At 69.7% G+C, this 57,671-nt stretch carries 41 protein-coding genes and 1 pseudogene (1 of these 42 running past the window's edge); 17 read left to right on the forward strand and 25 right to left on the reverse strand.

What is annotated here, in order from left to right:
- The 4 genes and pseudogenes from HUW62_RS06780 to HUW62_RS06795 all read right to left on the reverse strand — a co-directional run.
- Positions 1–575 (reverse strand): annotated as a pseudogene (locus tag HUW62_RS06780) (hypothetical protein); the annotation flags it as partial.
- Between the two features lies 1 nt (position 576).
- A complete protein-coding gene (locus tag HUW62_RS06785; protein WP_163863273.1) occupies positions 577–2,112 on the reverse strand; it encodes a pilus assembly protein in 1,536 nt (511 codons plus the stop codon).
- Complete coding sequence (locus tag HUW62_RS06790; RefSeq protein WP_163863275.1) at positions 2,091–2,885, reverse strand: TadE family protein; 795 nt, start codon at positions 2,883–2,885, stop codon at positions 2,091–2,093. The genes HUW62_RS06785 and HUW62_RS06790 overlap by 22 nt, the downstream gene beginning before the upstream one ends.
- Before the next feature lie 159 nt (positions 2,886–3,044).
- A complete protein-coding gene (locus HUW62_RS06795; protein ID WP_176433924.1) occupies positions 3,045–6,098 on the reverse strand; it encodes a helicase-related protein in 3,054 nt (1,017 codons plus the stop codon).
- A 302-nt stretch (positions 6,099–6,400) separates the two neighbouring features.
- Here HUW62_RS06795 and HUW62_RS06800 point away from each other — a divergent pair, with 302 nt between their 5' ends.
- From HUW62_RS06800 to HUW62_RS06830, 7 genes are all read left to right on the forward strand, one after another.
- Complete coding sequence (locus HUW62_RS06800) at positions 6,401–8,257, forward strand: ATP-binding protein (protein ID WP_163863279.1); 1,857 nt, start codon at positions 6,401–6,403, stop codon at positions 8,255–8,257.
- A 264-nt stretch (positions 8,258–8,521) separates the two neighbouring features.
- Positions 8,522–10,381, forward strand: coding sequence for a cytochrome C (locus HUW62_RS06805; RefSeq protein ID WP_163863281.1), 1,860 nt, complete (start codon positions 8,522–8,524; stop codon positions 10,379–10,381).
- Between the two features lie 27 nt (positions 10,382–10,408).
- Positions 10,409–11,572, forward strand: coding sequence for an FIST signal transduction protein (locus HUW62_RS06810; protein ID WP_163863283.1), 1,164 nt, complete (start codon positions 10,409–10,411; stop codon positions 11,570–11,572).
- A 3-nt stretch (positions 11,573–11,575) separates the two neighbouring features.
- The gene (locus HUW62_RS06815) at positions 11,576–14,524 is read left to right on the forward strand and encodes a response regulator (protein ID WP_163863286.1); all 2,949 of its coding nucleotides are present in this window, start codon (positions 11,576–11,578) and stop codon (positions 14,522–14,524) included.
- The gene (locus HUW62_RS06820; RefSeq protein WP_163863288.1) at positions 14,517–14,912 is read left to right on the forward strand and encodes a response regulator; all 396 of its coding nucleotides are present in this window, start codon (positions 14,517–14,519) and stop codon (positions 14,910–14,912) included. The genes HUW62_RS06815 and HUW62_RS06820 overlap by 8 nt, the downstream gene beginning before the upstream one ends.
- A gap of 155 nt (positions 14,913–15,067) precedes the next feature.
- Positions 15,068–15,955, forward strand: coding sequence for a tryptophan 2,3-dioxygenase family protein (locus HUW62_RS06825; protein WP_163863290.1), 888 nt, complete (start codon positions 15,068–15,070; stop codon positions 15,953–15,955).
- On the forward strand, positions 15,952–16,986 hold the full coding sequence (locus HUW62_RS06830; protein ID WP_240356155.1) for a methyltransferase: 1,035 nt from the start codon (positions 15,952–15,954) through the stop codon (positions 16,984–16,986). Before HUW62_RS06825 ends, HUW62_RS06830 begins: the two co-directional genes overlap by 4 nt.
- A 168-nt stretch (positions 16,987–17,154) precedes the next feature.
- Here HUW62_RS06830 and HUW62_RS06835 read toward each other — a convergent pair whose 3' ends face one another.
- Positions 17,155–17,823: a response regulator transcription factor gene (locus tag HUW62_RS06835; RefSeq protein WP_240356156.1), complete on the reverse strand. Its 669-nt coding sequence runs from the start codon at positions 17,821–17,823 to the stop codon at positions 17,155–17,157.
- 10 nt (positions 17,824–17,833) lie between these two features.
- A complete protein-coding gene (locus HUW62_RS06840; protein WP_163863292.1) occupies positions 17,834–17,977 on the reverse strand; it encodes a hypothetical protein in 144 nt (47 codons plus the stop codon).
- Positions 17,978–18,167: 190 nt separating this feature from the next.
- On the opposite strand from HUW62_RS06840, the gene HUW62_RS06845 reads away from it, so the two are divergent.
- Together HUW62_RS06845 and HUW62_RS06850 are read left to right on the forward strand one after the other, a co-directional pair.
- Positions 18,168–19,397, forward strand: a complete 1,230-nt coding sequence (locus HUW62_RS06845; RefSeq protein ID WP_176433925.1) for a sensor histidine kinase — start codon at positions 18,168–18,170, stop codon at positions 19,395–19,397.
- Positions 19,398–19,606: 209 nt separating this feature from the next.
- On the forward strand, positions 19,607–20,011 hold the full coding sequence (locus HUW62_RS06850) for a response regulator (RefSeq protein ID WP_176433926.1): 405 nt from the start codon (positions 19,607–19,609) through the stop codon (positions 20,009–20,011).
- Positions 20,012–20,024: 13 nt separating this feature from the next.
- On the opposite strand, the gene HUW62_RS06855 is transcribed toward HUW62_RS06850, so the two are convergent.
- Positions 20,025–21,329, reverse strand: coding sequence for an AarF/ABC1/UbiB kinase family protein (locus HUW62_RS06855; protein WP_163863297.1), 1,305 nt, complete (start codon positions 21,327–21,329; stop codon positions 20,025–20,027).
- Positions 21,330–21,407: 78 nt separating this feature from the next.
- Complete coding sequence (locus tag HUW62_RS06860; protein WP_240356157.1) at positions 21,408–23,285, reverse strand: serine/threonine-protein kinase; 1,878 nt, start codon at positions 23,283–23,285, stop codon at positions 21,408–21,410.
- 515 nt (positions 23,286–23,800) lie between these two features.
- Here HUW62_RS06860 and HUW62_RS49880 point away from each other — a divergent pair.
- Entirely contained in the window at positions 23,801–26,089 is a 2,289-nt protein-coding gene (locus HUW62_RS49880; protein ID WP_176433927.1) for a S41 family peptidase, read from the forward strand.
- Here the strand turns inward: HUW62_RS49880 and HUW62_RS06870 are convergent.
- The 15 genes from HUW62_RS06870 to HUW62_RS06940 all read right to left on the reverse strand — a co-directional run bounded on the left by HUW62_RS06870 (position 26,058) and on the right by HUW62_RS06940 (position 44,535).
- Complete coding sequence (locus HUW62_RS06870; RefSeq protein ID WP_176433928.1) at positions 26,058–28,487, reverse strand: GAF domain-containing protein; 2,430 nt, start codon at positions 28,485–28,487, stop codon at positions 26,058–26,060. The genes HUW62_RS49880 and HUW62_RS06870 overlap by 32 nt on opposite strands.
- 202 nt (positions 28,488–28,689) lie before the next feature.
- On the reverse strand, positions 28,690–29,643 hold the full coding sequence (locus HUW62_RS06875; RefSeq protein ID WP_176433929.1) for an aldo/keto reductase: 954 nt from the start codon (positions 29,641–29,643) through the stop codon (positions 28,690–28,692).
- 57 nt (positions 29,644–29,700) lie between these two features.
- Positions 29,701–30,870 (reverse strand): alkaline phosphatase PhoX, encoded by a 1,170-nt coding sequence (locus HUW62_RS06880; RefSeq protein ID WP_176433930.1) that lies wholly within the window; start codon positions 30,868–30,870, stop codon positions 29,701–29,703.
- Between the two features lie 83 nt (positions 30,871–30,953).
- The gene (locus HUW62_RS06885; protein ID WP_176433931.1) at positions 30,954–31,220 is read right to left on the reverse strand and encodes a DUF5985 family protein; all 267 of its coding nucleotides are present in this window, start codon (positions 31,218–31,220) and stop codon (positions 30,954–30,956) included.
- Between the two features lie 12 nt (positions 31,221–31,232).
- Positions 31,233–31,493, reverse strand: coding sequence for a DUF5985 family protein (locus tag HUW62_RS06890; protein ID WP_176433932.1), 261 nt, complete (start codon positions 31,491–31,493; stop codon positions 31,233–31,235).
- Entirely contained in the window at positions 31,486–31,890 is a 405-nt protein-coding gene (locus tag HUW62_RS06895; protein ID WP_176433933.1) for a hypothetical protein, read from the reverse strand. The genes HUW62_RS06890 and HUW62_RS06895 overlap by 8 nt, the downstream gene beginning before the upstream one ends.
- Before the next feature lie 30 nt (positions 31,891–31,920).
- Positions 31,921–33,018: a response regulator gene (locus HUW62_RS49885; RefSeq protein ID WP_176433934.1), complete on the reverse strand. Its 1,098-nt coding sequence runs from the start codon at positions 33,016–33,018 to the stop codon at positions 31,921–31,923.
- Positions 33,015–33,569: a chemotaxis protein CheB gene (locus HUW62_RS06905; protein WP_163863318.1), complete on the reverse strand. Its 555-nt coding sequence runs from the start codon at positions 33,567–33,569 to the stop codon at positions 33,015–33,017. The genes HUW62_RS49885 and HUW62_RS06905 overlap by 4 nt, the downstream gene beginning before the upstream one ends.
- On the reverse strand, positions 33,566–34,399 hold the full coding sequence (locus tag HUW62_RS06910) for a CheR family methyltransferase (protein WP_176433935.1): 834 nt from the start codon (positions 34,397–34,399) through the stop codon (positions 33,566–33,568). The genes HUW62_RS06905 and HUW62_RS06910 overlap by 4 nt, the downstream gene beginning before the upstream one ends.
- A complete protein-coding gene (locus HUW62_RS06915) occupies positions 34,396–40,302 on the reverse strand; it encodes a HAMP domain-containing protein (protein WP_217911168.1) in 5,907 nt (1,968 codons plus the stop codon). Before HUW62_RS06915 ends, HUW62_RS06910 begins: the two co-directional genes overlap by 4 nt.
- A gap of 230 nt (positions 40,303–40,532) precedes the next feature.
- Positions 40,533–41,354, reverse strand: coding sequence for a hypothetical protein (locus tag HUW62_RS06920; protein WP_176433936.1), 822 nt, complete (start codon positions 41,352–41,354; stop codon positions 40,533–40,535).
- Positions 41,355–41,382: 28 nt separating this feature from the next.
- Positions 41,383–41,757 (reverse strand): response regulator, encoded by a 375-nt coding sequence (locus HUW62_RS06925; RefSeq protein WP_176433937.1) that lies wholly within the window; start codon positions 41,755–41,757, stop codon positions 41,383–41,385.
- 25 nt (positions 41,758–41,782) lie between these two features.
- Positions 41,783–43,219 (reverse strand): RAD55 family ATPase, encoded by a 1,437-nt coding sequence (locus tag HUW62_RS06930; protein WP_368670357.1) that lies wholly within the window; start codon positions 43,217–43,219, stop codon positions 41,783–41,785.
- A 111-nt stretch (positions 43,220–43,330) separates the two neighbouring features.
- Positions 43,331–43,942, reverse strand: a complete 612-nt coding sequence (locus HUW62_RS06935; protein WP_176433939.1) for a hypothetical protein — start codon at positions 43,940–43,942, stop codon at positions 43,331–43,333.
- Positions 43,939–44,535, reverse strand: coding sequence for an RNA polymerase sigma factor (locus HUW62_RS06940; protein WP_176433940.1), 597 nt, complete (start codon positions 44,533–44,535; stop codon positions 43,939–43,941). Before HUW62_RS06940 ends, HUW62_RS06935 begins: the two co-directional genes overlap by 4 nt.
- Positions 44,536–44,671: 136 nt before the next feature.
- Here HUW62_RS06940 and HUW62_RS06945 point away from each other — a divergent pair, with 136 nt between their 5' ends.
- From HUW62_RS06945 to HUW62_RS06960, 4 genes are read left to right on the forward strand one after another with little or no spacing between them, the layout of a single operon-like run.
- Entirely contained in the window at positions 44,672–46,318 is a 1,647-nt protein-coding gene (locus tag HUW62_RS06945) for a SulP family inorganic anion transporter (RefSeq protein ID WP_176433941.1), read from the forward strand.
- A gap of 9 nt (positions 46,319–46,327) precedes the next feature.
- Positions 46,328–49,633 carry a YbcC family protein gene (locus tag HUW62_RS06950; RefSeq protein WP_176433942.1) on the forward strand — a complete coding sequence of 1,102 codons (3,306 nt, stop codon included), beginning with the start codon at positions 46,328–46,330 and terminating at the stop codon, positions 49,631–49,633.
- The gene (locus HUW62_RS06955; RefSeq protein WP_176433943.1) at positions 49,620–51,002 is read left to right on the forward strand and encodes a proton-conducting transporter membrane subunit; all 1,383 of its coding nucleotides are present in this window, start codon (positions 49,620–49,622) and stop codon (positions 51,000–51,002) included. The genes HUW62_RS06950 and HUW62_RS06955 overlap by 14 nt, the downstream gene beginning before the upstream one ends.
- Positions 50,999–52,459: a proton-conducting transporter membrane subunit gene (locus tag HUW62_RS06960; RefSeq protein ID WP_176433944.1), complete on the forward strand. Its 1,461-nt coding sequence runs from the start codon at positions 50,999–51,001 to the stop codon at positions 52,457–52,459. The genes HUW62_RS06955 and HUW62_RS06960 overlap by 4 nt, the downstream gene beginning before the upstream one ends.
- On the opposite strand, the gene HUW62_RS06965 is transcribed toward HUW62_RS06960, so the two are convergent.
- Complete coding sequence (locus tag HUW62_RS06965; RefSeq protein WP_163863347.1) at positions 52,393–53,373, reverse strand: hypothetical protein; 981 nt, start codon at positions 53,371–53,373, stop codon at positions 52,393–52,395. The two genes, HUW62_RS06960 and HUW62_RS06965, sit on opposite strands and share 67 nt — an antisense overlap.
- Before the next feature lie 401 nt (positions 53,374–53,774).
- Between HUW62_RS06965 and HUW62_RS06970 the strand changes: the two genes are divergently transcribed.
- The 3 genes from HUW62_RS06970 (at position 53,775) to HUW62_RS06980 (ending at position 56,401) form a co-directional block, all read left to right on the forward strand.
- Positions 53,775–54,359 (forward strand): hypothetical protein, encoded by a 585-nt coding sequence (locus HUW62_RS06970; protein WP_163863349.1) that lies wholly within the window; start codon positions 53,775–53,777, stop codon positions 54,357–54,359.
- 93 nt (positions 54,360–54,452) lie between these two features.
- Positions 54,453–55,796: a short-chain fatty acid transporter gene (locus HUW62_RS06975; RefSeq protein ID WP_163863351.1), complete on the forward strand. Its 1,344-nt coding sequence runs from the start codon at positions 54,453–54,455 to the stop codon at positions 55,794–55,796.
- A 95-nt stretch (positions 55,797–55,891) separates the two neighbouring features.
- A complete protein-coding gene (locus tag HUW62_RS06980; RefSeq protein WP_176433945.1) occupies positions 55,892–56,401 on the forward strand; it encodes a hypothetical protein in 510 nt (169 codons plus the stop codon).
- A 105-nt stretch (positions 56,402–56,506) separates the two neighbouring features.
- On the opposite strand, the gene HUW62_RS06985 is transcribed toward HUW62_RS06980, so the two are convergent.
- On the reverse strand, positions 56,507–57,671 hold the 3' portion of the coding sequence (locus tag HUW62_RS06985; protein WP_176433923.1) for a DUF4397 domain-containing protein. 602 nt of this gene lie beyond the right edge of the window; the window shows 1,165 of its 1,767 coding nt (coding positions 603–1,767); its start codon lies off the right edge, out of view; its stop codon occupies positions 56,507–56,509.

Genomic DNA, 57,671 nt, shown 5'->3' on the forward strand with positions numbered 1-57,671 from the left:
CAGCCCTGGCACTGCCCCCCCGACGCACGCCCCGCCGCGCACACCCGGAAGGTCGCCGCCGCGCGCCGCTGTGACGCCTGGAAGAAGCTCGGCTCCATGAAGCGACCGATGCGCTCGGCGCGCAGCTGCGTGGAGGCCGTGCACCGCATGCCCTCCGTCAGCACCCGCATGGACGCCAACGGCCCCTGCGCATCCGCCGGCCTCAGCGTGGGCACCCCGGCGGGCAGCTCCGCCTCGCAGTCCACCTGGATGGGCTGCGCGCGCGCAATCGCCAACTGGAGCGGCACCCCACCCGAGCCATCCATCCGGCTGCGGCCGTCGTAATCCACGTAGCGGCCATTCGCCTCCGCCAGCGCTCCCGTCACGGCCGAGGCCCGCTGCCACTCCTGCTGCTCCGGGTCATGCATCACACGACCCGTCGCGTTCCACATCGCGAAGTTCGCGGCCTCCTGCACCTTCAACGTCAGCGCCCCCACCTCCGCGAAGTAGATGCCGAACATGAGGATGGTGATGAACACCATCAACCCCAACGACGTTTCGACGAGGGACTGTCCTCGTGCCGCTCGCGAGCGCATGTCAGTACCCCCCTCCCCGCCGACTGCCACCGCGATAGCCCGCCTGCTCCAGCTCCCGCAGCGCCCGGCCGTGCTCGGAGAAGCCCGCTGCCTCCAGGCTCGCCGCGGGCCGGTCATCCGTGGAGCCCTCCGGACTCACCAGCGTGGCGCGCCAGAAGGGGTTCAGGAAGTTGGGCGGCTCACGCCAGCCTCCGCCCTGCCCCGCCGCGCGAGGCCGGTGGTAGTAGACGATGCCCGCCGACAGCGCGACCTGGTTGCGCTGCACGCTCTCACGCCCCGTGGGACGCGAGCGCCCCAGCGGAATCGCGAGGTCGAACTCCGTGGTGTTCTCCGCGGAGAAGGGGAAGCGGAAGAAGAGGTTCCACGGGTCCGGGCTCCTCCGCCGCGCATCGCTGCCGTAGTCGCGGTGCAGCACCGAGTACAGCTTCGGCTGGCCATAGTGGTTGTTCGGCCCCTGCTGCAGCAGGTCCACGTTGTAGCTCATCGCGAACGGCCAGATGCCCGGGCACGACACGCACATCCCCAGCGTGTGCCGCTCGAACAGCGGCTCGCCCGCCTCCGGCGCCTGTCCCGGCGGAAGGCGCAGGCCGTACACGTGCTGGTCCTCGGGCGTCTGCCGCTCGTCGGACATCACCCACGCATCCGTCACCGGCACCGGGAGGGGAGGCGGGTTGCTCGCGCACCGCGTGGGCATGATGGCCGTCGCATGGTCGTGCGCGGAGGAGTTGCGGCCCGACACCGTGGTGTACGTCGAGGCATCCATCTCCGCGGCCGCGCCGTAGCGCCGGAAGCCCGCGGACCGGGCGGCCCCGCCCGTGCCGAACCCCGCGCTGCCCGTGGCCCGGTTGTGCACCCACGTCCACCCCATGCTGCCCATGGTGGCGTTGAGGTGCGCGGACGTGGTGCCACCCACCGCGCACACCGCGCCGGCGCTACAGCCGCCACCGCCCCGTCGCACCGCGTTCATCAGGTCCCCGTGGTTGGGCACCTCGTCGTCGCCGTTGAGTTCCTTGAAGCTCTTGCCCGCGCCGTCCGGCGTGGCCTCCAGCTCCGGGTTGGCCCCCCGGGCGATGCGCAGCGCCAGCCGCTGGTCGGCGATGTGCTCGCGCAGCAGGTGGCTGTAGATGTTCAGCCCCGCCCGGTAGAGGTTGCCCGCGCTGCCCTGGAGCACCTGCACCTGCGTGGCGGCGGCCTTGTCCATCACCTCCCACAACACCGGCGTGAAGGCCGGCGTGCAGACGAGATGCGCCGCGTACACCTGGCTGCTGCGGCTGATGAGCGCCTGCGTGCCGGCCATGGCCACCATGTGGGCCACCTGCGCGCGGTTCATCACCGAAATCGCGTTGAACGTCCGCGCCGTCGCCACCGCCTGGCTGTACGCCGCCGCGTCCGCGGCCATCTGGATTTCGACGCGCTCCTTGGCGCGCATGCCGAAGCCCAGCGTCATCAACACCATCAACGCGAGCAGCAGCAGCGTCAGCGCGAAGAGGACGAGGGCCTGGCCTCGCGAGGACTTCAGAAGCCGGTGACGGGACATTCGGCGCCTCGCGAGAAGTTGTCGGCCATCACCGGCGTCATCATCCGCATCGCCGCGTGGACCTGGATGGGAAAGACGAAGTGGCCCCGGTTGCTCCACGTCACCATGCGCTCGTCCAGCGCGCCCCCCGGCCAGTCATTCGGCCCGAGCGGCGGCGCCTCGTCGTTCCACCAGTCCGAGCGCTTCTGCGCCGGCATCAGCGGATTGGTGGCCGTGTAGTTTCGCAACCCGAAGTGGGCCAGGAACATCCGGCTCATCACCCAGTTCGCGAAGGGGATGCGCATGTAGTACCAGGCCACCATGCGGATCTCCAACGTGCGGTTGTCGAGCGCCGCGTCGTTGTCCGTGGGCTGGTCGAAGAGCAAATCCTCGTCCCCCGCCAGCGCGTTCACCCACGCCACGTCCGGCGAGTCGCGGACAATCTCCACCATGGGCCCGTTGAAGAGGTTCCCGTAGGAGCTCATCACCCGGTACTCGTTGTCCCGCCGCATCCGGAACGCGTCCGCCAACCGCTGGGGAGTGTCCGTGCGGACGACGGACGGCAGCATCGTCACCATCGCCGCGTGCATCATCGGCAGGCAGTCAGCGTGGTTGAGGCTGCCCGCCCGCACCGCCCGGTACACGGCCACCTGCGCGAGGATTCGCGCCTGCAGCATCATGAAGAGCTGCAGCGTCCCCAACACCAGGAACACCACCAGCGGGAGCGTCAAAGCCGCTTCCACCGCCGCCTGTCCGGACTGCTTGGATGTGGGTAACGTGGCGGGGGGAACCATACATCAATCAATTCCCTGAATCTTGTTGATTGAGGAATCGGTCAAGTGGACCGTAGCCAAAGTCAGTACCCAGTCCCACCGTATGCGACACAGTGGGACTGCCTGTCCCAAAATGGATGACACCCCGCGTCACGACCTCTCTTCCGCCGAGAAGCGCTCTCAGCGGTTGATGACGAACCCGCAGGCGGAGTCGAGCGTCACCTTGGCCCCGTCCAGGGCCTGGAGCAAGCGCACGTAGTGTGCGTGTTCGGCGCCCAGCTGGTCCGCGAGGGCCTCGTCGGACAGGCCCTGGTGGTCCAGGGACAGGCGCAGGCGCTCCAGGGCGGCGTCCCGCTCGGCTTCAATGGCCTCGCGGGCGGAGGTGGTGAGCTTCTTCAGCGCGACCTCCGCGGCGCGCTGGCCCACCGGCACCCCCGCGTCCACGAAGGCGTCGAAGCCCGGGAAGGCGCGCCCCACCTCGTCGCCCTTGAGCGACTTGCCGTCGGCCTCCAGCGCGGGGAGCAGGGAGTCGTCCGCCTTGGGGCCACCCGCACCGCCCTCCACCACGGCCACGTGCAGCAGCGTGCGTTCCAGGAAGCGCGCCAATTGGCGGCTGGGCACGCGCGCGCCCAGGGAGGTGTCCTCCGGCTCCGGGAGCTGCACGTGGTAGAGCAGCTCCAGCCCTCGCGCCTTCAGCGGCCCGCGCTTCTCGATGAAGCGGAAGGCGCTGCGGCCATAGGGTCCGTCGCGCAGGAAGCCGAAGAGGGCCTCCACCAGCGGGTGCCCGGTGGCGAAGTACTCCAGCTCCTCCGCCTCCACCGCCGTGTCGCGCCAGAAGGTGCCCAGGCGCGTGTGGTCCTCCATCACGTCCAGCCCCGGCAGCCCGTCCACCTTCAGCGCGTGGCCGAACTGGAAGGCCACCTGGAAGGCCTCCACCTGCTCGTCGATGTCCACGCCGATGCCCACCCGGCGCGCCAGCTCGGCGACCGTCTCCTCCAGCCGCTCGTCCAGGTCGCGCGCGACGCTCCACAGGCCGTCCTCCACGCCGGGCGCCTCGCCATCCTCGTCCTCGTCGGGCTCCAGGCCCATCCGCTCCTGCGCGCGCTTCACCAGGCGCTCCACCGCGGGCCGGTCGAAGCTGCGCACGTCCAAAAGCGGGTCATACGCGCGCTTCACCTGCTCGCGCGCCGCCTCGACCTTCGCCTTCAGCTCGGCGGCATAGGAAACACGGGCCTCGCGCGGCAGCAGCGCCAGCTCCGCGAGCCGGTCCTCCACCTCCTCCAGCACCGCGTCCAGGCCGCCCACCGTCTCGCCGAAGACGCCCACGGCGTCCGCCAGCAGCGTCAGCACGTCCGACGCCAGCGTGCCCACCGGGTCGAAGACGTGGATCTCCACCGGGTGCGTCTGGCCGATGCGGTCCAACCGGCCGATGCGCTGCTCCACCGTGGACGGGCTCCAGGGCAAGTCGTAGTGGACCAGGTGGTGCGCGAACTGGAAGTTGCGGCCCTCGCCGCCCACCTCCGTGCACAGCAGTACCTTCGGACCCTCGGGCCCCCGGAAGCGCGCCACCTGCCTGTCGCGCTCCACCAGCGGCAAGTCACCGTGGTAGCCCAGCGCCTCCACGCCCTCGCGCCCCAGCTCCGCCTGGAGCATCTCCAGCGTGTCCCGGCTCTCCGTGAAGACGAGCACCTTCGCCGCCGGCTCCGCCTTCCACACGTTGCGCAGCACGCCCAGGAAGGCGCCGAACTTCGCGTCGCGCGAGGGCAGCTTCAACTCCTCTGCCTGCGCCTTCAGCACCGGGTTGGAGCGCACCGCGCCCGCGAAGGCCGCCGGACTCGACTCCAACCGCCGCAGCACGTTGCCCAGCGGCGCGCCCCGCAGCGTCCCCGCCGCCAGCGTCGCCAGCGCCGCGTCGCGAATCTTGAGCTCCTCCGCGGGCAACGTCACCGGATGGCGGTGCAGCTTGCGCTTCGAGAAACCACCCACCACCGCACGCCGGTTACGCACCAGCCTGTCGCTCAAGCTGTATGTCTCCGCCAGGTGCTGGAGCAGGGCCTCCGGCTCCTTGAGCGTCTTGAGCCGCGCATCCTCGGGGAAGCGCTTCGCCAGCGCCTTCACCGCCGCGTCGGGCTTGCCCTTGCCGCCCTCCATCAGCGCGCGCACCGCGGCGGACAGCTCCTCCTGGCGCGACAGGCGCTCCTCGAAGCCCGCCACGCTGGGCGCGGTGGCCGCGTCAATCAGCGTGAGCAGCCCGTGGTACTCCGCCGGGTCCAACTGCATGGGCGTGGCGGTGAGCAGCAGCAGACCCCAGGAGTTCTTCGCCAGGACGTCGGCCGCCTCGAAGGCCCGCTCACCCTTGAGGTGGTGCGCCTCGTCGATGATGACCAAATCCCAGAACGCGTCCTCGGCGCCGAGCTCCTGGCGGTGCTCCTCGCTGCGGGAGAGCAGCTCCAGGCTCGTCACCACCAGGGGGAAGCGCGCCCAGGGGGAGACGTCCGGCGCCTCCTTGAGCGACTGCGCGTAGCGGTCCGAGTCCATCAGCGTGAAGAGCTGGTTGAACTTGTGGAACAGCTCCACCAGCCACTGCACGGTGAGGTGGCTGGGCGCCACCACCAGACACCGACGCACGAGCCCCGACAGGCGCAGCGCGCTGAACACCATGCCCGCTTCAATCGTCTTGCCCAGGCCCACCTCGTCGGCGAGCACGAAGCGCGGACGGCGCGCGGACAGCACGCGCTGCACCACACCCACCTGGTGCGGCTTCACCATGATGCGGCTGGCCAGCAGCGCGCCCAGCGCGTCACAGCGGCGCTCGTCATCCAGGACCAGCGCCTGCTTGCGCAGCGTGAAGGCGCGGGCCTCACCCACCCGGCCCTCGCGCAGCGTGGACAAGAGGTCGGAGCGAGGGGGCAGCGCACGCACCTCCGACTCCGGCAGCTCGTCCTCCTCGCCCGTGTCCGCGTAGCGCAGCACGTAGCGGCGCAGGCCGCGCGCGCCCGGCTCCTCGGCCACCACCAGGGCCAGCCGCCCCTTGTACGTCACCACCGGCTCACCCGGTGGCAGCGGATACGACACCAGGGCACCGCCCTTGGTGGACACCAGAATCGGGGCGTCCTCCCGCGCGGGGAAGACGACGAGCGCCTTGGCGCCTTCCTCGTGGAGCGACAACAGGTGTCCCACACCCCATTCGGGCTGCGGGAGGTAGCGGACCTTCAGGCCTTCGACGAGGGACATAGGCGGTGCGGGACGACCCGAGCAAAGAGGGGGTCCGCCTCATAACTCCCAGCCCCGGCGATGGCCATGGTTGATGGGGCACCCCGCCCGTCACGCAACACCCCCACTTGCCGCTCCCGGCTCCCCCGGGCCCGCGAAACCCGGCGCGGCGTGGTCCAACTTCCACCCTGGGAGAGTCACGAAGCCCCCTGGGGTGACTCCGACTTTGTCCAACCGGGCAATGTTCCCGTCCCCTCGTATCAGGGATGCTGGCGGTCGCCTTCCTGATGCGGGTTCCCGCTAGGGACGGGGGGGAGTGCCACATGATGCGACGTTGGACGTTCGCTCAGCGAGTCGGGGCGGGTGTGTCCGCCTGCATGCTCGCCGGTCTGCTGCTCCTCGCGACACTCCTGTCCGCGGCGCACGGACTGCTCAACCACACCGAGGCCGCGCGCGTCGCGCTGCAACAGACGCTGCTCGCCGGCTGCGTGGGCCTGGCCGGCGTGGGCGCGCTGGGCTTCGTGCTGCACCACGCGCTGGCCCCGCTGCACGCCCGGCACGAGCACAGCGAGCAGCGCCTGCGCCTCTTGATGGAGGCCGTGACGGACTACGCGCTATGCTTCCTGGACCGGCACGGCCGCGTCACCGCGTGGAACGCCGGCGCGGAGCGCCTCACCGGCTGGGCCGCGACGGACGTCACCGGCAGCGCGCTGGAGTGCCTGCACCCCGAGGACGCCGTCGCCGCGGGCGTGCCCCGGGCCCACCTGGAGCGCGCCGCGCGCGAGGGGCGCCTGTTGTCCGAGGGCTGGCGCGTGCGCCGCGACGGCACGCGCTTCTGGGCGGAGACGCTGCTCACCGCGCTGTGGGACTCGCGCGGCAGGCTGCGCGGCTTCGCCGAGGTGACGCGCGACATCACCGAGCGCCGCCGCATGGAGCGCGCCCAGGCCCTCTTCGCCGAGGCCGGCCGCGTCCTCCAGCCGCTCTCTGGAGCCCGCGAAGTCGGCGAGGCCCTCACGCGCCTGTGCGTGCCGGAGGTCGCCGACGCGTGCATCCTCTTCCTGCCTTCCGAGGACGGCCAGGTGCGTCCCCAGGCCGTCGCCTGCGCGGACGCTCAAGCCGCGAGCCGCCTGTGGGAGCCGCTCTTGCGCAGCCCGCACGGCGACGAGGTGGGCCCCAGCCACGTGGTGTGCACGGGCCGCGTGGAGCTCCTGCCGGAGTTGAATCCAGAGCGGCTGCCCCTGGCGCTGGAGGGCACCGCGCATGGCGAGCTCCTGCGCGTGCTGGGCGTGACGTCCGCGCTCACGGTTCCGCTGGCGGTGGGCTCGCGCGTGCTGGGCGCGCTGTGCCTGCTGTCCACCGGCGCGCGGCGATACGGACAGGTGGACCGGGCCTTCATGGAGGAGCTGGCCGCGCGCGCCGCCCTCGCCCTGGACAACGCGCGCCTGCTCGCCGAGGCGCAAGGAGCGCTGGAGCTCATCGGTGTCGCCGCGCACGATTTGGGCAACCCCTTGAGCTCGCTCCAACTGAGGCTGCGGCGGCTGCGCCTCCTGGACGTCACCGCGCACGAGCCCCGCATGCGCGAGGGCCTGGCGGGCGTGGAGGGCGAGGCGCGCCGCATGGGCCGGCTGCTGCACAACCTGCTCGACTTGTCGCGCCTGTCCGCCGGCCACATGACGTTGGACCGTGAGGACGTGGACCTGGCCGCGCTGGTGCGGGAAGTGGCCGAACGCCACGCCGAGCAGGCCACCGCCGCCGGCTGCGCCCTCACCGTGCGCGTCGAGGAGGACGGCGACACCACCGGCAAGTGGGACCGGCTGCGCCTGGACCGCGTGGTGACGAACCTCCTGAGCAACGCGCTCAAGTTCGGCCACGGCCAGCCCGTCCACCTGAGCGTCCACGGCGATGCCTCTCACGTGCGCGTCACCGTGAAGGACGCGGGCCTGGGCATCGCCCCGGGCGACCAGCAGCGCCTCTTCCGCCGCTTCGAGCGCCTCCACGGCGACGGCGGCCCTCATCACCCCGGCACCGGCCTGGGCCTCTACATCGCCCACCAGCTCGTCGAGGCCCACGGAGGCTCCATCCACCTCCAGAGCCGAATCGGGGAAGGCGCGGAATTCACTATTGAACTTCCCAGGACCCTCCAGGGCAGGTCCTGCCTCGCCTTACAAGTCAGTGTCTAACCCCCTGTAATTGCTCCAGTGACTTGGGAAAATTCCGACAGTTGACACCTCCAGGGGTTTGAGGACAGCGGATTATTTTCCTAGAAGTTGAAGACATCTGTTCACTCCAGATATTCTTCGTACGGCTAAAAAAGGCTCGAACCGGGGAAACCCGGAAACGGGAGAGTTCCGGCCCACATCGTCCCCCCGACGACGGGCTACAGGATCCGCTGGCCGGGGCGCCAATGGTGGTGCCCGAAACCACACGTACGAGGAGATTCACCCATGGGTGGACTTGGAGCACCCTGGTCCCAGCGCGAGGCGTGTGTATCCCGCTCGCTCGGTTACCCCACGGCCAGCCGGAGGTTGCTGGTGGCCGCGGTGACGGGGTTGCTGGTGGCCTGCGGAGGACCGGAGTCGGGCTCGTCGGAAGAAGCTTTCGCGGTGGACTCGCTGGAGTCGGAGGTCCAGGCGCTGTCGGGGCTGGACGACTCGCGCCGCCCGCGCCCCCCCGAGCCGGTGGGCCTGGCGCTCGAGGTGGACAATGGCGTGGGCAAGCTCGTGCGCGTGCGCGCGGGCGGCACCTTCTTCATCAGCCAGATTGATATCCGCGCCGCGGTCATGACCTTCGTCGACCACAAGGACTTGAAGACGCTGCGCACCACCAGCGACTTCGCCGGGCTGGGCTGGACGGGCGTGCGCGCGGTCGACGAGGAGCCGGTGCTGCTGGGCAACCCCGGCGCGTACACCCGCCGCCGCTTCTACCGGGGCGCCGCGTGGATGGACGTGCCCAGCTTCTTCACCGTGGAGCCGGTGGACTCGCGCGGCCGCCTCACCGGCCTGCCCGTGCTCCTGAACATCGGCGCCGAGCACCAGCGCCGCGACCGCAGCGACGACTTCTTCATCCGCCGCCTGCGCGCCATCCACACCACGAGGGACTGCAAGACGCCCACCGACTGCACGGGCGCCAAGGACTTCGAGGAGGAGGCGCTGGTCGAGGTCCGCAACGCGTATGACCACGCCAAGGAGCGCGCCATCACCATGGCCTCCGGCACCACCGCGCTGCGTCTGCGCTGGAGCCTGCGTCCCTTCGCCCCCTACTCCATCCCCGTGGAGCAGGTGAAGAACCCGGACTACGCGTACGGCTTCGGCATTGACGTGGCGGCCCTCACCCCGCCGCGCCGCGACGGCACCTACGCGCCCGGGTCCGAAATCACCTTCCAGGTCACCCTGCGGGACGGGGAAGGAAAACGGCTGCACCCCTCGGGCAGTCTGCCGGCCTACAATGAGGTCGCCCCCATCGGCGGAAACGCGGCGGGCATTCAGTACTATCGGGCCTTCTTCGATGCGACGACGACGTACTACCGCCGCAAGCACCGGGAGCGGATGCTGATGACGCAAATCATCGGGCCCGCACAGAACATCCAGCCCATCCGCTCCATCATCGACATCGACGCGTTCCTGGACCCGGAGGTCGATGAGCAGGTGGTGGCCACCGAGGCGCGCGACGGCGTGTACTCGCAGTTCGCGATTCTGCCCTTCGCCAACATCGTCTTCCGCGGCGCGTTCTTCCCCGGAGAGGGCCTCTGGGACCGTCCCAACACGGACACCTGGCAGTACACGATTCCCGCCAACGCCACGCCGGGCACCTATCTGGTGACGGTGAAGGGCCGCCGCGTGTACCTGGGCCAGGACGTGCCGGGCTCGCGCACCATCGAAATCCAGGTGGGTTCCAAGAAGCGCACCGAGGCGAAGCTGACGACGGGGCCGTGCAACAGTTGCCACAGCGAGGGCGGAGAGCTGTCCGAAGTCCTCCACGCCAACGACAACCGCGCCGCCTGCAACGGGTGCCATGCGCCGCTGGGCTTCGAATTGGAAGGCCCCATCTTCGTGCGCACGCACTTCATCCACTCGCGCTCCAACCGCTTTGATGCGCCGCTGGAGAAGTGCTCCTCCTGTCACCTGACGAAGGAGAGCATCCAGCGCACCAGCAAGGCCGCGTGCCTGTCGTGCCACAAGAGCTACCCGGACAACCACGTGGCGAAGTTCGGGCCCATCGAGAGCATGTACGTCGGGGGAGGCAGAGAGTCCTTCCAGCAGTGCACCGGCGCCTGTCATACCCAGCATCCGCGCGCCGGCCTCTAGCCGCCGCCAGCCCCCCGGAGGTCCTTCATGGCACAAGTGAAGATGCAGACGGCTCGCACCACGTTGAAGGAGCCTGATGCAGCCGCGGAGGACCTTCTCAGCCAACTGGGCGCCATCAAGCCGGTGCTGGTGACGATGTTCGCCTCGCGCAACAGGGACCAGCACGCCCTGAACCGCGCGGTGCGAGAGCGGCTGCCCCCGGGCACCCGGCTGGTAGGCGCCACGACGGCGGGCGAGCTGGACAACACCGGCATCCACGAGGGCAGCGTGGTGCTGTCCGCGCTCTCGGGAGACCTGGAGGTCGGCCTGGGCCTGGGCACCGGGCTCTCCGTGGACGCCATCTCCGCGGGACAGGCGGCCATCAAGCGCGCCTGCGAGGATTTGGGCGTGCGGCAGCAGGACCTGGACCCGCGCCGGTTTGTCGGCCTCGTCATCGACGACGGCTTCCGCTACAAAAAAGAAGAGCTGCTCCTGGGCATCCTGGAGCGCAGCCAGACGCTGGTGCTCGTGGGCGGCGGCGCCAGCGACGACAGCCGGGACCCGGCCAGGCAGTCCGCGCTGGTGCACGTGGACGGAGAGGTCGCCACCGACGCGGTGCTGGTGGCCCTGTTCCGCACCAGCGCGCCGTGGGGTGCGCTGCGCTCGCACTGGTACGTGCCCACCGGAGAGAAGCTCACCATCACCAAGGTGGACGAGAGTCACACCCGCGCGCTCGAAATCGACGGCCGCCCGGCCGCGAAGCGCTACGCCGAAATCCTGGGCGTGGAGGACGTGCGTGACTTGGAGTTCGGCACGCCCCAGGGCTTCGCGGTGCGCCCCACGGCGCTGCGCGTGGGCCGCGAGTACTTCATCCGCGCGGCGTGGAGGCCCCAGGAGGACGGCTCCATCCTCTTCGCCAACCTGCTGGAGGAGGGCACCGAGCTGGAGCTGATGAGGCTGGGTGACATGGCGGGGATGACGAGGCAGTTCTTCACCGAAGAGGTGCCCCGCCGGGTACAGAACCCCCAGGCCGCTCTCCTGTTCCACTGCGGCGGGCGCATGTGGTACGCGCATGCGACCAACACGGTTTCCCAGCTCGCGGAGACTTTGAAGGCCGCACCCACCGCCGCTGGGATGAACGTGCACTTCGAAATCTACTCGGGGTTCCACATCAACACCACGTTGACCACGCTGGTGTTTGGGGCGAACTGAGCCATGGCCACCTCCCTCACCTCCTCCGTGCCGACGGCGGCCACCGCCACCCTCCTGCTCGTGGCGAGCGAGCGCGAGTGCCAGCGCGTGGAAGAGGCGCTCGCCCAGGCGGGCGTCGTCGCCCAGGCGGAGCGGGCCACCAGCGTGGAGGCCCTGACGGCCGCGCTGGCGCGTCCCTGGTCGCTCGTCGTGTGTGGCTCGGAAGTGCCGGGCCTGGGCTTCACGGAGGCGCAGGCGCTGTGGCGCAAGCACTCGCGCGAGCTGCCCTTCGTCGTGCTGTCGCGCGACTGGAGCGACGACACGCTGGAGGCCAGCACCCGGGCGGGCGCTCGCGACTACGTCACCGAGGACCGCTTCAACCGGATGGCGCCCGTGCTGCGCCGCGAGCTGCCCCTGGCCGGAGACAGGCTCCGCCACGACGCCACCGCGGAGGAGCTGCACCGCACCAACTGGATTCTGGGCAACATCATCGACGCTCTGCCCTTCGTCCTCTTCGTGAAGGACGCGGCGACGCGCCGGCTGGTCGTGGCCAACAAGACCTTCGCTGACGCGTTCGGCGTCACCAAGGAGTGGCTGCTCGGCAAGCTGGACCACGACTACTTCCCGCGGGAGCAGGCGGACTCGTTCGTCGCCATCGACTCCGACATCCTCTCCTCCAAGAAGATGCGCTCCTTCGAGGAGGTGGCGCGCGCGGGCGGCGTGGACCGCATCTTCGCCACGCGCAAGCTGCCGCTCCTGGATGGCGGCGGCGAGGCCCGCTACGTGCTGGGCGTCACCGAGGACATCACCGAGCGCAAGCAGAACGAGGAGATGCTGCGCGCGTCCAAGGCCGAGCTGGAGGCGGCCAACAAGCAGCTCGCCGCCAGCCTGGAGGAGATCAAGCGCACGCGCGCCGTCTCCGCCCGCTCGCTGGCGTCCTACCAGCAGCGCGCGCTGCAGATGGAGATCATCCGCCAGCAGAACGAGGACCTGGACCGGCTGGCCCAGGAGCTGGCGCTGGCCAAGCGCAACGAGGAGGAGCGCGCCCGCGAGGCCGAGGCCGCCGTCCGCCTCAAGAGCGAGTTCCTGGCCAACTTCAGCCATGAAATCCGCACGCCGCTCAACGGCATCATCGGCTACTGCGACCTCTTGATGCGCGAGGAGGGCTCGCGCCTGACGGCCCATGGCCGCCGCGACCTCAACGTCGTCAAGACGAACGCGAAGACGTTGCTCGCGCTCATCAACGACATCCTGGACCTGTCCAAGATTGAAGCGGGCAAGGTGGATGTCGTCACCGAGCCGGTGGACGTGCAGGAGCTGGCCGACGAGTGCATGGCCACGGTGAAGGAGTACCTCAAGGGCAAGGACGTGGCCCTGACGACGCACATCGACGGCCAGGCGAGCATGCTGCGCACCGATGCGCTGAAGCTGCGGCAGATCATGCTCAACCTCCTGAGCAACGCCGCCAAGTTCACCGACACGGGCGAAGTGGCGCTGAGCATGGTGCCCTCCGGCGACGAGGTGGTGATGACGGTGGAGGACACCGGCGTCGGCATCCCCTCGGACCAGCTCCCCTTCATCTTCGAGAAGTTCCGCCAGGTGGACGGCTCCACCACGCGCAAGGTGGGAGGCACGGGCCTGGGGCTGGCGATTGTGCGCGAGCTGTCGCGCGTGCTCGGCGGCAACGTCAGCGTCGTGTCCACGCTGGGCCGGGGCACCACCTTCACCGTGCGCCTGCCCAACAACATGGCGGACCGGTCGGAGGACGCGCCGCAGGTGGCGGTCCACGAGCGCGGCGTGCCGGTGGCGGAGGTCGCCCAGCACGTGAGCTCGCTGGCGCAGCCCGGCAGCACGGTGCTGGTGGTGGATGATGATCCGCTCATCCAGCAGCTCGTCACCGGCCAGTTGGAGCCCGCGGGCTTCAAGGTGGTGGTGGCCGAGGACGGCATCGCCGCCCTCAAGCGCGCCCGGGAGCTCCGGCCGCAGGCCATCCTGCTGGACATCCACCTGCCCAAGCTGGACGGCTGGTCCGTGCTCAGCCAGCTTAAGGGCGATGAGTCGCTGGCCAGCATCCCCGTCATCCTCATCTCGGTGGAGGAGCAGCGCGCGCGGGGCTTCTCGCTGGGCGCGTGCGAGTACCTCGTCAAGCCGGTGGAGCCCGAGCGCCTGGTCGAAGTGGTGCAGCGCTGCCTGGGCCAGCCGTCCGGCGGCGCGTCGGCGGGCGACGTGCTGGTGGTGGACGACGACTCCGCCACGCGCGAGCTGGTCAGCCGCAACCTGCGCCGCGCCGGCTTCTCCACCGCCGAGGCGAGAAACGGCGAGGACGCGCTGCTCAAGGCCCGCGTCTCACCGCCGTCCCTCGTCGTGCTCGACTTGATGATGCCCAACCTGGACGGCTTCGAGGTGCTGCGCCGGCTGCGCGCGGAGAAGCTCCAGGTGCCCGTCGTCGTGCTCACCGGCAAGTCGCTCACCCACGAGGAGGAGTCGCTCCTGCGCGACGGCTTCGCCGGCTTCGTGAAGAAGGGCGGCCACGCGCTGGAGGACGTCATCGCCCAGGCCAAGGGCCTGCTGTTGTCCCAGCGCGCCGCCAGCGCCGGCAGGCTGCCGCGCATCCTGTATGTGGAGGACAGTGCCCAGAATCGGGACATCGTCCGGCGCTACCTGGGTGGACTGTTCGAAGTCATCGAGGCGGAGGACGGAGAGCACGGACTGGAGCGCGCGACGCGCGACAATCCGGACCTCATCCTGATGGACCTCTCCCTGCCGCGGTTGGATGGTTGGGAGGCAACACGTCGCTTGCGTGCGGTACCCTCCGTGGCCAACGTGCCGGTCATCGCGGTGACGGCTCATGCGGGGCGGGAATATCAGGACAAGGCACACGCGGCGGGCTGCACCGCGTACCTCACCAAGCCCCTTGATCGTGACCTGTTGCTCGAGATGATCCGCAAGCATCTAGGGAGAAGCCATGGTTGAAGAAAAAGCACGCGTCCTGGTGGTGGACGATGACCCGGACCTGCTCGACCTCGTCCAGCGCTCGCTGAGCTCCTACGGCTTCGAGGTGCTGACCCACACCTCGGCGCTGGGTGTGTCGAACCTCGTGAGCGCGTCCGAGCCGGACTTCGTCCTCATCGACGTCAACTTCCCCGCCCTCAAGGGCGACAAGGTCGTCAACCTCGCGCGCCAGTACGCCTCCGCGAAGACGAAGTTCATCCTCTACTCGGCCTCGGACGAGTCGAAGCTGCGCTCGCTCGCGCTGGCCTCCGGCGCGGACGGCTACATCTCCAAGAGTGTCCAGGGCGAGGAGCTGGCCAACCGGCTGCGCACCTTCCGCCTCAAGCCGCGCCCGCCCTCGGGCACCTGAGCCGTTGTCCTTCCGTGCTCCGGGCCACCCAACGGCCCGGGGCGCGGCACCCGAAGTACCCACCGTCGTAGCGAGCCACGTCCGCTGTCCCAAGTCGGGCACGTCTCCTTCGCACTCCCAACCCTGAATGCCCACCTCTCCCTTCGGAGGGCACCATGCACACGCCACATGGTTACAGTTATGCGGAAAAGTTGCGGCAGGAACTGGATGAGCCTCTCTTCAACCCGATGTTGAAGAAATGGGTAGGCCGAGGAGAGCTCGACTACGAGGTCTACCTCAAGACGCCGCAGCTCCTGGCGTTGCAGGCCACCGAGGAGCAGCGCGTCTCGCATGACGAGCTGATGTTCCAGGTGGTGCACCAGGCGCAGGAGCTGTGGCTGAAGCTGGCCTCGCGCGAGGCGGTGGAAGTCGTGGCGGAGTTGGACCGCGACGCGCTGTGGGCGGCGTCCGCGCGGCTGGAGCGGGTGTCGCGCATCGTCCTGGGCCTGAAGTCGGAGCTGGCGGTGCTGGAGACGATGACGCCGGACACCTATCAGGTCATCCGTCGCAGCCTGGGCAATGGCAGCGGGCAGGAGTCCCCTGGCTACAACATGCTGCGCAAGGCGGCGGAGGGACTGGAGCAGGCCCTGGAGCGACTCCTCGCGCGCCGAGCGCGGACGTTGTTGGACGTGTACCGAGGCGGTCCTGACGACCTGAAGCGGTTGTGCGAGCAGTTCGTGGACGTGGACGAGGCCTTCCAGGGCTGGTTGCACGCGCACTTCCAGCTGGTGCGGCGCACCATCGGCGTGGACCGCTCCGTGAAGGCGCTGGACGGGCTGCCCACGCAGGTGCTGGCGGGGCGGATGACGCTTCCCCTGTTCCGCCAGCTCTGGGACGTGCGCGTGGAGCTGACGGCGGGGTGGCGGCGCGAGGGCGGCCATGCGCCAGGCGCCCGCCGCGAGGGCTGCATGGAGGGAGCGATGGGCGCCTACGCCACCGCGCCGATGGCGGCGGCCGGGTGCCCGGTGCACCCGGGAGGCTTCCCTCCCCGGGGCGAATCGTGACGTCGGGGCCGCGCCCGCTGGCCGAGTCACCTCGCGCGCTGTTGCACCTGCTCTACAACGGCGCCAGGGCGGTGGACGTGGTGGAGGCGTCGCTCCAACTGGGGCTGCTCGAGTCGCTGGAAGGCCCCACTCCCGTGTCGCTGGCGGAGCTGTCGGCGAAGCACGGCCTGGTGCCAGGACGGCTCTACAAGTTGCTGGACTGCCTGGAGAGCCTGGGCCTGGTGAGCCGCGCGCAGGACACGGACGCGCTCGCGTCCGCGCGCTACCACGCGGTGCCGGGGCTGCGCGAGGCGGCCATCGCCGTGGCGGGCCGGGAGAAGGACCGCGAGAAGTTCCCCTGGCGCGCGCTGCACGGGCGGCTGGGCGACGTCGTGCGCGGACAGCACTCCATCTCCCCGGACGACTTCGACTGGCCGCTGCGCACCCAGGAGCAGTTGGAGGGCTTCGAGACGAGCATGGCCGTGGGCCTGCCGCCCATCCTGGAGTCGCTGCGCCTGCACTCAGCGCGGCTGTGGAAGGGCGACGCGCGCGTGCTGGACGTGGGAGGCGGCGACGGCAGCCTCGCGGCGCTGCTCACGCGTGAGCACCCCACCCTGCGCACGGACGTCTACAACCTGCCGGCGACGGGCGCGCTGGTGGAGCGCACGCGCGAGCGCTTCGGCCTGACGCCGTCCCAGTTGGGCTTCGTGGGCGGCGACTTCCTCACCGAGCCCCTGCCCCAGGGCTACGACGTGCTGACGTTCGTCCGCGTGCTGCACGACTGGTCCGCGCAGACGGCGCAGTCGCTGCTGAAGGCCGCGTGGGCGGCGCTCCCGTCCGGTGGCCGCGTGGTCATCTGCGAGGAGTTCCGCACGCCCGAGCGCCTGGCCGCGCAGTTCTTCTGGACGTACTTCCTCATCGGCGTGGACTCGTGCGTCAGCCGGCTGCGCGAGGTGGAGCTGTACCTCCAGATGCTCCAGGACGCGGGCTTCCACGAGCTGGAGGTGCTGCGCGGCGGGCCCTTCGAGCTGGTGACGGCCGTGAAGCGCTGAAGACAGCACGGGCCAGGGCAGGCACTGCGTCTTCCTCTGCCCTGGCCCGATGGGGACCTTCCTCACGACGACCCGTGCGCTGGGGGGAGGGGAGGAGCGCCAGGGTCCACGCACCCTGACATGCCCGCGCTCGCGCGCCCATTGCCTGCAAGTGCCGGCCCCGGGGACTCAGACTCCTGCTGGCCGGTGAACACCCAGCTGGCACCCGAGCACCGCCAGTTGCGTGCGGTTCTCCGAGCCCAGCTTCTTGTAGATGCTGGTGATGTGCGCCTTCACCGTGCGCTCGGTGATGCTCAGGCACGCGGCGATTTTCAGGTTGTCCGCGCCCGCGGCCACATAGCCCAGCACCTCCCGCTCGCGCGGCGTCAGGAGCCCCAGCTCCACGCCGCCCATCGGGACCTCCTCCTGCTGCACGAAGCCCGGGACGGAAGGCACCCAGGACAGCCCCGTGGGCATCAGCCGCTCTCCGCGCGCCACGCGCGTCACCGCTTCGACGACCTCCGCGCAGCCCACGTTGTGTTTCCACAGGTAGCCCGCGGCACCCGCCTGGAGGCACTGCTCCACCACCTCGGGCTCATGGTGGCTCGACAACACCAGCGCCTTCACCGACGGATAGAAGTCGTGCAGACACTGCAGCGCCGTCATCCCCGTGGCCGTTCCGTCCTGGTCCGGGGGTTCCAACCGCAAGTCCAGCACGGCCACGTGCGGCATCTGCTCCCGCACTCTCGCCAGGAAAGGCGGTGTCTGTGCGCAGCGCGCCACCACGTCCATTCCAGCGCTCTCCAGCACCAACACCAGACTCTCCCTGAAGACCTGCTGGTCTTCCAAGAGGGCCACTCGGATTCGCTCATTGGAAATGTCTGTTGTCATCACCACTCCAGATGCCACCAGCGCTCTTGGGATTCAGCACGGCGAGCGCCACTCCAGCTGCCTTGTTCATCAGAGGATGTTCAAAGAGTGTGCAGGGAACGTTCAGGGTGAGCAGTGCCATCGTTCCGGGGGACCTCCATTCACAGGACGGAGCTGGGGGTGTTTCTTCACCCATATTCCAGACATCCAGACTCCGGGCACCGGGGATTGGACACACAGTCCACACAAGACATACCCGTGCGGGCAAGACGTCCGCGCTGGTGGGTCCCCCTCTCTTGTCGCCGCCATCGGCCTGGGTTACAGCTCAAGGCATGTCACCCGCGTCTTCACCTGGGAATGAGCTCAAGGCCATCCTCGAAAAGGTAAGAAAGACACACGGCCCTGACTTCGAGCACGAGCCGCTGGCCCCCGCCAGACATTCCTGGGCCCTGGAAGGCATCGCGGGCGCGCTCGCGGTGCTGCGGGGTGACGTGGTGCAGTGGGTCAACCTGCGCTGGCAATCCCTGACGTTGGCGCGGGGCCCGTGGCGTCGGCTGACGGACAGCGGGCAGGAGGAAGGGCCCTCACTGCTCACGTTGCGCAGCGTCGTCGCCGCGGAGGCCCGTGCGCTCGAGGGGGCTTCGGAGGACGCGGCCCGCACCACGCGCTACAGCTACGCGGGAGGTCACCAGCAGATGGAGGTGTGCGTCTGCCGCGTCAGCCCCGACGTGCCGGTGGTGCTGGTGCTCGCCCAGGATGTGACCGAGCAGGTTCGCGTGGAGGAGACGCTGGAGCGCGAGCGCCGCGCGCTGGCCGAGCGGGAGCACCTGCGCATGCTGAGCGAGCAGGCCTCCGGCATCGCACATGACCTGAGCAGTCTGCTGGTGGCGATGAAGCTCCGGCTGGAGATGCTCCAGATGAGCGACGCGAAGCAGCAGCGGGCCCCCGCCGCGGCGCCGCCCGCGCACGTGGACACCCTGCTGCGCATCGTCGCGGACGCCACCACCCGGCTGTCGCGCCTGCGGGACTTCGCGCGCCAGCGGCCGGAGTCGCCGGTGGAGCCCGTGCAGTTGGCGGACGTGGTGCGCGACTCGGTGGAGATCGCCCGCGACGAGCTGGAGTCCCGGGCCTCCAGGCAGGGGCTGACGCTGCTCCTGGACGTGGACGTGCCCCGGCTGCCGCTGGTGGAGAGCTCCGCGGCCGACTTGCGCTGCGTCGTCCTCAACCTGCTGCGCAACGCGCGCGACGCCATGCCCCAGGGCGGCACCCTGCGCGTGCGCGGACGCCCGGCGCTGGGCCACGCCGTCATCACCGTGGAGGACGAGGGCACCGGCATCCCCGAGGAGCACCTGCTCTCCATCTTCCAGCCCTTCTTCACCACCAAGGGCCAGCACGGCACCGGGCTGGGGCTGTCCATGGCCCATGACGTGGTGACGCGCGCGCATGGCACCCTCACCGCCGCCAACCGCCCGGAGGGAGGCGCCATCTTCACCATCACCCTGCCCTCCCTGCAGCGAAAGGCCCCCGCCCGGGAGCGCCCCGCCTCCTGGCGCTCCGGCTGACCGTCCCCGAGTCCGGAGGCCCCGGGCGGGTGGAGTCCCACCCGGACCACCCGTCACGTCCTGCCACCGTCACGAGAAAGTCAGGCCCCCCGAGGAAGGGGGATGGCGACAGGGACGCGCGCCTAGGTGATAATCCGTAGGCCACCCGGCCTGGTGGCGATATCCGGTGGGCGGCGGCACCCAATCCGCGCTCTCAAGGGGGAGGCGTCATGTCGGAGAAGAAGATCCGCGTGCTGGTGGTGGATGATGACCAGGAGCAGCTCGACCTGGCGGAGCGCTCGCTGTCCGCGTATGGCTTCGATGTTCGCACGCACCGCTCGTCGCTGGGCGTCTCCAACCTGGTGCGCACGACGCTGCCGGACCTGGTGCTGCTGGACGTCAACATCCCCGCGCTCACCGGGGACAAGGTGCTGACGCTGGCGCGAGGACAGGCCCCGGCCGGCACGCGCTTCGTGCTCTTCTCCGCCTCCGACGAGTCCAAGCTGCGCGCGCTGGCCATGGCCTCGGGCGCGGACGGCTACATCACCAAGAGCACCCAGGGCGAGGAGCTGGCCAAGAAGCTCCACGCCATCCACGCCAAGGGCCGCACTGGAGCGTCCGCGCCGGCCCCGTAGGGCCCGCCCCGCTTCAGCTCAACAGCTCCGCCATCTCCAGGAAGACGCCGCGGAAGTCACCCCGCGCGCCGATGAGCCGCAGGTTCTGCGCCAGCCCACCCGTGGAGCGGAAGAACATCACCGCTTCCGCCGGCGGCTTGATTTTGAGGAAGCGCGCCGCGTTGCGGGTGAAGTGGTTGCGCATGTCGCGGGTGATTTCGCAGGACATGTAGTCGTACGGCGTCAGCCGCATGGGCCTGCCGGCGATGTGCAGCACCTCGCGGATCAACTCCGCGGCCTCCTCGCCGGGCAGCTCCACGGTGAAGCCCACCTCCTGGCTCAGCCGGAGGATATCCATGGGCTCCAGCCGCATGGACTGCAGGAACATGCGCCGGTTGGCGTCCACGAAGCGCGGGCTGAAGCGCTTGATGGAGCCGAAGTCCAACAGCCCCAGCCGCCCGTCCGGCATCACCATGAAGTTGCCCGGGTGCGGGTCCGCGTGGATTTCGCCCGAGCCGAAGAAGGGCCCGTACGTCGCGCGGATGAGCTGCCGCGACACGCGGAAGCGCTCGTCGTTGGAGTCCACCGTCGTCACCCAGTCCTTCAGGGTGGGCCCCTCCAGCAGCTCCAGCGTCAGCACGCGCTCGGCGCTGTGGCTGGCGATGACCTTCGGGACGTACAGGTCCTTCAGGTCCGCCACCCCGCGCGCGAAGCCCTCCGCCAGCGAGGCCTCTCGGCGGTAGTCCAGCTCCAGCAGCAGCTCGTCGCGGAACTCGTTGAAGTAGGCGGAGCCGTCCATCAGCCGCGACGCCATCGAGACGGTCTTCACGACGAGGCCCAGGTTCTCCATGTCGTGGGTGAGCGACTCGGCGATGCCCGGGTACTGGACCTTCACGGCGACGACGCGGCCGTCCTCCAGCACCGCGCGGTGCACCTGGCCCAGCGACGCGGCGGCCAGCGGCTCCTTGCTGAACTCGCGGAAGGCGTCCTCGGGAGAAGCCCCCAGCTCCTGGCGCACCACGCGCGTCACCATGTCGTAGGACATGGCGGGGGCCTGGTTCTGCAGCCGCGCCAGCACCTGCCGCACCTCCGGGGTGAGCAGGTCCGGGTCCATGGAGATGGCCTGGCCCAGCTTCATGGCCGCGCCCTTGAGCTCCCCCAGGGTGGCGACGAGCTTCTCCGCGGAGCTCTTGCTGAGCAGCTCCGGCGTGCCGCCAGCCAGGCGCTTCGCACTGCTCTTGAGCACGTCGGTGCCCACCTGCATGGAGAGGCCCGCCAGCTTGCGCAGCCGGGTGAAGCGCCCTTGAGGAGGAAGCGAGTCGTCGGAGTCAGAGGCCATGGGTACCCCTGGATTAACGAGGAGGCACCCCCAGGACGCAAGACACCGCCCTGCTTCCTTCAACGCCCGTCCGCCCGCCTAACGCGGTGTGGGCGTGTTGCGCAGCCGGGCCCGCATGGCGCGCCAGCGCTTGAGGCCCTCCAAATCCAGCGGATCCATCCTCACGGCCTGCTCGTAGGCGGCGAGCGCCTCCTGGAGCCTGCCCACCGAGGAGAGCGCGTCACCGGACAGCCGCTGCACCGCCGCGCGGCCGTCCCGGCCGGGGAACTCGGTGAGGAAGCGGCGGCGGCAGTGCTCCAGCGCGGTGGCGGTGAGGCCCGCGGCGAGGCAGCGCTCCACACCCTCCACGTTGCCCAGCCTCGCGTCGTATTCAGCCCGTCGCTCCACATGACCCAGCACGTGGAGCGCGGTGGCCACCCGCTCGCCCACCCGCTCCAACTGGGCGCGCTGGCCCAGGGACAGGTTGCGGCTCTTGAGCGGCTCCAGCGCGGTGCGCGCGCGGCTCGCTCCCGCGCGCAGCGTCTCCGGGGTGGCGTCGCGAGGCACCTCGAGCACCGCGTAGTGGTCGCCCGCCAGGCGGGCCCGGAAGCCCTGGAGCACCCGCTCCGCCACCGCGTCCTCCTGCATGGGGGACGGCGGAGGCGTGGGCGGCTCCAGCCGGACGCCGGACTTCACCCGCGCCAGCGCTTCATGGAAGGCCGGCGAGTTGTCGCGAAGCTGCACGCCGAAGCCCGGCGTCATCCGCCACGCCCGGGCCTGCTCCTCTGTCACGTGACGCACCACCTGGCCGGTGCAGGCCAGCTCACCGCCGGGCAGCCTCAAGAGGAGGCCCACGTCGGACAGGAGCGGCGGCGGGGCCGCGCTGGTGTGGAGGAAGATGCCGGCGCGGCCCACCCACTCGCAGCGCAGCTCCTGCGAGTGCGGCGTGCCCGCCATGCGCACCCGCGCGGTGAAGCCGGGAACGGGGGGCTCGGGCTCCGGCGCGAGCGCGGTGGCCAGCGCCGCGCGCAGGTCCGCGGCCTGGGCGAAGCGGTCCGCCGGACGCTTGGCCAGCGCGCGCAGGAGCACGCGGGACAGCGCGGGCGGCACACCGGGCTGCACCTCGTGCGGCGGCACCGGCTGCTTCTGGAGGTGACCGATGAGCACCTCCGCCGCCGTGCGCCCCGCGAAGGGCACGCGCCCGGTGAGCAGGAAGTAGCCCAGCACGCCCACCGCGTAGATGTCCGTGCGCGCGTCCACCACGTCGTCGCCGCACTGCTCGGGCGCCATGAACTCCGGCGTCCCCAGGAGCACTCCCACTTCCGTGGTGTGCAGTCCCGCGGGACGCGACAAGAGCTTGGCGATGCCGAAGTCCAACAGCTTCACGCGCTGGCGGCCCAACAGCCCCGGCACCAGGAAGACGTTGGCCGGCTTCAAGTCGCGGTGGACGATGCCGTGCGCGTGCGCGGCGCCCAGCGCGTCACACACCTGCGAGAGCAGATTGACCACCAGCGCCGGAGCGAGCGGCCCCTGCGCGAAGGCCGCCAGGCTCTGCCCCTCCAGGTACTCCATGACGAGGTAGGGGCGCCCTTCGCGCACGTCCAGGTCGTAGAGCGCGACGACATTCTCGTGCTGCACCACCGTCAGCGTGCGCGCCTCCGACAGGAAGCGGGCGACGAGGTCCGGGTCCTGCGCCAGGTGCGAGTGCAGCACCTTGATGGCGACGCGCTTCTGGATGAGGGCGTGCTCGGCCAGCATCACCGTGCCCATGCCGCCCCGGCCCAGCTCCTTCAAGAGCTTGAAGTGCCCCAGTTGCTGCCCCACCAGCGAATTGGCGGGCGTGGCGGGCACCGGCGTGGGCTCCACCAACATCGGCGGCGGAGTCCCCGCGTACAGCATCGTGTTGCCCTCCGCGGGCGTGGGCCGATGAGGACGCACCCAGGTCGGGCAGTCACTCGGGTCGGAGTGCGAAGGCACGCAGGAGCAGGTGGCGTTCTGGAGGAACACGGGAGCGGGATGAGGACGGCGGGGACAGGGGTCTATTGCGGCGGGTATCTGCGAGCCATGTGCCACCCGGGATTCAACCGCGCTGGCACTGGATCTTCATGCGGAAGGCCTTGAAGGACTTTGGGTTCCGGACAGTGGCGGGAGAACACCTCCCGTCTGGCTGAAATTGTCCCCTTCTCTCTCCGCAGAAACTACAGCCATTCGGTTGAAAACATTACCGCCAGCCTCGCTTTCGGCGGGCTTGTTACAGGGAATCCATTTCTCTCTGTAGCACTGTCGTGTTTTCAGGAAGACGTTCCTCGCCTTTCCGGAGTCAGCCCCCCGCCCTTCGAAGAGACGCATGGGGTCGGGTTCCTTGAGTCGAAAGATGTGACGAGGGTGCACGGGCCGCTGGAAGGCCCCGCGCTACAGGTCGCTCCGCGCGGGAACCTTTCTCGAGAAGGGGGTGTCTGGCGCGCCGCTGGGGCCGTCCTCGAGAGGTGGAAGTGGAACACGCGCGCGTCTGGGAGCTGACAGTCTGGATGGGTTGTGTCGTCGCGGTGGCACTGAGTCCGGGACTCACGGGGCGGGCGTTCGCCCAGGAGCCACCGGCCTCGCGCGTGAAGCCCGACACGGCCCTGGAGAACGCCGCCGTCCTGGGGCGCGTCTGGGGCACGGTGAAGTACGCGCACCCCGCGCTCGCCTTCCGCGCGGTGGACTGGGACGCGGCCCTGGTGGAGTCACTCCCGGGCGCGCTCGCGGCGAACACCCCGGAGGCGCTCGCCGCGTCGGTGGGCACGTTGTTGCGCCGGCTGGAGGACCCGCTCACCCGCGTCGAACCCGAGCCCTCCGCGCCGCCCGCGTCCCATGAGCCGTCAGGCCCGCTCACCCGCTGGTCCGGTGACGTGCTGGTGCTGGATTTGGACCGGCGCTTCACGAACTTCAACGCGCTGTATCCCGCGATGACGGCGGTGGGGCCGGAGCTCGCCCGCGCGCGCCGCGTCGTGGTGGACCTGCGCGCCAGCGGTCCCAACGAGGCCCTCTGGATGGAGCTGGCGCTGGGCTTCCTGGAGCGCTCGCTCCCCTCGGAAGTGGTGACGGCTCCGGCGGAGCGCTTCCGCGTGTACTCGGGCTTTCCCGTGCAGGTGGGGCCGAGCTCCGGGGACTACAGCGCCTCGGTGGAGACGCGGCTGGCGCGGACCTTCACGCCCGCGCCCCAGACGCCGAAGCGCTCGCGGGTCCTCCTCGTCAACGGCCGCACGCCCCTGTCTCCCCTGCTGCTCGCCCTGCTCTCCTCGCCTCGCACGCGGCTCGTCACCCAAGGCGCGCTGGATGAGGCCTCCGCCGTGAAGACTCGCACCCTGTCTCTTCCCGGAGGCCAGCGCGCGGTGGTGCGCGCCTCGGAGCTGGTGTTCCCCTCCGGCTCATCGGGGCTGCGCGCGGACGTCACCGTGCCCGCCAACGCGGACGAGGGCGACACCGGCCCCGCGTTCCAGGCCGCGCTCCGGCTGCTGCGCGCGGGCACGCCGAAGGCCTCCGCGCGTGTCGCGGCGAAAGACTCGGGGCTCCCCGTCGGCGGCCCGGATGACGCGTACGCGGCCATGACGTACCCGTCCGAGCCCTACCGGATGCTCGCGGTCATCCGCTTCTGGAACGTGATGCGCCTCTTCCACCCGGACCCCAAGGCCCTGCGGGATTGGGACGCGGTGCTGCCGGAGTTCCTCGGCCGGGCCCGCGCGGCCCAGGACGCGCGCGCGTACACGCAGGTGCTCTACGCGCTGTCCGCGCGAGTCTCCGACGGCCACGTCTTCGTCGCGGAGAGCGGCCAGCCCCTGCGCTCGCTCGCGGAGGCCACCGCGCCCCTCGTGCTGCGCGCGGTGGAGGGACGCTTCCTGGTGGCGGAGCTGCCCGTGCCCGAGGCCGCGCGCGCCGCCGGCATCGGCGTGGGGGACGAGGTGTTGACCATCGACGGGGAGCCGGTGGCCACGCGCGCCGCGCGCTTCTCTGGCCTGCTCGGCGCCTCGCACGACGCGGCCCGCGCCGCTCGCGTGGCCAGCCTGCTGCTCGCGGGCGCGGACGGAAAACCCGTGGAGGTGATGACCCAGGGCGTGGATGGACGCATGAAGGAATCGCGGCTGCCCCGCTCGCGCGACTTCCTCCCGTTCCTCCGCCCTCCCGTCCAGGACGACGCGCCGTGGAAGCAGCTCGACGGCGGCGTGGGCTACGTGGACTTGAGACGGCTGCGCGCCGACTCGGTGGACGGGATGTTCGAGGCGATGAAGGACACGCGTGCCCTCGTGCTCGACTTGCGCGGCTATCCCCAGGGCAGCGCCTGGGCGCTGGCGCCGCGACTCAACACCCGGGGCGCCACGGCGTCCGCGTTCATCACCCGCCCGCTGCTATCCGCGGGAGAGGCGCGGGAGGTGCGAGCCCCGGACACGCTGCCCGCTGGCGACAAACCCCGCTACCCCGGCCGCGTCGTCGTGCTCGTGGACGAGCGGACGCTGAGCCAGGGTGAATACACGGCCATGATGATTCAAGCGGCGTCCGGCGCGCGCCTGGTGGGCAGCGCCACGGCGGGCGCGGTGGGCGACACCACCAACGTCTGCCTGCCCGGCGACGTTTGCGTGCTCTTCACCGGTCAGCGCTTCGAGACGCCCGACGGCCGCGCGGTGCAGGGCGTGGGGCTGCGCCCGGACGTGGAGGTCCACCCCACCGTGCGCGGCCTGCGCGCCGGACGCGACGAGGTGCTGGAGCGCGCCCTCACCCTGCTGCGCGAGGCAGGTGCACGGTGAAGACGGAGCCCACGCCCTCGCGGCTCTCCACCTCGATGCGACCGCCCATCGCCTCGACAATCTGCCGGCTGATGTAGAGCCCCAGGCCCAGCCCTCCGTAGTGCCGCTCCGACACCGCGCGCTCGAAGCGGCCGAAGAGGCGCGGCAGGTCCGTCTCGGAGATGCCGATGCCCTCGTCCCGCACCGACAGCAGCACCTGGTCCTCGCCCGCCGCCGCGGCCGTCACCTGCACGGGCCTGCCCGCGCCGTACTTGGCCGCGTTGGTGAGCAGGTTCACCAGCACCTGGTCCAACCGGAGCGAGTCCCACCGGCCCTGGAGCGGCGCTGGGATGTCCACGCGCACCGAGCACCCCGCCACCGCGAACACCTCCTCCATCCGCTCCACCGCGTCGCGCACCGCCTGGCCCAGGTCCACCTCCGTGGGCTCCAGCGCCAGCCGGCCCAGCGACACGCGGCTGACGTCCAGCAGGTGGTCCACCAGCGCGGCCAGCCGCTGCACCTGACGCATCGCCGTGGACAGCCGGGGCGCCACCTTCTGGCGCGAATCCCCGCTGAGCGCCCGGTCGATGAGCCCATGCTGGAGCTTGAGGCTCGTCAGCGGCGTCTTCAGCTCGTGGCTCGCCACCGACAGGAACTCGTCGCGCAGCCGCACCGCCGCCTGCGCGTCCCGGTACAGCGACGCGTTCTCCAGCGCCACCGCCACCCGCCGCGCCAGCTCCTCCATCATCGACACGTCCGACATGGCCAGCGGCCGCTGCGGCGGCGACGTGCCCAGCGTGATGACGCCCAGCGTGCGTCCGCGCGTGCGCACCGGCACCACCAGCAGCGACGCGGGCCTCAGGGCCTCCAGCAGCGCGCGCTGGTGCACGGAGCTCTCCGACAGCCGCTCGCACAGCGCCGCGTCCACGTCCGGCACGAAGCGCGGCTCTCCCGACTGGAAGCACTCGCGCGACAGGGACAGGGCGCCCTCTCCGCCCAGCACGGAGAGCACGGAGGCATTGCGTGAAGGCTCCTGGTGCGCGGACGCCACGCACCGCAGGGAGCCATCCGGCCCCACCAGCTCCACCAGACAACTGGAGGCCACGCTGCTCGCGGCCACGCGGGCCACGTGCTCCAGCGTCCACTCCACGTCGTCCAGGTGCTCCGCCAGCGCGCGGCTCGCCTCCAGCAGGAAGAAGAGCCGCTCCTCGGCCTCCTTGCCCATCTGCAGCGCGTGGTGCAGCCGCTCGCCGCGCTCGCGCAGCGTCCCGTACAGCGCCGCGCGCTCCAGCGCCTGCGAGCACTGGTGGGCCAACGCCTCCAGGAAGGAGCGCTCCAGCGGAGCGAACACGCGCGGCGCGTTCCACGCCAGCCCCACGAAGCCCAGAATCCCCCGCTCCGTCAGCAGCGGGAGGACCGCGCGCGCGCCCTCGCCCAGCGCCTCCAGGTCGCGCCCCACGATGCCCGCCAGGGGAAGCACGTCCTCCAGTTGGGAGAACCACTGTGCCTCGCGCCGCTCCATCGCGAGCGCCAGCATGGGCAGGCCCGACACCCGCTGCCCGTCGATGGCGTCCAGCCAATCCCGCGAGTAGCCGCTGGCGCCGAGCGCTCGCAGGCAGCCCTCGTCGGTCAGCTCCACGAAGGAGACACGCGCCGCGCCCGAGGCCTCCAGCCCGTCGCGCACCAGCACCCGCGCCACGTCCTCGGCGGTGGCCGCGCGGGACAGCGCCGCCGTCACCAGTTGCAGCCGCGAGGAGAAGGACTGGGCCGCGCGCGCCTCCTCGTACAGGAGCGCGTTGTCCATGGACAGGCTGGCGCGGCGGGACAGCTCCATCGCCACATCCACGTCCGGCGCATCGAAGGAAGCCACCCTGTCACCTCGCACCAGCGACATGGCGCCGAGCACCCGTCCCCGCGCCACCAACGGCAGGATGAGCGCCGCCCGGCTGCCCAGGCTCCGGACGCCGTCGAGCTGCTCGGTGGCGCGCACCAGCCCCGGCAACAGCTCCTCCGTCACCACCGGCAACACCACCGGACGCCCGGTGCGCAGGGCCTCGGAGATGCCACCCGGTGACACCAGGTCCACGGGCCACAGCCGGGCCAGCTCGTGCACCAGCGCCACCTTCTCCGGCTCCCGGTGCGCCGCGGCCACGCGCTCCACGCGCCCGTCCTCGGCGATGACGTCCACCGCGCACCAGTCCGCCAGCACCGGCACCGCCAGCTCCGCCAGCCGCTGGAGCACCGTGCGCCACTCCAGCGACGCGCCCAACAGCTCGCCCGCGCGGGCCAGGAAGACCAGGCGCGCGTCCTCCGGGGAAATCGGCGGCTGCGCGTGGAGCTCGGAGGGAGGCTCGACGCGGCGGGTGTTCCCGGCGTCATCGCGGGAGGTGGCAGTGGACGAACCGGACTCGGCGGACATGGAGGCAGACCACGCTGGAAGAGAAGCGCCGCGCGACATCAGACCCCGAGGCTAGAGACGTCCCGGAGGCGTCAACAATGCCGTCTGTCTTCGAGGACAGGGAGACTGTCCAGTGTCGGACCGGTGAGACGTTGAGTCCCGCGCGTGCGCCCGCTTCGAACACCACGCGTACGGAATGACTCGGGACTGGGAGGACGCGGACTCAGCTCGCGGCGGCGGCCGTCGGCGGGTTCCACCACACGCCGCCCTTGCCTTCGATGGCGGCCTTCGCGCGCTCGCGCACGTCGGTCCGCTCCTCCATGGACAAGGGACGCGCCGAGTGGGCCGCGCCGAGCGCCGCGTCCTGCTCATTGGGGTGGCTCATCCCCATCAGCATGACGTCCGGGTCCAACGACAGCGTGTAGCGCACGCACTCCTCCACGCTCAGGTGCGGCAGGAGCGGCGCGTCCCGGTCCTCGCGTCCGCCGGAGCCCACCTTGCCGCGGGGCCGGGCCTCCAGCGGCCGGCCATACCCCTCCGTGTCGCCCAACAGCTTGCCCGCGCCGAACGTCTTGAACGACACCACGCCCACGCCGCGCGAGCGCGCCAGCGGCAGCACGTCCTCCACGTAGCGCGGGTCCACGAAGGGCCCCAGCGGGAACATCACCACGTCGCACAGCCCGGAGTTCACCGCCGCGCGCAGCACGTCCGGATGGTGGCTGGAGATGCCCCGGAAGCGCGCCTGTCCCGCGCTCACGCACCGGCCCAATTGCTCCAGGCCTCCGCCCGGCGCCGCCAGTTGCTCCCACGCGGACGGCTCCGACACGGCATGGAAGGCGAACAGGTCCACCGTCGCGTGGCCCAGCCTCTTCAAGCTGGCCTCCACCTGCGGCGCCACCGGCGCGTCGAGCACGTCCACCTTGTCGATGAGGAACACGTGCTCGCGCCGGCCGCGCAGCGCCTCGCCCACCACCTCCTCGCTCAACCCCTCTTCGTAGTTGGGCGCGGTGTCGATGACGTTCAGCCCTGCGTCCAGGGCGCGGCGCAGCGTGGCGACGAGCGCCTCGCGGGGCGCCGAGCGGTCGGCGATGTCACCGATGCCCACCGCCGTGGCGACGAAGCCGGTGCGGCCCAGGGCGCGGCGGGGCGTGAAGCGGGGCAGTGGACTCACGGACATGCCCCGGGTTGTGCAAGAGGCCCTCCCTCGTCGTCAAGGCACGCGGCGCGGGAAGGTTCAGCGGAAGGGCCCTGTAACCTCGAACGTCACGCCCGCGTTGAGCGAGTTCGTCGTCCCGCGCTGCGAGCTGAAGTACAGCCTGCGTCCATCCGGACTGAAGGCCGGCCCCGTCAGCTCCGAGCCCGCGTGCCCCTGCACCCGCAGGAAGCTGGCGACGATGCGCTGGGGGCCCGGGGTGATGAGGCAGATTTCCAGGTTGCCGCCGTCCTCCGCGACGAAGAGGTCACCCGAGCGCGACACCACCACGTTGTCCACGCCCGACAGCGGCGAGCCCGGATACAGGGACGTGGCGTAGATGAGCTCCAGCTTCCCCGTGGCCGGCGTGTGCGCCCACACGCGGTTGTCGCCCTTGGTGGTGAAGTAGATGACGCCGCCGTCGTACCAGCAGCCCTCGCCGCCGTTGAACCCCGTCGTCCGCGCCGCCACGTCGGGCTGGAGCGACGCGGACCTGTCCGCCCCGCATGGCACCCAGCGCACCGTCGCATTCCCCGTCAGCGCATTGCCCGTCACATGGGCCGCCTCCAGCGTGCCCTCCGCCAGCACCGGCCACGCGGACGGAGTGAAGCGATACAGCCGCCCCGTCGGATGGTCCTCCGTCAGGTAGAGCCGGCCACCGTCCGGGTCCACCGCCACCGCCTCGTGGGGGAACGTCCCGAGCGCGCCGCGCACCACGCCCTGCGAGGCCTTGACCGGGTTGCACTCCCAGACGCGTCCGGCGCCGTGCTCCTCGCACGACAGCCACGTGCCCCAGGGCGTCGGTCCCCCCGCGCAGTTCATCCGCGTGCCGGCCAGGATGCGGTACGCGGCCACCACGCTCCCACCGCCGTTGAAGCGCAGCGCGCCGACACCTCCGGGGTTGCCCTCGCTGTTGGACACGTACACCCAGCCGCCGTCGGGGCGAGGGAAGCAGGCGCCGCCATCCGGCGCGGGGTGCCACACGTAGCCGGAGTTCCCCACCGACTGTCCCGAGCGGGCCACGATTCGCGAGGTGAAGCCCGCCGGAAGCCGCAGGCCGTTGACGTCCGCGCCGCCGGACATCGCCCCGTAGGGACTCACGCCCGGTTGGGCCGGCGACGCGTAGGCCTCCTTCCAGAACGAGGGGCCCCAGGCAAGCGCTCCACCTCCGAGCGCGGAGAGACGAAGAAAGCCACGGCGACTCAGACGCATGTGCGGGTTCTCCTGTGCGAGCAGGAAAACCACCCACCACGCCCCTCACCACTGAACGCGGCGCGAGCGTGAGGCCCGCGACATCACCCGCGTCGACTCGCGCGGTTCTTGTCCCAGATGGCGTAGAGGATGATGAGGAAGGCGACAAGCCGCGCCACGTAGAGGTAGTAGCGGCGCTCGTCCATCGACTCCAGCAGCGCGGCCGCCACCGAGTTCACCCCCAGCAGCGCGAACGCCAACGAGAAGAAGGCGAACAGGCGCTCGTGCGACTGCTTCCAGAAGCGCAGGAAGAACAAGGCACAGGCCAACCAGCCCATCGCCGCCGCGCCGTTGAGCATGGACCTGAGCATGGGCGAGCTACCTCACGAAGCATCCCAGATGAGGCCGTACAGCAGGATGGAGACACTGACCAGGCCGGCCAGCAGGCGTGGCATGTACAGGTCGATGGTGGTGGGCAGAACCACCAGGTCCACGAAGAGCAGCACGTTGCTGACCGCCATGCCCACGAAGCACAGCCCGCTCCACAGGAGCAGCCGGGACTGGCTGCTCTTCCACGCGCGCAACAGCAGCACCGCGCACGCCACGCTGGTCAAGGCACAGAGGATGTAGACCGCCTCAGCCATTGTCGCCGTCCCTGTCCTTCTTCAGCACGAAGGCTTCAGCGAAGCCCCGGACCTTGTCCAACGGCCGGGAGAAGATGAAGGAGATGACACTCACCCGCCGCGCACCGTACACCGCCGCCAGCTCCGTCACCGCCTGCGCGTCTTCCGAGCTCGCGGGACTGAAACGATAGACGGGCACGGCTCCGCCGTCGCCCACCAGCAGCCTGCGCGCGGTGAGGTCCGTCAGCCTCGCGGCCGCGGAGGGTTCTGTGATGCGCAGCTCCAGGCTCACCGATGACGCGGTCCACTCCCGTCCCGGATGGGCACGGAGCAGGAGAAGCACTTCCAGCTTCTCCAGGGAGTCGATGTGCGTCGTGATGAAGCGCTGGACCCGCGGGGGCAGTCCGGCGTCGCTCACGCAGCCAACATGCTCCCGTTATTTTGTGCGTCAACCTTTTCCTGCCCGAGGGTGTTCAGCTTCGGGCGAGGGGAGGTCCGCCGGTGGGTCGCGGAGCCTTGTGGGGAGGCCCTGCCCGGCTCCCTGCTCCGGCGGCGTCACGGGGGTAGGCACCAGGTGTCGCAGGCCCTCGACGAGCTGCTCGGTGGCGCTGGGGCCCGTGACGTCGAGCAGCGCCAGCAGCACCGTCTCCGGACGCCCGTACATCTTCGGCAAGAGCGTGCTGAAGGCGCGCACCGAGCCGCGCTGTTCGCCCAGCTCCCAGTCCACATGGAAGCCCTGGAGCGTCTCGCCCCGGGCCGCGCGCATCAGCGGCTGCGCGTCCTGCGGCAGCGCGATTCCATCCTGTCCCCGGACGATGACGCCCTCGTGGAGGCCCTGCGCCTCGCGATACGCCAGACACCCACCGGCCAGTCCCTGGGCGGCCCGGTTGGCCAGCAGGGTGTGGCCGCTGCCCGGCTCCACCAGGGCCAGGGGCGTGGGCAGCGCCGTCAATACGGCCTCCAGCCAGCGCTGCTGGTTGCGGTGTGACTCCATCTCCCGGCGCAGGTGCTCCTCGCGCGCGCGGGCCCGCTCCACCTCCATGCGCCGATGGGCCTCCGCCAGCTCGCTCTCGTGCTCGCGCCGCTGCGTCTCGCGCAGCGCCTCCGCCTGACGCCGCACCAGCTCCGTCTTGCGGAACAGGTCCACGAAGACGCCGACCTTCGAGCGGAGGATTTCCGGCTCATAGGGCTTGAGCAGGTAGTCCACCGCGCCCACCGCGTAGGCGCGCAGCTCCGGGAGCTGGCCGCGCGACAGGGCGGTGAGGAAGAGGATGGGGGTGTTGCGGCTGCGCTCGCGCTCGCGGATGAGGCTCGCCGTCTCGAAGCCGTCCATGCCCGGCATGACGACGTCCAGGAGGATGGCGGCGAAGTCCTGGGTGAGCAGGTGGCGCAGCGCCTCGCGGCCACTCTTCGCGGTGAGGAGCTTCTGCCCCAGCGGCGCCAGCGTCGCCTCCAGCGCCAGCAGTCCCTCCGGCTGGTCGTCGACGAGGAGGATGCAGGCGGGCTCCACGGAGAGCGCCGGGCCCCGCGGGGGCGTGGCGCTCATGGCTGCACCCGGCCGCGCGCCACGTAGGCCAGCCGCGTCAGCCATCCTCCCACCTCGGCGAGCGACAGGCGCTCCACCTCGCCCTCCTGCCCCTCGCCGCCCTCGGACCCGCCTCGCACCACGGCCACGCGTCCGCCCCGCGCCTGGAGGAGGTTCAGGCCCTCCTGGCCGTCTTCATGGCCGGCGAAGAGCAGCGCGGCGGCGGCCGCGCCGTAGCTGTCCGCCGCGGACTCGAAGAGGGCGTCGATGGCGGGACGGCAGCCGTGCTCGGGAGGCTCCACGGACAGGGCCACGCTGCCCCGGTCCACCAGCAGGTGATAGCCCCACGGCGCCAGGTACACGCGGCCGGGCACCAGGTCGTCCTTGTCGTCCGGCTCCACCACCGGCAGCGCGCAGCGACGGCCCAGCGGCGCGGCCAGCAGGTCATGTGGCCCCCGGTGCAGCGCGACGACGACGGGCGTCGGCAGGTGCGCCGGCAGCACGGACAGCAGCGTCTCCACGTCCGCCCCCGCGCTCCGAGGCGCCCCCACCACCAGCAGGCCCACGCTCATGTCACCCTCCGGAAGATGTGGCCGCTGCCCTCCAGCTCTTCGTAGGCGGCGGCGTGCGGCGTGCGCGCGAGCGACTCCTTGCGCCCCAGGCACAGGAAGCCGAAGCGGGCCAGGCTCTCGTACAGCCGCGCGTGCACGCGGTTGTGCAGGGCGCGATTGAAGGACAGCAGCGTGTCCCGGCACAGGATGACGTGGAACTCGTTGAACGAGCCGTCGATGGTCAGGTTGTGCTGGGTGAAGAAGATGCCGTCGCGCAGCTTCGGCTGGAGCAGCGCCCAGTTGCCGTCGCGCGTGTAGTAGTCCGACAGCGAGCCCCTCCCGCCCGACTCCGCGTGGCGGCGCGCGTCGTCCTCGCCGGGCAGCGGCAGCACGCCGGTGCGCGCGTCCGCCAGGAGCCCCTCGCTGGCATCCGACGCGTAGAGCCGGCAGCGGCCCCACAGGCCCTCCTCGTGCAGCAGGATGGCCAGGGCATAGGTGTCCTCACCCGTGCCGCAGCCCGCGTGCCAGACGCGCACGGACGGCCACGTGCGCAGCACCGGCACCACGCGCGCGCGGAAGTCGCGGAAGAAGGCCGCGTCCGCGAAGAGACCCGGAGGCGTGCTGGACAGCGCGCGCAAGAGGCCCTCCAGCGCCTCGCTGTCGTGCAGCACGCGGGCCTGGAGCGCGGAGAAGGACTCCAGGCGCTCCTCGCGCAGGTGGCGCCGCAGCCGCCGCAGCAGCCGCGGCCGGGAGTGGCTGCGCAAGTCGAAGCCCCAGTGGCGGGCCACGCCCTCCAGGAGCAGGTCCGCCTCCAGCGTCTCCAGGGCCGCCGCCGAAGCCGTGGCGCTCACCCGGAGATCTCCGTGCGCGGGCCTCGCGCCGAGACGCCTCGCGGCGCGTGCAGCCACACGCGCAGCAGGCTGAGCAGCTTCTCGATATCCACCGGTTTGGTGATGTAGTCGGACGCGCCCGCCTCCAGGCACTTCTCGCGGTCTCCCTTCATCGCCTTGGCGGTGAGGGCGAGAATCGGCAGGTGCGCCACGCGCTCCATGCGGCGGATGGCGCGCATGGCCTGGTAGCCGTCCATCTCCGGCATCATCACGTCCATCAACACCAGCTCGATGTCCGGGTCCGTCTCCAACTGCGCCAGCCCCTCGCGCGCGCTCTCCGCGAAGGCCACCTTCATGCCGTAGCGCTCCAGCACGGTGTTGAGGGCGAAGATGTTGCGCACGTCGTCGTCCACCACCAGCACCTTGCGGTTGACGAGCAACGGGTCTCTCTCGCGCGCCTTCTCCAGCATGCGGCGCTTGGACTCGGACAGGTTCGCGGGCGAGCGGTGCAGGAACAGGCTGGTCTCCTCCAGGAGGCGCTCGGGGCTCTGCGCGTCCTTGACGACGATGGCCTCCGCCACCCGGCGCAGCTCCGTCTCCTGGGCGCGCGACAGCTCGCGGCCCGTGTAGACGATGATGGGCGGGCCGCTGGCGCCATGCGCCTCGCGCACGCGGCGGATGAGCTCCGTGCCAGGCAGGTCCGGCAGACCCAAATCGAGCACCATGCAGTCGAACCGTCGCTCGGCCAGCGCCGCCAGTGCGTCCGCCGCCGTGCCCACCGCCACCGTCTGCACATCCTCGCTGCCCAGGAGTTCCAGCAGCGTCTGCCGGTGCACGGGGTCGTCCTCGACGATGAGCAGGCCCCGGCCCTCGCGCTCCACGAAGTCGCGCAGGGAGGCCAGCGCAGACGCCGCCGCCTCCGGGTCCGCCGCCGCGCGCAGGTGGCCGATGGCGCCCAGGTTGAGCGAGCGCTCGCGGTGGTCCGCGTCGGACACCGTGTACACGGGCAACGCGCGCGTGCCCGCGTCGTGCTTGAGCCTGTCGAGCACCACCCAGCCCGCCATCTCCGGCAGGTCCAGGTCCACCGCCACGGCCACCGGCCGCGCGTTGCGCACGGCGTCCAGCGCGCCCTCCACCTCCGTGGAGACAATCACCTTGAAGCCCGCGCCCTGCGCCGCCGCGCGCAGCCGGGCCGCGTGGTCCGGCACGTGTGTCACCGCGAGCAGCACCTTGTCCCCGGGCTGGATGGACAGCCGGTCATCGTCGATGCCCAGCGACGCCAGCGAGACGGCGGGCACCACCTCCTCCAGGTGGAGCGGCGGCACCAGCGAGGCCGTGTGGGCCAGGGCGGCGGCCGCGGGCACCGTCCGCGAGGTGTCCTGCTGTCCCGGCCGGTCCGCCACGAAGTCCAGGGGCAGGTACAGGGTGAAGACGCTGCCCTGGCCCGGCTCGCTCTCCAGCCGGATTTCACCGCCGAGGAGCCTGGCGATTTCACGGCTGATGGACAGACCCAGGCCGGTGCCGCCGTACTTGCGCGCGGTGGAGCCGTCCGCCTGCTGGAACGCCTCGAAGATGATGTGGTGCTTGTCCTTGGGGATGCCGATGCCCGTGTCTCGCACGGAGAAGGCCACCACCGAGGGCGCGGTGGAGAGCACCGGGTGGTCCGGCGTCCAGCCGCCCTGGGCCATGCCGATGTCGAGCGCCACCGAGCCGGACTCGGTGAACTTGAAGGCGTTGGACAAGAGGTTCTTGAGCACCTGCTGGAGCCGCTTGGCGTCCGTCTCCACCTCGCCGGCCATGCCCCGCGCCAGGTCGATGTCGAACTGGAGGCCCTTCTTGTCCGCCACCTGCCGGAAGGTGCGGTCCACGAACTCGCGCAGGTCGCTGAAGCGCAGCGGGCCCACGTCCACCGTCATGGTGCCGGACTCAATCTTCGACAGGTCGAGGATGTCGTTGATGAGCTCCAGCAGGTCCGCGCCGGAGGCGTGAATCGTCCGGGCGAACTCCACCTGCCGCCCGGTGAGGTTGCCCTCGACGTTGTCGCTGAGCGTCTGACTGAGGATGAGCAGCGAGTTGAGCGGCGTGCGCAGCTCGTGGCTCATGTTGGCCAGGAACTCGCTCTTGTACTTGGAGGTGAGGCTGAGCTGCTCCGCCTTCTCCTCGAGCGCGCGCTTGGCCTGCTCGACTTCGCCGTTCTTCCGCTCCACCTCCGTCTTCTGCTCGGAGAGCAGCTTCGCCTTCTCCTGGAGCTCCTCGTTGGTGCGGCGCAGCTCCTCCTGCTGCCGCTTGAGCAACTCCTCGGACTGCTGGAGCGACGTGGCCTGCTGCTCCAGGCGCTTGTTCGTCTCCGTCAGCTCCTCCTGCTGCTTGCGGAGCTCATCGGTGAGCGCCTGCGACTGCTTGAGCAGCGCCTCCGTGCGCATGTTCGCGGCGATGGTGTTGAGGACGATGCCGATGGACTCCGTGAGCTGCTCCAGGAAGCCCAGGTGCACGTCGCTGAAGCGGTGGAACGAGGCCAGCTCGATGACGGCCTTGATTTCGCCTTCGAAGAGCACCGGCAGCACGACGATGTTGCGCGGCACCTCCTCGCCCAAGCCGGAGGAGATGCGGATGTATGTGTCCGGCACGTCCGACAGGAGGATGGGCTCCTTCTCCAGCGCGCACTGGCCGACCAGTCCCTCGCCCAGCCTGAAGCTGTTCGAGAGCCCCTTGCGCTCGCGGTACGCGTACGACGCCAGCAGCTTGAGAATCTGCTCCCCGGCCTCGGCGCGCTCGGAGATGTAGAAGACGCCGTGCTGCGCGTCCACCAGCGGCGCCAGCTCCGACAGGATGACCTTGGACACCGTGAGCAAATCCCGCTGGCCCTGGAGGACGCGGGTGAACTTGGCCAGGTTGGTCTTGAGCCAGTCCTGCTCCGTGTTCTTTCGCGTGGTGTCCTTCAGGTTGCGAATCATCTCGTTGATGTTGTCCTTCAGGGCGGCCACTTCGCCCTGCGCGGACACGGTGATGAACCGCGTGAGGTCACCCTTCGTCACCGCCGTGGCCACCTCGGCGATGGCGCGCACCTGCGTCGTCAGGTTGGCGGCGAGCTGATTCACGTTGTCGGTGAGGTCGCGCCAGATGCCGGCCGTGCCGGGCACGCGCGCCTGTCCGCCCAGCTTCCCTTCGATGCCCACCTCGCGGGCCACCGTCGTCACCTGGTCGGCGAACACCGCCAGGGTGTCAATCATCCCGTTGATGGTGTCCGCCAGCTCGGCGATTTCGCCCTTCGCGTCCACGACGAGCTTGCGCTTCAAGTCACCGTTGGCGACCGCCGTCACCACCTTGGCGATGCCGCGCACCTGCGTGGTGAGGTTGGAGGCCATGGAGTTCACGTTGTCCGTGAGGTCCTTCCACGTACCACCCACGCCCTTCACGTCCGCCTGCCCGCCCAGCTTGCCTTCCGTGCCGACTTCGCGAGCCACGCGTGTCACTTCGGACGCGAAGGAGGAGAGCTGATCCACCATGGTGTTGATGGTGTTCTTCAGCTCCGCGATTTCACCCTGCACATCCACCGTGATTTTCTTGGAGAGGTCTCCGCGAGCCACCGCCGTCGTCACCTCGGCGATGTTGCGCACCTGCGCCGTCAGGTTGGAGGCCATGGAGTTCACGTTGTCCGTGAGGTCCTTCCACGTGCCCGCCACGCCCTTCACGATGGCCTGTCCGCCCAGCTTTCCTTCCGTGCCGACTTCGCGCGCGACGCGTGTCACCTCGGACGCGAACGAGTTGAGCTGGTCCACCATCGTGTTGATGGTGTTCTTCAGCTCCAGGATTTCGCCGCGCACGTCGACGGTGATTTTCTTGGAGAGGTCTCCGTTCGCCACCGCCGTCGTCACCTCGGCGATGTTTCGCACCTGCGCGGTGAGGTTGGACGCCATCGAGTTCACGTTGTCGGTGAGGTCCTTCCACGTACCGCCGACGCCGCGCACCACGGCCTGTCCGCCCAGCTTGCCTTCCGTGCCCACCTCACGCGCGACGCGTGTCACCTCGGAGGCGAACGAGTTGAGCTGATCCACCATCGTGTTGATGGTGTTCTTCAGCTCCAGAATCTCGCCGCGCACGTCGACGGTGATTTTCTTCGACAGGTCTCCGCGGGCCACCGCCATGGTGACTTCGGCGATGTTGCGCACCTGCGAAGTCAGGTTGGACGCCATCGAGTTCACGTTGTCGGTGAGGTCCTTCCACGTACCACCGACGCCGCGCACCACGGCCTGTCCGCCCAGCTTGCCCTCGGTGCCGACCTCCTTCGCGACGCGCGTCACCTCGGACGCGAACGACGAGAGCTGGTCCACCATCGTGTTGATGGTGTTCTTCAGCTCCAGCACCTCACCGCGCGCATCCACCGTGATTTTCTTCGACAGGTCGCCCTTGGCCACCGCCGTCGTCACGTCGGCGATGTTGCGCACCTGAGCCGTCAGGTTGGACGCCATCGAGTTCACGTTGTCGGTGAGGTCCTTCCACGTACCACCGACGCCGCGCACCACGGCCTGTCCACCCAGCTTGCCCTCGGTGCCGACTTCGCGAGCAACGCGCGTCACCTCGGACGCGAACGAGTTGAGCTGGTCCACCATCGTGTTGATGGTGTTCTTCAGCTCCAGGATTTCACCCTGCACGTCGACGGTGATTTTCTTCGACAGGTCTCCATTGGCCACCGCCGTCGTCACCTCGGCGATGTTGCGCACCTGGGACGTCAGGTTGGAGGCCATGGAGTTCACGTTGTCCGTGAGGTCCTTCCACGTGCCCGCCACGCCCTTCACCACGGCCTGTCCGCCCAGCTTGCCCTCGGTGCCCACTTCGCGCGCGACGCGCGTCACCTCGGAGGCGAACGAGTTGAGCTGGTCCACCATCGTGTTGATGGTGTTCTTCAGCTCCAGGATTTCGCCGCGCACGTCGACGGTGATTTTCTTGGAGAGGTCTCCGTTCGCCACCGCCGTCGTCACCTCGGCGATGTTGCGCACCTGGGAGGTGAGGTTGGAGGCCATGGAGTTCACGTTGTCCGTGAGGTCCTTCCACGTGCCACCCACGCCCTTCACCACGGCCTGTCCGCCCAGCTTTCCTTCCGTGCCGACTTCGCGCGCGACGCGCGTCACTTCCGAGGCGAAGGACGAGAGCTGATCCACCATGGTGTTGATGGTGTTCTTCAGCTCCAGAATCTCGCCGCGCACGTCCACGGTGATTTTCTTGGACAAATCTCCCTTGGCCACCGCCGTCGTCACCTCGGCGATGTTGCGCACCTGGGACGTGAGGTTGGAGGCCATGGAGTTCACGTTGTCCGTGAGGTCCTTCCACGTGCCGGCCACGCCCTTCACCCGGGCCTGACCTCCGAGCTTCCCTTCCGTACCCACCTCACGGGCCACGCGCGTCACTTCCGAGGCGAACGCGCCGAGCTGCTCCACCATGCCGTTCACCAGCCGGGCGGTGCGCAGGAACTCGCCCTTGAGCGGGCGGCCATCCACCTCCAGGGCCACCGTCTGGGACAGGTCTCCCTTGGCCACGGCGCCGATGACGCGGCCCATCTCCGTGGTGGGCTGCACCAGGTCCGCCACCAGCGTGTTCACCGACTCCACGCAGTCGGCCCACGAGCCCACGGCGCTCACCACGTTGGCGCGCTGGGTGATGCGGCCCTCCTTGCCCACCACGCTGCCAATGCGCTCGAACTCGTGCGCCATGCGCTCGTTGAGCTCGATGATTTCATTGAGCGAGTCGGCCACCTTGCCGGCGTTGCCCACCTTGTCCACGGGCATGCGCACGGAGAAGTCACCCTTGCGCACGGCGGTGAGCACGCGCAGGAGCTGGCGCGAGTCCAAGGTGTCCGAGTCGTCCACCACGGAGCGCGATGGCGGTGGAGGCGCGGCGCGGCGGGAGACCACCTTCTTCACAGTCATTGAGAGCCCCAGCTCATTCCCGGGAGGGCTCGGCCCTCGGCTGCCGGGAACGGAAACTTTCGGAAGGGCTCCGTTCTCCCGCGACTCCCCCGAGCGCGGATAGTCCCCTCGGGAGGGCTGGATGACAGGCACCGGACACTGCGGCCCCGCTTCGTGAGCCAGCCAACACTTGCCCCGCGGGGCTCATGACTCGCCGTGAAGTACGGAACGCCTTGCCGAGGCCCGGGGGCCTAGTGCCGCAGCCGGGGCGTGGGGGCCCGCACGTGGACTTCCATGCGCGCATCCCCCGCCACCACGCTGCTGAGCACTTCCTGCTGCTCGGGAGACAGCCGAGCCACGGCGCGCAGCGCGGCCACCAGCAGCAGCGCCTCCACCGAGGACGGCACGCCCACGCCGTCCTTCCCCGTCTTCAGCGGCATGGGGAGCCGGGGCACGCGGTGGGCGGAGGTCAGCGCCTCCACGGCGTAGGCCGGCGTCGTGTCCAGCGTGACGGCGATGGCGGGCAGCTCCTGCGCGGCCTCGGCCTGCCCCCGCGCCTGCATCTCCATCAGCATCTGGAGCGCGCCCGGCTTGAAGTACAGCGCCAGCCCCGCCCGCCCATCATCCATGTGGAAGACGCACCCCTCGAAGGTGTGATTCAGGGGTCCGGAGACCGCCACCTCGAAGGGCTGGCTGTCGTCCCAGTACGTCCAGGGCCGCGCTTCCCAGAACTCGGTGGCCGCCTGGACGAAGAGCAGCGCCTTGTCCGAGCCCAGCGCGGACAACCCCCGCTGTCCCCAGGCCAGGAACGTGGCGATGGCCGCGCGCGAGGAGAGCGCCGCCGCCGGGGGCTCCGCCACCGCCACGCCCAGCGCCTCCCCGGCCTCCGCGAGCGCGGGCTCACATCGCACCCCGCTCAAATCCTCCAGCCCCTCCAGCAGCACCCGCAGGCCCGCCGCGTCGTCCTGCTCGAAGACGGGCTGGGACGGCTCGCCGCTTTCGGTGATGCGCAGATAGACCTGCGTGCTCCCCTGGGAGAGCGGCACGGGACCGAGCTTGAGCAGATGGAACATGGGGGCTTGCCGGAGACCTTCCGTGTCGTCAGCCGGAGGCGGCGCGCTTGCCATCCAGCGCCTTGCGAACCTGCTTCATCAGCGCGGGGATGTCGAAGGGCTTCTGGAGGAAGGGAATGCCCGGGTAATGGGCCCGCAGGGGGCCCACGTCCACCGCGCTCATGCCCAGCAGCGCCACCCCGGCCCAGCTCGGCTCCGCGCGGATGCGTTTGATGAGCTCGGGGCCGTCCAGCACCGGCATCATCCAGTCAGTGAGGACCAGGTCCGGGCGCAGCTCGCTCATCCGCTCCAGCGCCTCACGGCCATGCGAGGCCGTCAGGACGCGGTAGCCCTCCTCTCTCAGGAGATCCGCGAGGGCTTCCAGGATGCCCTCCTCGTCATCCACCACCAGGACCGTCTCCATACGGGCGGGCTTCGCTCCTCACGAATCAGGGATGGCCACCGGTCCGGTGTCGGGCAAGGCCCGTCAACAGGGTGTCCAGGGCAACGTCGAAGGGGGGCAGCACCTCGATTCCTTGTCGGGAGATGAGGAACTCCCGGATGGAGGGGTCGTAGTCGGTGTCCCGCAGCTTGAAGATGGTCAGCAGGCGGCGAAGACGCCCTTCCAGCTCCACGTGCCGCAGGAAGAAGAGGTTCTCCGCCACGGCGGAGGGGCCCACTTCCAGCGGCATGTCGAGCACGGGCCCGAAGAGGCGGGGCGTCTCAAGGCTGAAGAAGGTGGTCGCGCACTGGATGCGCAGCTCCTGGGTGAGCGCGGCGAAGAACGAGCTGATGCGCGAGCTGTCCGGCGCCGCCTGGCTCATCGCGCTCAGCCCATCCACGAACACCCGCGTCACCTGATGGCGCCGCACCGCGCTCAAGAGCTGGTCCGCCAGGATATCCAGGATGCACTCGGCGGGGGGTTGCCAGAGGATGTGCATCCTCCCCTCCTTCACCGCCTCGGACATGTCCATGCCGGCGGCCGCCACCTTGTGGAGCAGCCGCTCGGGCGACTCGTAGAAGCCCATGTACAGGCAGCGCTCGCCCCGCCTCAGTCCCTCGGCGAGCAGGCTGCTTCCCATCAGCGTCTTGCCGCTGCCAGGAGGCCCGAGCATCAGCGACGTGGAGCCCTTCGCCAGCCCCCCTGGAAAGAGCGCATCCATCGAGGGGATTCCGAAGTGCACCCGCTCGTTCCCAGGGTCTGGCGGCTGGGTGCGCCGCATGCGCGCCTCCAGCCGGGGGAAGACCTCCAGCCCGTCATTGGAGATACGGAAGGTGTGCACGCCGCTCAGGGTGGCGCCACCCCGGAACTTGCGGACCTGGAGCTCTCGCCAGGAGCGCACGCCCAGGGTGCGCTCGCGCAGCTCCAGGATGCCATCCACCATGGTGTATTCCGGGTGGACGGTGGGGCCGTTGGCGCTGGTGAGCATCAGCGCGGTGAAGCGGGACAGGCCCGCGGACACCTGCAGTTCGTGGATGAATTTCTTGAAGTCGCGGCTGCTGCCGGCCGCCTCCTGCGCCTGCACCAGGCCATCCAGGATGAGGATGCTGGTGTTGTGGTTGCGCACCTCGCGCCGCAGCAGCTCCAGGAGCCCGGGCAGGCCCTGCTCCTCCAGTGTGCGGAAGCCGCTGACGTAGTAGACGCTCTCGGGCAGCAGCGCGGAGTCGAAGAAGGCCATGTCGCGCATGTTGGCGAGCATGCGAGCGTGCGACTCGGCCAGCAGCGTGACGTAGAGGCACCGCGCCCCTCCACGTCCCTGGTGGTAGCAGAGCTGGTTGGCGAAGAGCGTCTTGCCCGCCCCGGGCTCACCCACGACGATGTAGACACCCGAGGTGACGAGGCCACCCCCCAGCACGCCGTCGAGGCCAGGCACGCCAGTGGTCACGCGCGCGTCCTGTCGCGGCGCTTGCTCGGAAGGAGACATAAGGGGCTCATACCGCAAAACCCCGCGGCCGCGCCCCTGGATTGGTTACAGGGTGCGGACGCGAGGGATAGGTCAGGGGTCAGCGACCACGACGAAGTGCTCCTGGACATGCCGGACATCCGAGGCATGCGACACCCTGAGATCATAACGCCCCGGTTTTTCGATGCGCACTCTCAAAAGCGTGGCGGCGTCCCCGGTCCGCGCGGTGAAGGCGTGGACGCAGCGGTCCTCATCGCAGTCCACCAGCCCCTGGGAGAGCACGTCGCGCGGGTGGGGGTGGACCGCCAGGGGGGGCGAGCTCACCAGCCGGATGGTGGCGGGTTCTCCGAAGTGGACCCGATGGGTCCAGGGAAGCTCCAGCCAACCCTCTCCGTCGCCCGGGAGCTGGAAGGCGACCTCCCGGGCCGGCAGCAGCTCCGGACCTGGAGGTCGAGGGAGCAGCAGCAGGACCAGCGCCCCCGTCAGCAACGCGCCCACCAGCACCCGGGTGGCGGGGTGGTGCGCCACGGAGAAACGGGGATGAGGCTTCGTCGCGGGAGGACCGCCGGACTGCTCGGCCCGGACGAGCGCGGCCTGGAGCCGGGCCCTCAAGTGGGCAGAGGGCTTCTCCGCCCGAAGCGCCCGGAGGGCCGCGTGGACCTCCCCGGGGAGCGGAGGTGGCCCGCCCTCATCCTGAGCGCTCATGGACGGCCTCCTTCGCTGAAGGCCTGAGCCTGGGGGTTGGAGGCCGCCAGGAACAACACCCCCAGCCGCGCGCGCCCCCGGGAGTGTCGACTCTTCACCGTGCCGAGCGGCACCCCGAGCACCCGCGCCACCTCCTCGTAGTCCAGGTCCTCCACGTCACACAGCAGGACGACGAGGCGGAACTTCTCCGGCAGCGCGTGAAGACACGCCAGCACCCGCTCCGCCTCCTCCGCGCGGCACAGTCGCGCCTCCGGGTCCGGCTGTTCGATGCCGCCCGAGAACAGCGAGCCCAGCACCGAAGAGGCCCCCTCCAGCACCGAGTCCAGCAACGAGCGCCGCCGCGCCTGCGAGCGCCGCTGCTCCAGGAACTGGTGCCGTGCGATTCCACACAGCCACCCCAGCCACGAGCCGGAGTCCCGCGAGTCCCGGTGCAGGTACGCGCGCACCAGCGAGTCCTGCAACAGGTCCTCCGCCTCCTGCCGGCTCCGGCACAGCGCCAGGCAGAAGCGGTGGAGCCGGGGCAGCAGCGGCTCCACGGCGGCCTCGAAGCACTCCCGCGCGCTCGGTTCCTCGAGTGACCCACTCTGTTTCATTTTCAATCCAGACACGGCCCCATCCCCTGAGAAACCAAGACACCCCATGCGGGCAATGGACTGCCCAGGAAATCAATACAAGCCCGGGAACCGGAGCGCGGCTCGTTCCATCTCTCGTTGTCGAGGGGGCGGCGCCATGCGAGCTACGCAGTCCAATGTCAGTCATTCGCCTGAGACCCAGGGACAGGCACCCTGGAAGCAAGACCTTGTCTCGGGTTTTCTCGTCTTCCTGCTCGCGTTGCCATTGTGTCTGGGTATCGCGATGGCGAGCGGCTTTCCGCCCGTGGCTGGCATCCTCACGGCGGTGGTGGGGGGCCTCTTGTCGTCCTGGGCGGGCAGCGCGCGGCTGACCATCAAGGGGCCCGCGGCGGGGCTCATCGTCATCGCGCTGGGGGCGGTGACGGAGCTGGGGGGAGGCGATGGCGTGCTCGGCTACCGGCGGGCGCTGGGGACCATCGTGGTGGCGGCGTGCCTGCAGATGCTCTTCGCGGCGCTGCGCGCGGGACGGCTGGGGGACCTGTTCCCGTCAGCGGTGGTGCACGGGATGCTCGCGGCCATCGGCGTCACCATCTGCGCCAGGCAGGTCCACGTGCTGCTGGGAGTCACTCCCGTGGCGCGGGCGCCGCTGGGGTTGCTGGCGGAGGTGCCGGCGAGCGTGGCGCGGCTGAATCCGGAGATTGCGCTCATCGGAGGGCTCGGCCTGGTGTTGCTGTTCGGCCATGCGGCGCTCAGTCAGCGGGTGACGTGGCTCCGGCGGATACCGGCGCCCCTGCTGGTGCTGGCCGTCGCGGTGCCGCTGGGGCTGGGGTTCGACCTGGAGCACGCGCACACGTTCACCTTCTCGCACGCCGTCTTCACCGTGGGGCCGAATCACCTGGTGAACCTGCCGAGCAACCTGCTCACGGCGCTCACCTTCCCGGACTTCTCCGGCGTGTTGTCCGTGCTGGGGCTCAAGTACGTGGTGATGTTCGCGCTGGTGGGCAGCGTGGAGTCGCTGTTGACGGTGAAGGCGGTGGACCTGCTGGACCCGGAGCAGCGCCGCTCGGACCTGGACAAGGACTTGTTCGCCACGGGGCTGGGCAACCTGGTGGCGGGTCTCTTGGGCGGACTGCCGATGATTTCGGAGGTGGTGCGCAGCTCCGCCAACTTGAGCCAGGGCGCGAGGAGCCGGCTGTCGAACTTCTTCCACGGACTGTTCCTGTTGTTGTTCGTGGCGTTCGCGCCGGGGCTCATCCACCGGATTCCGCTGGCCGCGTTGGCGAGCATGCTCATCTTCACGGGCTTCCGACTGGCGTCGCCGGGTGAGCTGGTGAAGGCGTACCGCGTGGGGGCGGAGCAGGTGCTCATCTTCTGCGTCACGTTGGTCGTCACGCTGGCCACGGACCTGCTGGTGGGCGTGGCCGCGGGCATCGTCTTGAAGGCGGGGGTGCATCTGGTCAATGGGGCCTCGCCCCGGGAGATGTTCCGTCCCGACATCGACGAGCAGGTGAGCGCGGACCGGGTGGTGTTGCGCGTGCGCAGCGCGGCGGTGTTCACCAACTTCCTGGCGTTCAAGACGCTGCTGGACCGTCACGCCCAGGCGCAACGCATCGAGGTCGACCTGACGGAAGCCCGGCTGGTGGACCACACGGTGATGCAGCGGCTGCACGAGCTGGAGGTGGAGCGGGCCCGGGAGGGGCGGCAGCTGAAGGTGCTCGGGCTGGAGCGACATCGGGGGCTGTCTTCGCATCCCTTGTCCGCGCGGAAGAAGGCGCCGGCCGGAGACCTGGGTCTCACGCCCTGAGGCGAAGCCATGACCCACGCCACTTGTCTGACTTCGCCCTCCGAAGACCGGGGCACGAGGCTGCGCGCCGCGCTGGCCCGGGCCAGCCACGTCCTTCCCGCCCAGGGCCCCATCGGCGTGTTCGTGCACCACAACACGCTGCACGCGTTTCAACACCTGCCCTTCCACGAGGCGGTGGCCACCGCGAGCCGGACCTTCGGCGCGGAGGGATATCTCTCCGAGGCGCGATTCCTGGAGTTGTACCGACAGGGCCGCATCACCGACCAGGACTTGCGGGCGGTGCTCGCGGAGCCGGGCGCGCCCCGTGTCACGCCACCGGAGGAGCTGACATGTGATGCGACGGCGCTGACGCTGCTCGCGCTGCTTCATCCGGTGGAAGCGGAGTCGGAGGCCTCGCTTCGCTGGAAGTTGGAGGAGCGCGGCGCGGCGGACCGGCTCCGCGCGGACCTGCCGCCCACCACGCGGCATGCGCTGCTCCGACGCTCGACCACGGAGGTACGCGCGTGGCTGGAGCGGGTGGGCCGGGACTGGACGATGACAGAGCTGGCGTGTGCGCTGCTCGACCCCGACATTGTGTCCACCGTACTTACGGCGGCGAGCGACATTCCACGGCCCCTTCCCGTGGATGTGGCGCTGCGACTGCTGGGTGTCCCGTCCGGTCGCGTGAACGCCTACGTCGACCGCGTGTCGCGCCAGCTCGATGGGCAGACGGCGCTCACGGTGGAAGGCTGGTTGAGCGCGGAGGCGTCGAGAGTCACCTCCGAGCTGGCCACGGTGTTCGGAGGGGACGGCGGCCTGCGCTCGCTCCGTGAGCAACTGGAGCACGCGCCTGAGACCTTCGCGGTGCGAGCCCTGTGGGCCGCATGTCGCACGACGAAAACAGTATCCGACGAGCAGAGCGTCCCTCCGCGAACGACGGAGCCGCGCAGCCATCGCGAGCTGCTGCTCCAGGCCACGGGCGAGGATGTGAATGACTTGATCCACCCCGTTCTCATCCGTGCCTGCGCGGCATTCCTGGATGAAGGCGTCGCGAATTGGAGCCTGCCGGGCCGGGAGCACGGCCTGCACACGGCCTGGGTGGCGATGATGCGCGACGGGCTCGGCGTCGCGCCCGACTGGCTGGACGGACTGGAAGACGACCTGGTGGCCGAACCGGAGCACACGGTGCTCGGCATACTCGACGAACTGGGCGTGGCCGAGGCCGACTGGGAGCCCTACCTCGTCCGCGTACTGCTCGCGCTGCCGGGCTGGGCGGGGATGATGCACCGGCTGGAGCACCACTCTGGGGACCGCGCCGAGGGAGCACCGCCCGCGCGGCTGCTGGACTTCGTCGCGTTGCGGCTCACCCTGGAACGACGTGCCCTGCGCGCGGTCGCCCGGCGACGACTCGACTACACCGGCCCGCTGTCCGGGCTGGCCCAACTCGCGAGACGTCCCCTCGAATCCACTCGGACCGCGAGCTGGCGACTCTTCCAGTGGGCACAGCTCCTGGCGCTGTCCGCGATGGACGTGGCGGGACTTCCACTTCGAGCCCGGCATGAGCTGCTCGCGGGACTGGAGGACTTCGACGACAGCGCGCGGCGTCGCGTCTGGCAGGAAGCCTACGAGCACCACTATCGAAGCGAGGTGTGCCGAGGTCTCGCGCGCAACCGTCTCCGCCCGGAGGCCGAGCGCACGGTGACGGCACCGCGCTTCCAGGTGATGTGCTGCATGGATGACCGGGAGGAGTCCTTCCGTCGCCACTTCGAGGAACTGGACGCGCGACACGAGACATTCGGCATCGCGGGCTTCTTCGGCGTGGCCTTCGACTATCGCGGGCTGGACGACGCGAGCCACGTCGCGCTGTGCCCCATCGTCGTCACCCCGGCGCACGTCGTGGAGGAGCAGGCGCGCGAGGAGCACCAACCCCTGGCGGAGACCCGAGCCAGACGACGGAGCCTGTGGGCACGCCTCGACCAGATGTTGCAGGAGGGCACCCACGCCCTGGAGCTCTCCTGGCTCTTCGTGCCGCTGCTCGGCCTGTTGTCCGCGCTGGCCCTGCCCTGGCAGCTCCTCTTTCCGCGAGCACGAGGTCGGCTGAGACGGGCCCTCGCCGAGAAGTGCCTGCCCAGGCCCTCCACCCGCCTCACGAGCCTGCGCGAACCCGAGGCCCACCTTGACTCACCGACGCGCAAGGCGCGGGGCTTCACCCTCGACGAGAAGGCGGCGCGGGTGGCGGCATCGCTGGAGAACCTGGGACTGGTGCGGGACTTCGCGCCGCTGGTGGTGGTGCTCGGCCATGGAGCGGTGAGCGTCAACAATCCCCATCAGGCGGCCTATGACTGCGGCGCATGCGGTGGCCGGCACGGAGGACCGAACGCGCGCCTCTTCGCGGAGATGGCGAACCGTCCCGAGGTCCGCGCGAGGCTGCGGGAGCGCGGTCTCCACATCCCTGACTCCACCTGGTTCATCGGCGGGCTGCACAACACCACCACCGACGAAGTGAGCCTGTATGACACGCAGGCCCTTCCGGAGTCAGCGCGTGGGGAATGGGCGGTGCTGCGCGCGGCCCTGGACCAGGCCCGTGCACTGTCCGCCCAGGAGCGCTGCCGACGCTTCGAGTCAGCGCCCCTCGGGCTGTCCGCGCCGGCGGCGCTCCGACATGTCGAGGCGCGCGCGGAGGACCTGGGGCAGCCTCGGCCGGAGCTGGGGCATGTCACCAACGCCGCCTGCATCGTGGGGCGCAGGGCGCTCACCCGAGGACTGTTCCTGGACCGGAGGGCCTTCCTCATCTCCTACGACCCGAGCCAGGACGCGAGCGGCGCCATCGTCGAGCGCATCCTCCTGGCGGCGGGCCCCGTCGGCGCGGGCATCAGCCTGGAGTACTACTTCTCCTGCGTCGACAACGAGCGCCACGGCTGCGGCACCAAGCTGCCCCACAACCTCACCGGCCTGCTCGGCGTCATGGACGGCGCGGAGAGCGACCTGCGCACGGGGTTGCCTCGACAGATGATTGAGATTCACGAGCCGATGCGACTGCTCCTCATCGTCGAGGCGAGCACCGGGGTGTTGTCTTCCATCCTCGCGCGGCAGCCCGCGCTCCAGGAGCTCATCGGTCAAGAGTGGGTGCAGCTCGTGAGCGTGGACCCGGTGACGGGAGAACAGCACCGCTTCACGCGCCACGGCTTCCAGTCACTCACGCCCCCGAAGACCCGCTTGCCGGAGGTGGCCTCCTCGTCGCACTGGTACCAGGGCCACCGCGACTTCCTGCCACCGGCCCTCATTCGCGCGCCAGCGCCGTGTCGCTCGGGAGAAGATCGTCATGCCTGTACCTGAGCTTGCCTGGACCTGGCTCACGGCGATGGTGCCGTTGAGTCCCCTGCTCGCCTTCTTCAGCCTGGGGACGGTGATGTTCCTGCACCGTGCGCCCAGCGAACGTTGGGTGGCGCGCCTGGTGCTGGGGGCGCTGTGGCTGTCATGGGGTTGCGCGGTGGCCACCGTCTTCCATTGGCTGTCTCGACCCGAAGCCGTGCGAGTCATACGGCTGTGTCCATGGTTCTCCTCGAGCGATTCGAGCTTCGACGTGACGCTCCAGCTCGACCCGCTCTCGGCGACGATGTGGCTGCTGACGAGCCTGCTCACCCTGCTCATCGGCCGCTTCTCGGTGAGCTACCTGCACCGGGAGCCGGGCTTCGCGCGGTTCTTCCTGCTGCTGTCGATGTTCTCCTCGGGAATGCTGCTGTTGGTGGGAGGTGGCAGCCTCGACATGCTCTTCGTGGGATGGGAGTGGGTGGGGCTCGCGTCGGCGCTGCTCATCGGCTTCTTCCACGAGCGGTCCGCGCCCCTGAACGCGGGGCTCCGGGCCTTCGGCACCTATCGACTCTGTGACATGGGGCTGCTGGCGGGACTGGTGCTGTTGCATCACCTGACAGGCACGACGGAGTGGAGCGGCGCGTTCGGCCCTGGAGCGGGAATGCACCTCTCCGCGCTTCCGGCCACGGCGCTGAGCCTGTGTCTGTTGCTGGCCGCCATGGGGAAGTCCGCGCAGTTCCCCTTCAGTGGCTGGCTGCCTCGCGCCATGGAAGGTCCCACGCCGTCCAGCGCGCTGTTCTACGGAGCGCTCTCCGTGCATGCGGGGCTGTACCTGCTGCTGCGCACGGCACCACTGTTGGAGCAGGCACCCCTGGCGAAGGGTGCGCTCGTGGTGGTGGGGCTGCTCACGGCGATCTACGCCACCGTCGTGTGGAGAGTACAGACGGATGTGAAGAGCGCGCTCGCCCACGGGGTCCTGACACAGGTGGGCTTGATGTTCGTGGAGGTAGGCATGGGGCTGTACACGCTCGCGCTCGTCCATCTGGTGGCGCATGCGTGTCTGCGCTGTCTCCAGCTCCTTCGCGCACCGTCCGCCCTGCGCGACGTCCAGGCACGACGCGCCGCGCTCCGGAACACACGCGCACCATCCATCGTCACGGCGCACTCGCTGTTGCCGACGCGGTTCTACCGACTGGCGCTGGAGCGCTTCGCGGTCGACGTGCTGTTCGAGCGCTGGCTGGTTCAACCCGTGCTGCGCCTGGGTCATCGGTTGGATGGAGCTGAGCGTCGCTGGGTGGGCGGGCTCGATTCGGGAGCCTCGCGCCCGGAAGTCACCCCCGCTCCACGTCCGGCCGAGTCCGCGCCAGGCAGTCCCACCACGGGGGCCGCATGAGTCCCACCTTGTTCCTCTGCATCCTGGTGTCGCTCCCCCTCGTGGGCGCCGTGCTGCTCACCGTGTCGAGGCAACCCACGCTGGCTCGAGTCATCGCTACGGGCACGGCGGCCCTCACGTGGGTACTCGCCATCGCCGCGCCGCACTTCGCCGGAGGCACTCCAACCGGCACCGGCCTCGCGGTGCCGTGGCTCAACGCGACCTTCCACCTCGGCATGGATGAGCCGAGCGCACGAGCACTGCCACTCGTCGCGCTGCTCACCCTCGTTACCCTCATCGCGAGCCCTCGCCAGGACTCCCACCGGCAAGTCCTCACCGCGCTGCTCCTCACCGAGAGCGCCACGCTGGGCTTCTTCTGTGCACACGACGTGCTTCCGCGGCTCCTCTTCTTCATCGCCATGGCGGCCCCCCTTGCTCGCGGGAGACATGTGCCGTCCGCCGGGCGCGCGGTCCGGGTGTACCTGCTCCTCGGCACCCTGCCCGTCCTGCTGACCCTGGTGATGCTGGGCTGGCACGGGGGCCCGAGAACCCCCTTCCTCTCACCCGAGGAGCTCGCGAGCCTCCTGCCTCACGGCTGGCGCGTGGGGCTCTGCGCACTGCTCCTCATCGGCATCTGCGCGCGACTGGCGGTGGTGCCCTTCCATTCCTGGCTGCCCGTGGTGCTGACGCGAGGCCCTCTCGGCGTCGGGGTCCTTTGGATGAACCTCGCCGCGAGCCTCCACCTCCTGACACATGTCGTGCAGCCGCTCTTGCCAGCGGAGTGGGCCACGGTGGCTCCGGCGTTGGGAAGCCTGGGGGCCGGTGCGGCGCTGTATGGCGCGCTGCTCGCGCTCGTGCAGACGGACCTGCGTCGAATGCTGGCCTTCCTGCTCGTGAGTCAGTCGGGGCTGCTGCTCGCGGGAGTGGCACTGGGTGGCCCCGCTGGACACTCCGGCGCGTGGCTCCAGTGTTTCTCCATGGGCATCGCCTTCACGGGTCTGGAGCTGCTCGTCCGCGCCATCGAGGCTCGCACCGGCACCACGGACCTGGAAGCACGGCACAGGCTCATCACCCGCGCGCCGCGCATGGCCATCACCTTCCTGCTGCTCGGGCTCTGCGCGCTGGGCTTCCCAGGCACGCTCGGCTTCGTCAGCGAGGACCTGCTGCTGCGCGGCACGCTCGGAGCCCATCCCCTGCTCGCGCTGCCACTGCTGCCGACGCTCGCGCTCAATGCCATCACCCTGGTGCGAGCCTTCCAGCGCGCCTTCCTGGGCCCGCGCCCGCGCGGCATGCCGTCCACCGAGGACCTTCTACCCCGTGAGCGTTGGACGACCCTGGCCCTGCTGGTGCTTCTCTGCGTGAGCGGTCTGTGGCCCTCGGCGCTCGTGCGGCCCGCCACCACGCCGGGGCTCTACTCCTCGACTTCCGTCTCGGTCCACTCCTGGTGGTTGAGGTTCGGGTCTCGGTTCGGGTTGTAGTTCGGGTCTTTCGACGGCACGTACTGGCCATTCCCATTCATCCAGTACTGATTCGCGCCCGACTCCACCTGGTGGCGCTTGCCATCCTTGGGGTTGCGGACCGTCTCCTCGTCCTTGATGTAGTTCATGAACCGGTGGTGGTTCCGGTCCGAGGCGGCGTTGCTGTCAGCGTAGTTCGAGGCAATCGCCTGGTTGATGGCGTCGTTCTTCTCATGGAAGGCGCGCTGCTGCGCCTCGAAGGCCGCCTTGTTCGCCTGCATGCGCTGGTTGTGCGCCGCCCAGCTCGCGCGCTCTCGCGCCATCTCGCCCTGGTTGTACGCCTGGACGTACTCCGGATTGTAGCGGGTGTTCGCCAGGGCGTTGAGGACGACCTCCTTGCTCGCCTCGTACCGCTCCTTCGGAGCATCCAGCGCATGGCTGTAGTAGCTCCAGTTCACCATGTTGCCCATGTCTGTCGCCGTCAGGTGGGTCACCATCATGTACGGGTCGCCGTTCTTGTCGGCCCACTCCGTCACCTTCGCGAGGAAGAGCTGCCGCATCGGGCCGACCTTGTAGAGCATGTCCGAGAAGCTCTTGTCGGAGGCCGCGATGGACGGGGCGTCGTACTGCTTCACCAGCTTCGCGCCCTCCTTCTTCGCAATCGGCACCAGGTCCTGCTGGATGACCTGCTCGATGGAGTGGAAGGGCCGCATCGCCTGGCCGCTCCGCGCGTACACCTGTTGCATCATCGGGTCGCCGGAGAACATGAACGTCTTCAGCGGCAGCATGTAGACATTCACGTTGCCCGGGCCGCTCATCGCCGCCTTGCCGTTGTTGACAATCCAGTTGTCCGGAAGCGGCATCATCGCCATCTCCATGAACTTGTCGTCATACAACTTGTGAGGGACGAGCTTGCCGTTCGCAGGGACCTTCATCTTGACCTCGGCCTCGGGTGAGTCGGCTTTCGGGGAATCGCCAGCGGCCTTGTTCTCGCGACAAGCCAGCACCACCACACACGATGCCGCGAGAGGAATCAGGAGAGATTTCATCGATGTCCCGGTTGTCCGCCTGAGCCACCAAAACTAACAGAGGACCGTCCGACCTCGAAAGCGCCCGCCACCCTGCTACGTGACAGGGCAAGAGGGGTGTCTGGCATCACTCAGGGGCGTGCCTACCGTGAAGCACGAAGCCACGTGAACCGGGAGGGGACGACATGATTCAGGCGAGCAGACCGAGAGTCTTGGGAGGTGTCCTCGCGGCCCTCCTGCTGGGAGGCGGATGTAGCTCGAGCCACTCCCACAAGAAGGCGGAGACCGCGAAGGTGGAGGACTCCTGGATGGCGAGGGTGCCCGCCGACCAGATGGACGACGTGCGCCAGGCACAGCTCGTCGTGAACACGGCGCAGGAGAAGGAGAACCGGGCGAAGGTGTCGGTGGAGGACGGCAAGCGAGAGCTGAAGGTGGCGAAGGAGCAACAGAAGGCCACGGAGGCTCGCCAGAAGGCCGCGGAGGCCGCGCTGTCGGCGGCCAAGGAGGGCGGCCAGGCCGACGACATCAACCTGGCTCAGGACGGTCTGGCCCAGTCCAACATGGAGATCGCCGCGGCGAAGGCGCGGACGACCCTGAGCGAGAAGACCCTCACCACGCGCGAGTCGATAGAGAAGGCGCGAGCGAGCGAGGTCAAGGTCGCGGAGGCGGAGCTGGCGCAGACTCGCTTCCTCACCCTCCAGCGCACGGGAGACGTCCGAGCCCAGCAGGTGGACGGCGACGAGCTCGCGCGGAATCTCGAGAAGGCTCGCGCCGAGGCCCGGAAGGCCGAGGACCAGGTCGACGCGAACCTCAGCGAACAGCAGCAGGCCCAGGCCACGTGGAAGGAGCTCGACGCGCAGACCCAGGCGTACGGCGGCAGCGGCGGACCGTAGCGCGGTGAGTCAGGCGCGGCGCGGACAACAGTGGTCGCCACGCGCGGGGATGCCGTAGAACGGGCGGGACACCATCCAGGAGCGCCCGCCCGCGTGGAGACCCTCGTCCGCATCGCCGAAGCCCTCGGCCGCTTCTCCGCGCGCTTCGTGCCCAGCGCGTTCTCCATCGCCGTCCTGCTGAGCCTGCTCACCATGGGGCTCGCCATGGGCTGGGCGGACGCGCCGGCACCCAAGGTGCTGGACGCGTGGGGCGGCGGCTTCTGGGAGTTGCTCACCTTCTCCATGCAGATGGCGCTGGTGATGTTCACCGGCTACCTGCTGGCGCTCACCACACCCGTGCGCGCGCTGTTGGAGAAGGCGTCCGGCCTGGCGCGCACGCCGCGCGGCGCGGTGGCGCTGATGGCCTTCGTCTCCATGGCGCTGGCGTACATCAACTGGGGCCTGTCCCTGGTCGCCAGCGCCATGCTGGTGCGCTACGTCGCGCGGAAGAGGCCGGACGTGGACTACCGGCTGCTCGTCGCCTGCGCGTACTTCGGCCTGGGCGCGACGTGGCACGCGGGCCTGTCCGCCTCCGCGCCGCTGCTCGTCGCCACGCCGGGCCACTTCCTGGAGAAGAGCATCGGCCTCATCCCCATCGACCGGACGCTCTTCTCCTCCTTCAACCTGGCGCTCACCGTGTCCGTCGTCGCGGGCCTCACGCTGCTCGCGTGGGCGCTGCATCCCAAGCCGGAGAACGTGGTGCGCGTGGACCCCGCCGTGCTGGAGAAGCTGGCGGACTTCGTCCCGCCCGAGCGCCCCACGGAGAAGAGCCTGGCCATCTGGTTGGACCACGCGCGGCTGCTCAACGTCATCTTCGGCGTGCTGGGCCTGCTGTGGCTGGGGCGCTACCTGTGGCTCAACGGCGGCTGGCGCGCGCTCAACCTCAACGTGGTGAACTTCACCTTCCTGGTGCTCGCGGTGCTGCTGCACGGCACGCCCGCGCGGCTCATCAAGGCGGCGGAGGAGGCCGGGAGCGTGCTGCACGGCATCGTCCTCCAGTTCCCGCTGTACGCGGGCATCTACGGCATCTTCAAGACGACGGGCCTGACGGACCGCATCGGCGAGCTGTTCGTGTCGCTGTCGACGAAGGAGACGTTCCCCGCCATCGTCTATCTCTACAGCGGCGTGGTGAACTACTTCGTCCCCTCGGGCGGCTCCAAGTGGGCCATCGAGGCGCCCTACCTCCTCGACGCGGCCAGTCGACTGGGCGTCGCGCCAGAGAAAGTCGTCCTCGCCTATGCCTGGGGCGACATGGCCACCGACCTCATCCAGCCCTTCTGGGCGCTGCCGCTCTTGGCCGTCGCGCGGCTCGAGTTCAAGGACATCCTCGGCTTCCTCCTGGTGGCCTTCCTGGTGTACCTGCCGCTGGTGACGCTGGCCTTCTTCCTGCTCGGGTGAGGGGCTGGGCGAGGACCTCGCTTTTCGTGCTAGACAGGGCACAGGCTGGCCGGGGAAGGCCGGCTCGAACTCACCGAACGAGGGGACCCCGAAACATGAAGAAGCTTCTGACGCGGAGCATGGTGTGCGCGGTGCTGGGGATGTCGTCGATGGCCTTGGCGCAGGACGCGGCGCCTGAGGCTCCGGCCAAGGAGCCCGCGAAGGCGCCGAGCGCCGACGCGGTGCGCGACACCTGGAACTATTTCTACAACGGCCAGAAGCAAGGTCCCGTGCTGGTGGAGGCCAAGCTCTGTACGGAGGTGGCCAAGGACGGCCCCAACAAGTACGAGTGCACCGCCGAGGTGGGCGCCGAGGGCGTCAAGGCGAACACCACGGTGATGCTGTGGCAGGCCTACCTGGTGCCCCAGGGCGACTCCTACGAGGACGTCATGGTGCAGACCAAGCAGGGCAACGTGGTCCGCGAGACGAAGGACGTGAAGCTCAAGGGCGACGGCTGGCGCGCGCGGCAGTGGACGGGCGTGCGGCTGAACAAGCCGGGCGCCTGGAGCATCACGGTGATGCGCGGTGACCAGGTCCTCAAGGAGCTGCAGGTCAAGGTGAACTAGTCTCCGGAGGGCCCGTTCACCGGGCCTCCAGCAACACGCGACGCCCGCCGGTGGCCACAGTGGCCCCGAGCGGGCGTCGGTGTTTTCAGCGTCCAGCGCCCTGGCTCATGGAGTCGGCAGCGGGCTGAAGAACGGGTCGTTCGGCGAGGCCGCGCCCCAACCATTCACCCGGGTGTTGAGCACGCGGTATGTGAGGCTGCTCTCCCACTCCCCAATAAGGACGAGGAAGGTGGGTGTGCCGAGCACGCGGCCCCGGATGGTGCGCTCGATGGGCGTCGCCCCCACTGTCTTCAAGCCGAGCCAAGTGTAGGCCGGCGTCGTCGGGGACACCGGCGGAGAGAACGCCACGCCCGTGGCGGGCTGAGCAGGCGTGGCGAAGGCCGCCCCCGTGAACAACGGCGTGAAGGTCTCCCGGCTGGAGCCATCTGCATGGAAAGTATAGGAGCCGAAGTCGAGCGGTGTCGGCGAGCTGGCGGAGCAGTGGACGAAGCGCAGGAAGGGCGACTGCGCATCCTCCGCGGAGAACTCGTCCTTCACGATGGTGATCGTGGGCGTGGCGGCTACGCGGCCACACAGCACCCCCAGGTAGCGACGTCCCGCCTCCAGCGGACCCGTGGTGGCGCCCTCCAGCACACTCTGCAATGGCTGGTTATGCACCGCGACTCGCAGCGAGACGCCCGTAGCCGACACCGGCACGTCCCCTACCCTGGGCGTGGAGCCGTACCGCAGGTCGGTCGCGATGTTCGACGAGCCGTAGATGACCTGGAGCGATGGCGTCGTCCCCCCAACGGAGGCGGGCAGCAGGCCGTTGAAGAAATACACGAGCGGCCCGCGCTGGAGACGCACGGACGTGTCTTCCTTCGCGGTGACAATGAGCAGCGCCGGGGCGCCATCGTCCGCGAGGGTGCGTCGGTCATCACCGGTATTGATGGCGTACAAAGCCTTGCCTTCCTTTAGCGTCCCTTCCGGCAGGGAATAGAACAGCCAGCCGCTCTGAGCAGGCGCGAAGACGGGCAACGTCCCGAGGATGGCCACACGCGTTGTGTCGACGGGGACTGGGACCCCTTCCTCAACGGAGTCCGCCGTGTACGCATCCACGCTGTTGTCTCCGTAGGGTCTGCCCATCTCATCCGCGAAGCGACGCTTTGCCGAATCTGAGAGGACCCGGTCCGCGGACATGAAGCGCACGCGCACCTCTCCTGGGGTTGAGGTGGCCAGTGCGTTGTCCCGCAGCACCACGAGCTTGGGCTTGTCCACACTCTCCGGCTCG

It is taken from the genome of Myxococcus sp. AM011 (genome assembly GCF_013372595.1).
Taxonomy (GTDB): domain Bacteria; phylum Myxococcota; class Myxococcia; order Myxococcales; family Myxococcaceae; genus Myxococcus; species Myxococcus eversor.

Coding starts and splice junctions, on each gene's coding strand:
- HUW62_RS06915 (WP_217911168.1), bottom strand. CDS start 40,302: ATGACTGTGAAGAAGGTGGTCTCCCGCCGCGCCGCGCCTCCACCGCCA.
- HUW62_RS06920 (WP_176433936.1), bottom strand. CDS start 41,354: ATGTTCCATCTGCTCAAGCTCGGTCCCGTGCCGCTCTCCCAGGGGAGC.
- HUW62_RS06970 (WP_163863349.1), top strand. CDS start 53,775: ATGGCGAGGGTGCCCGCCGACCAGATGGACGACGTGCGCCAGGCACAG.
- HUW62_RS06875 (WP_176433929.1), bottom strand. CDS start 29,643: ATGTCCGTGAGTCCACTGCCCCGCTTCACGCCCCGCCGCGCCCTGGGC.
- HUW62_RS06845 (WP_176433925.1), top strand. CDS start 18,168: ATGTCACCCGCGTCTTCACCTGGGAATGAGCTCAAGGCCATCCTCGAA.
- HUW62_RS06790 (WP_163863275.1), bottom strand. CDS start 2,885: ATGGTTCCCCCCGCCACGTTACCCACATCCAAGCAGTCCGGACAGGCG.
- HUW62_RS06945 (WP_176433941.1), top strand. CDS start 44,672: ATGCGAGCTACGCAGTCCAATGTCAGTCATTCGCCTGAGACCCAGGGA.
- HUW62_RS06960 (WP_176433944.1), top strand. CDS start 50,999: ATGAGTCCCACCTTGTTCCTCTGCATCCTGGTGTCGCTCCCCCTCGTG.
- HUW62_RS06795 (WP_176433924.1), bottom strand. CDS start 6,098: ATGTCCCTCGTCGAAGGCCTGAAGGTCCGCTACCTCCCGCAGCCCGAA.
- HUW62_RS06965 (WP_163863347.1), bottom strand. CDS start 53,373: ATGAAGGTCCCTGCGAACGGCAAGCTCGTCCCTCACAAGTTGTATGAC.
- HUW62_RS06810 (WP_163863283.1), top strand. CDS start 10,409: ATGGCACAAGTGAAGATGCAGACGGCTCGCACCACGTTGAAGGAGCCT.
- HUW62_RS06815 (WP_163863286.1), top strand. CDS start 11,576: ATGGCCACCTCCCTCACCTCCTCCGTGCCGACGGCGGCCACCGCCACC.
- HUW62_RS06840 (WP_163863292.1), bottom strand. CDS start 17,977: ATGGCACTGCTCACCCTGAACGTTCCCTGCACACTCTTTGAACATCCT.
- HUW62_RS06940 (WP_176433940.1), bottom strand. CDS start 44,535: ATGAAACAGAGTGGGTCACTCGAGGAACCGAGCGCGCGGGAGTGCTTC.
- HUW62_RS06805 (WP_163863281.1), top strand. CDS start 8,522: ATGGGTGGACTTGGAGCACCCTGGTCCCAGCGCGAGGCGTGTGTATCC.
- HUW62_RS06980 (WP_176433945.1), top strand. CDS start 55,892: ATGAAGAAGCTTCTGACGCGGAGCATGGTGTGCGCGGTGCTGGGGATG.
- HUW62_RS06825 (WP_163863290.1), top strand. CDS start 15,068: ATGCACACGCCACATGGTTACAGTTATGCGGAAAAGTTGCGGCAGGAA.
- HUW62_RS06785 (WP_163863273.1), bottom strand. CDS start 2,112: ATGTCCCGTCACCGGCTTCTGAAGTCCTCGCGAGGCCAGGCCCTCGTC.
- HUW62_RS06925 (WP_176433937.1), bottom strand. CDS start 41,757: ATGGAGACGGTCCTGGTGGTGGATGACGAGGAGGGCATCCTGGAAGCC.
- HUW62_RS06950 (WP_176433942.1), top strand. CDS start 46,328: ATGACCCACGCCACTTGTCTGACTTCGCCCTCCGAAGACCGGGGCACG.
- HUW62_RS06850 (WP_176433926.1), top strand. CDS start 19,607: ATGTCGGAGAAGAAGATCCGCGTGCTGGTGGTGGATGATGACCAGGAG.
- HUW62_RS06820 (WP_163863288.1), top strand. CDS start 14,517: ATGGTTGAAGAAAAAGCACGCGTCCTGGTGGTGGACGATGACCCGGAC.
- HUW62_RS06935 (WP_176433939.1), bottom strand. CDS start 43,942: ATGAGCGCTCAGGATGAGGGCGGGCCACCTCCGCTCCCCGGGGAGGTC.
- HUW62_RS06800 (WP_163863279.1), top strand. CDS start 6,401: ATGATGCGACGTTGGACGTTCGCTCAGCGAGTCGGGGCGGGTGTGTCC.
- HUW62_RS06855 (WP_163863297.1), bottom strand. CDS start 21,329: ATGGCCTCTGACTCCGACGACTCGCTTCCTCCTCAAGGGCGCTTCACC.
- HUW62_RS06955 (WP_176433943.1), top strand. CDS start 49,620: ATGCCTGTACCTGAGCTTGCCTGGACCTGGCTCACGGCGATGGTGCCG.
- HUW62_RS06890 (WP_176433932.1), bottom strand. CDS start 31,493: ATGGCTGAGGCGGTCTACATCCTCTGTGCCTTGACCAGCGTGGCGTGC.
- HUW62_RS06905 (WP_163863318.1), bottom strand. CDS start 33,569: ATGAGCGTGGGCCTGCTGGTGGTGGGGGCGCCTCGGAGCGCGGGGGCG.
- HUW62_RS49885 (WP_176433934.1), bottom strand. CDS start 33,018: ATGAGCGCCACGCCCCCGCGGGGCCCGGCGCTCTCCGTGGAGCCCGCC.
- HUW62_RS06885 (WP_176433931.1), bottom strand. CDS start 31,220: ATGCTCAGGTCCATGCTCAACGGCGCGGCGGCGATGGGCTGGTTGGCC.
- HUW62_RS06880 (WP_176433930.1), bottom strand. CDS start 30,870: ATGCGTCTGAGTCGCCGTGGCTTTCTTCGTCTCTCCGCGCTCGGAGGT.
- HUW62_RS06870 (WP_176433928.1), bottom strand. CDS start 28,487: ATGTCCGCCGAGTCCGGTTCGTCCACTGCCACCTCCCGCGATGACGCC.